This window comes from Methylocystis sp. S23 (genome assembly GCF_054106005.1).
Genome location: NZ_CM134185.1, coordinates 337,501 through 393,460, shown reverse-complemented (window position 1 = coordinate 393,460; position 55,960 = coordinate 337,501). Strand labels below are relative to the sequence as shown.

The 55,960-nt window shown below is 64.4% G+C and carries 49 protein-coding genes, 3 tRNA genes and 4 pseudogenes (2 of these 56 running past the window's edge); 42 read left to right on the top strand and 14 right to left on the bottom strand.

The genetic code is table 11. The features are described from left to right. The 3 genes and pseudogenes from ACV7JP_RS01890 to ACV7JP_RS01880 all read right to left on the bottom strand — a co-directional run. Nucleotides 1-382, bottom strand: the 5' portion of a protein-coding gene (locus ACV7JP_RS01890; RefSeq protein ID WP_457797577.1) for a DUF1538 family protein. It extends 35 nt beyond the left edge of the window; only the first 382 of its 417 coding nucleotides appear in the window; its start codon is at nucleotides 380-382; its stop codon lies off the left edge, out of view. Nucleotides 383-501: 119 nt separating this feature from the next. Beyond that, a pseudogene (locus ACV7JP_RS01885) lies at nucleotides 502-693 on the bottom strand (DUF1538 family protein); the annotation flags it as partial. Then, on the bottom strand, nucleotides 690-1,385 hold the full coding sequence (locus ACV7JP_RS01880; RefSeq protein ID WP_457797576.1) for a DUF1538 domain-containing protein: 696 nt from the start codon (nucleotides 1,383-1,385) through the stop codon (nucleotides 690-692). The gene ACV7JP_RS01880 and the pseudogene ACV7JP_RS01885, both read right to left, overlap by 4 nt. A gap of 250 nt (nucleotides 1,386-1,635) precedes the next feature. On the opposite strand from ACV7JP_RS01880, the gene ACV7JP_RS01875 reads away from it, so the two are divergent. From ACV7JP_RS01875 to ACV7JP_RS01850, 6 genes are all read left to right on the top strand, one after another. After that, complete coding sequence (locus tag ACV7JP_RS01875) at nucleotides 1,636-1,938, top strand: hypothetical protein (RefSeq protein WP_457797575.1); 303 nt, start codon at nucleotides 1,636-1,638, stop codon at nucleotides 1,936-1,938. A gap of 26 nt (nucleotides 1,939-1,964) precedes the next feature. Continuing rightward, the gene (locus ACV7JP_RS01870) at nucleotides 1,965-2,591 is read left to right on the top strand and encodes a sterol desaturase family protein (RefSeq protein WP_457797574.1); all 627 of its coding nucleotides are present in this window, start codon (nucleotides 1,965-1,967) and stop codon (nucleotides 2,589-2,591) included. 151 nt (nucleotides 2,592-2,742) lie between these two features. Then, the gene (locus tag ACV7JP_RS01865; RefSeq protein ID WP_457797573.1) at nucleotides 2,743-3,114 is read left to right on the top strand and encodes a DMT family transporter; all 372 of its coding nucleotides are present in this window, start codon (nucleotides 2,743-2,745) and stop codon (nucleotides 3,112-3,114) included. Then, the gene (locus ACV7JP_RS01860; RefSeq protein WP_457797572.1) at nucleotides 3,015-3,722 is read left to right on the top strand and encodes a DMT family transporter; all 708 of its coding nucleotides are present in this window, start codon (nucleotides 3,015-3,017) and stop codon (nucleotides 3,720-3,722) included. Before ACV7JP_RS01865 ends, ACV7JP_RS01860 begins: the two co-directional genes overlap by 100 nt. 425 nt (nucleotides 3,723-4,147) lie before the next feature. Further along, a complete protein-coding gene (locus ACV7JP_RS01855; protein WP_457797571.1) occupies nucleotides 4,148-4,537 on the top strand; it encodes a PRC-barrel domain-containing protein in 390 nt (129 codons plus the stop codon). Nucleotides 4,538-4,652: 115 nt separating this feature from the next. Further along, nucleotides 4,653-5,042: a hypothetical protein gene (locus ACV7JP_RS01850; protein WP_457797570.1), complete on the top strand. Its 390-nt coding sequence runs from the start codon at nucleotides 4,653-4,655 to the stop codon at nucleotides 5,040-5,042. Nucleotides 5,043-5,156: 114 nt separating this feature from the next. Here the strand turns inward: ACV7JP_RS01850 and ACV7JP_RS01845 are convergent. Continuing rightward, a tRNA-Ser gene (locus ACV7JP_RS01845) sits at nucleotides 5,157-5,246 on the bottom strand. A 50-nt stretch (nucleotides 5,247-5,296) separates the two neighbouring features. Between ACV7JP_RS01845 and ACV7JP_RS01840 the strand changes: the two are divergent. The 3 genes and pseudogenes from ACV7JP_RS01840 (at nucleotide 5,297) to ACV7JP_RS01830 (ending at nucleotide 6,886) form a co-directional block, all read left to right on the top strand. Further along, nucleotides 5,297-5,742, top strand: a pseudogene (locus tag ACV7JP_RS01840) (gamma-glutamylcyclotransferase family protein). After that, nucleotides 5,739-6,599, top strand: coding sequence for a pantoate--beta-alanine ligase (panC, locus tag ACV7JP_RS01835; RefSeq protein WP_457797569.1), 861 nt, complete (start codon nucleotides 5,739-5,741; stop codon nucleotides 6,597-6,599). The pseudogene ACV7JP_RS01840 and the gene panC overlap by 4 nt, the downstream one beginning before the upstream one ends. Next, nucleotides 6,596-6,886, top strand: a complete 291-nt coding sequence (locus ACV7JP_RS01830; protein WP_457797568.1) for an acylphosphatase — start codon at nucleotides 6,596-6,598, stop codon at nucleotides 6,884-6,886. The genes panC and ACV7JP_RS01830 overlap by 4 nt, the downstream gene beginning before the upstream one ends. A 20-nt stretch (nucleotides 6,887-6,906) precedes the next feature. Here the strand turns inward: ACV7JP_RS01830 and lipB are convergent, their stop codons facing one another. Then, a complete protein-coding gene (gene lipB, locus ACV7JP_RS01825) occupies nucleotides 6,907-7,608 on the bottom strand; it encodes a lipoyl(octanoyl) transferase LipB (RefSeq protein WP_457799014.1) in 702 nt (233 codons plus the stop codon). 28 nt (nucleotides 7,609-7,636) lie between these two features. Continuing rightward, nucleotides 7,637-7,951 carry a hypothetical protein gene (locus ACV7JP_RS01820; RefSeq protein ID WP_457797567.1) on the bottom strand — a complete coding sequence of 105 codons (315 nt, stop codon included), beginning with the start codon at nucleotides 7,949-7,951 and terminating at the stop codon, nucleotides 7,637-7,639. Between the two features lie 179 nt (nucleotides 7,952-8,130). On the opposite strand from ACV7JP_RS01820, the gene ACV7JP_RS01815 reads away from it, so the two are divergent. The 9 genes and pseudogenes from ACV7JP_RS01815 (at nucleotide 8,131) to tnpC (ending at nucleotide 14,936) form a co-directional block, all read left to right on the top strand. Further along, nucleotides 8,131-8,215 (top strand) — tRNA-Leu (locus ACV7JP_RS01815). Between the two features lie 233 nt (nucleotides 8,216-8,448). Then, entirely contained in the window at nucleotides 8,449-8,892 is a 444-nt protein-coding gene (locus ACV7JP_RS01810) for a hypothetical protein (RefSeq protein WP_457797566.1), read from the top strand. A gap of 14 nt (nucleotides 8,893-8,906) precedes the next feature. After that, nucleotides 8,907-9,848, top strand: coding sequence for a hypothetical protein (locus ACV7JP_RS01805; RefSeq protein ID WP_457797565.1), 942 nt, complete (start codon nucleotides 8,907-8,909; stop codon nucleotides 9,846-9,848). Nucleotides 9,849-9,993: 145 nt separating this feature from the next. Continuing rightward, nucleotides 9,994-10,212: pseudogene (locus ACV7JP_RS01800) on the top strand (transposase); the annotation flags it as partial. Continuing rightward, the gene (locus ACV7JP_RS01795; RefSeq protein ID WP_457797564.1) at nucleotides 10,134-10,775 is read left to right on the top strand and encodes an IS5 family transposase; all 642 of its coding nucleotides are present in this window, start codon (nucleotides 10,134-10,136) and stop codon (nucleotides 10,773-10,775) included. The pseudogene ACV7JP_RS01800 and the gene ACV7JP_RS01795, both read left to right, overlap by 79 nt. A 1,759-nt stretch (nucleotides 10,776-12,534) precedes the next feature. Further along, on the top strand, nucleotides 12,535-12,897 hold the full coding sequence (locus ACV7JP_RS01790; protein WP_457796656.1) for a transposase: 363 nt from the start codon (nucleotides 12,535-12,537) through the stop codon (nucleotides 12,895-12,897). After that, entirely contained in the window at nucleotides 12,857-12,985 is a 129-nt protein-coding gene (locus tag ACV7JP_RS01785) for a hypothetical protein (protein WP_457797107.1), read from the top strand. The genes ACV7JP_RS01790 and ACV7JP_RS01785 overlap by 41 nt, the downstream gene beginning before the upstream one ends. Further along, nucleotides 12,982-13,350 carry an IS66 family insertion sequence element accessory protein TnpB gene (gene tnpB / locus ACV7JP_RS01780; RefSeq protein ID WP_457796554.1) on the top strand — a complete coding sequence of 123 codons (369 nt, stop codon included), beginning with the start codon at nucleotides 12,982-12,984 and terminating at the stop codon, nucleotides 13,348-13,350. Before ACV7JP_RS01785 ends, tnpB begins: the two co-directional genes overlap by 4 nt. Nucleotides 13,351-13,404: 54 nt before the next feature. Then, nucleotides 13,405-14,936 (top strand): annotated as a pseudogene (gene tnpC, locus ACV7JP_RS01775) (IS66 family transposase). Nucleotides 14,937-15,419: 483 nt separating this feature from the next. Here tnpC and ACV7JP_RS01770 read toward each other — a convergent pair. Then, nucleotides 15,420-16,499, bottom strand: coding sequence for a hypothetical protein (locus ACV7JP_RS01770; protein WP_457797563.1), 1,080 nt, complete (start codon nucleotides 16,497-16,499; stop codon nucleotides 15,420-15,422). An 832-nt stretch (nucleotides 16,500-17,331) separates the two neighbouring features. On the opposite strand from ACV7JP_RS01770, the gene ACV7JP_RS01765 reads away from it, so the two are divergent. The 4 genes from ACV7JP_RS01765 (at nucleotide 17,332) to ACV7JP_RS01750 (ending at nucleotide 21,183) form a co-directional block, all read left to right on the top strand. After that, entirely contained in the window at nucleotides 17,332-17,787 is a 456-nt protein-coding gene (locus ACV7JP_RS01765; RefSeq protein ID WP_457797562.1) for a hypothetical protein, read from the top strand. An 11-nt stretch (nucleotides 17,788-17,798) separates the two neighbouring features. Continuing rightward, entirely contained in the window at nucleotides 17,799-18,944 is a 1,146-nt protein-coding gene (locus ACV7JP_RS01760; protein ID WP_457797561.1) for a tyrosine-type recombinase/integrase, read from the top strand. A 10-nt stretch (nucleotides 18,945-18,954) separates the two neighbouring features. After that, nucleotides 18,955-19,791: a hypothetical protein gene (locus tag ACV7JP_RS01755; RefSeq protein WP_457797560.1), complete on the top strand. Its 837-nt coding sequence runs from the start codon at nucleotides 18,955-18,957 to the stop codon at nucleotides 19,789-19,791. 531 nt (nucleotides 19,792-20,322) lie between these two features. Continuing rightward, nucleotides 20,323-21,183, top strand: a complete 861-nt coding sequence (locus tag ACV7JP_RS01750) for a hypothetical protein (protein ID WP_457797559.1) — start codon at nucleotides 20,323-20,325, stop codon at nucleotides 21,181-21,183. On the opposite strand, the gene ACV7JP_RS01745 is transcribed toward ACV7JP_RS01750, so the two are convergent. Next, nucleotides 21,184-22,083, bottom strand: a complete 900-nt coding sequence (locus ACV7JP_RS01745; protein WP_457797558.1) for a polysaccharide deacetylase family protein — start codon at nucleotides 22,081-22,083, stop codon at nucleotides 21,184-21,186. It lies immediately after the preceding gene. A 182-nt stretch (nucleotides 22,084-22,265) separates the two neighbouring features. On the opposite strand from ACV7JP_RS01745, the gene mgtE reads away from it, so the two are divergent. The 4 genes from mgtE (at nucleotide 22,266) to rpmF (ending at nucleotide 25,427) form a co-directional block, all read left to right on the top strand. Then, nucleotides 22,266-23,675 carry a magnesium transporter gene (gene mgtE, locus ACV7JP_RS01740; protein WP_457797557.1) on the top strand — a complete coding sequence of 470 codons (1,410 nt, stop codon included), beginning with the start codon at nucleotides 22,266-22,268 and terminating at the stop codon, nucleotides 23,673-23,675. Nucleotides 23,676-23,831: 156 nt separating this feature from the next. Then, nucleotides 23,832-23,966: a hypothetical protein gene (locus ACV7JP_RS01735; RefSeq protein ID WP_457797556.1), complete on the top strand. Its 135-nt coding sequence runs from the start codon at nucleotides 23,832-23,834 to the stop codon at nucleotides 23,964-23,966. A gap of 118 nt (nucleotides 23,967-24,084) precedes the next feature. Continuing rightward, nucleotides 24,085-25,134, top strand: coding sequence for a glycoside hydrolase family 25 protein (locus tag ACV7JP_RS01730; protein WP_457797555.1), 1,050 nt, complete (start codon nucleotides 24,085-24,087; stop codon nucleotides 25,132-25,134). A 104-nt stretch (nucleotides 25,135-25,238) separates the two neighbouring features. Further along, nucleotides 25,239-25,427, top strand: coding sequence for a 50S ribosomal protein L32 (gene rpmF / locus ACV7JP_RS01725; protein WP_016919986.1), 189 nt, complete (start codon nucleotides 25,239-25,241; stop codon nucleotides 25,425-25,427). A 230-nt stretch (nucleotides 25,428-25,657) separates the two neighbouring features. Here the strand turns inward: rpmF and ACV7JP_RS01720 are convergent, their stop codons facing one another. Both ACV7JP_RS01720 and ACV7JP_RS01715 read right to left on the bottom strand, forming a co-directional pair. Next, on the bottom strand, nucleotides 25,658-26,461 hold the full coding sequence (locus ACV7JP_RS01720; RefSeq protein ID WP_457797554.1) for an SDR family NAD(P)-dependent oxidoreductase: 804 nt from the start codon (nucleotides 26,459-26,461) through the stop codon (nucleotides 25,658-25,660). A 6-nt stretch (nucleotides 26,462-26,467) separates the two neighbouring features. After that, nucleotides 26,468-26,962, bottom strand: coding sequence for a tellurite resistance TerB family protein (locus ACV7JP_RS01715; protein ID WP_457797553.1), 495 nt, complete (start codon nucleotides 26,960-26,962; stop codon nucleotides 26,468-26,470). A gap of 774 nt (nucleotides 26,963-27,736) precedes the next feature. Between ACV7JP_RS01715 and ACV7JP_RS01710 the strand changes: the two genes are divergently transcribed. The 10 genes from ACV7JP_RS01710 to ACV7JP_RS01665 all read left to right on the top strand — a co-directional run bounded on the left by ACV7JP_RS01710 (nucleotide 27,737) and on the right by ACV7JP_RS01665 (nucleotide 45,587). Next, on the top strand, nucleotides 27,737-28,222 hold the full coding sequence (locus ACV7JP_RS01710; protein WP_457797552.1) for a GNAT family N-acetyltransferase: 486 nt from the start codon (nucleotides 27,737-27,739) through the stop codon (nucleotides 28,220-28,222). Between the two features lie 405 nt (nucleotides 28,223-28,627). Further along, nucleotides 28,628-30,409, top strand: coding sequence for an ABC transporter ATP-binding protein (locus ACV7JP_RS01705; protein WP_457797551.1), 1,782 nt, complete (start codon nucleotides 28,628-28,630; stop codon nucleotides 30,407-30,409). A 334-nt stretch (nucleotides 30,410-30,743) separates the two neighbouring features. Then, on the top strand, nucleotides 30,744-32,153 hold the full coding sequence (gene ahcY, locus ACV7JP_RS01700; RefSeq protein WP_457797550.1) for an adenosylhomocysteinase: 1,410 nt from the start codon (nucleotides 30,744-30,746) through the stop codon (nucleotides 32,151-32,153). 402 nt (nucleotides 32,154-32,555) lie between these two features. Further along, nucleotides 32,556-35,066: an ATP-binding protein gene (locus tag ACV7JP_RS01695; RefSeq protein ID WP_457797549.1), complete on the top strand. Its 2,511-nt coding sequence runs from the start codon at nucleotides 32,556-32,558 to the stop codon at nucleotides 35,064-35,066. Then, nucleotides 35,063-36,601 (top strand): tRNA (adenosine(37)-N6)-threonylcarbamoyltransferase complex ATPase subunit type 1 TsaE, encoded by a 1,539-nt coding sequence (tsaE, locus tag ACV7JP_RS01690; RefSeq protein WP_457797548.1) that lies wholly within the window; start codon nucleotides 35,063-35,065, stop codon nucleotides 36,599-36,601. Before ACV7JP_RS01695 ends, tsaE begins: the two co-directional genes overlap by 4 nt. Nucleotides 36,602-36,629: 28 nt before the next feature. Beyond that, complete coding sequence (locus ACV7JP_RS01685) at nucleotides 36,630-37,319, top strand: nucleotidyltransferase family protein (protein ID WP_457799013.1); 690 nt, start codon at nucleotides 36,630-36,632, stop codon at nucleotides 37,317-37,319. Next, on the top strand, nucleotides 37,316-40,423 hold the full coding sequence (gene addB / locus ACV7JP_RS01680; protein WP_457797547.1) for a double-strand break repair protein AddB: 3,108 nt from the start codon (nucleotides 37,316-37,318) through the stop codon (nucleotides 40,421-40,423). The genes ACV7JP_RS01685 and addB overlap by 4 nt, the downstream gene beginning before the upstream one ends. Next, complete coding sequence (gene addA, locus ACV7JP_RS01675; protein WP_457797546.1) at nucleotides 40,420-43,878, top strand: double-strand break repair helicase AddA; 3,459 nt, start codon at nucleotides 40,420-40,422, stop codon at nucleotides 43,876-43,878. Before addB ends, addA begins: the two co-directional genes overlap by 4 nt. Nucleotides 43,879-44,048: 170 nt before the next feature. Then, nucleotides 44,049-45,449 (top strand): ATP-binding protein, encoded by a 1,401-nt coding sequence (locus ACV7JP_RS01670; RefSeq protein ID WP_457797545.1) that lies wholly within the window; start codon nucleotides 44,049-44,051, stop codon nucleotides 45,447-45,449. Nucleotides 45,450-45,512: 63 nt separating this feature from the next. Next, a tRNA-Gly gene (locus tag ACV7JP_RS01665) sits at nucleotides 45,513-45,587 on the top strand. 33 nt (nucleotides 45,588-45,620) lie between these two features. Here ACV7JP_RS01665 and ACV7JP_RS01660 read toward each other — a convergent pair. Next, nucleotides 45,621-47,285, bottom strand: a complete 1,665-nt coding sequence (locus ACV7JP_RS01660; protein ID WP_457797544.1) for a Na/Pi cotransporter family protein — start codon at nucleotides 47,283-47,285, stop codon at nucleotides 45,621-45,623. A 121-nt stretch (nucleotides 47,286-47,406) separates the two neighbouring features. On the opposite strand from ACV7JP_RS01660, the gene ACV7JP_RS01655 reads away from it, so the two are divergent. From ACV7JP_RS01655 to cmk, 3 genes are all read left to right on the top strand, one after another. Next, nucleotides 47,407-47,661 (top strand): PepSY domain-containing protein, encoded by a 255-nt coding sequence (locus ACV7JP_RS01655; RefSeq protein WP_457797543.1) that lies wholly within the window; start codon nucleotides 47,407-47,409, stop codon nucleotides 47,659-47,661. Nucleotides 47,662-47,817: 156 nt separating this feature from the next. Then, a complete protein-coding gene (aroA, locus tag ACV7JP_RS01650) occupies nucleotides 47,818-49,158 on the top strand; it encodes a 3-phosphoshikimate 1-carboxyvinyltransferase (protein ID WP_457797542.1) in 1,341 nt (446 codons plus the stop codon). Beyond that, entirely contained in the window at nucleotides 49,155-49,796 is a 642-nt protein-coding gene (cmk, locus tag ACV7JP_RS01645) for a (d)CMP kinase (RefSeq protein ID WP_457797541.1), read from the top strand. Before aroA ends, cmk begins: the two co-directional genes overlap by 4 nt. A 311-nt stretch (nucleotides 49,797-50,107) precedes the next feature. Here cmk and ACV7JP_RS01640 read toward each other — a convergent pair whose 3' ends face one another. After that, nucleotides 50,108-51,217 (bottom strand): helix-turn-helix transcriptional regulator, encoded by a 1,110-nt coding sequence (locus ACV7JP_RS01640; RefSeq protein WP_457797540.1) that lies wholly within the window; start codon nucleotides 51,215-51,217, stop codon nucleotides 50,108-50,110. Nucleotides 51,218-51,242: 25 nt separating this feature from the next. Next, nucleotides 51,243-52,358, bottom strand: coding sequence for a helix-turn-helix transcriptional regulator (locus ACV7JP_RS01635; protein WP_457797539.1), 1,116 nt, complete (start codon nucleotides 52,356-52,358; stop codon nucleotides 51,243-51,245). Nucleotides 52,359-52,492: 134 nt separating this feature from the next. Between ACV7JP_RS01635 and gluQRS the strand changes: the two genes are divergently transcribed. The 3 genes from gluQRS (at nucleotide 52,493) to ACV7JP_RS01620 (ending at nucleotide 54,158) form a co-directional block, all read left to right on the top strand. Further along, complete coding sequence (gluQRS, locus tag ACV7JP_RS01630; protein ID WP_457797538.1) at nucleotides 52,493-53,476, top strand: tRNA glutamyl-Q(34) synthetase GluQRS; 984 nt, start codon at nucleotides 52,493-52,495, stop codon at nucleotides 53,474-53,476. A gap of 124 nt (nucleotides 53,477-53,600) precedes the next feature. Then, nucleotides 53,601-53,867 carry an acyl carrier protein gene (locus tag ACV7JP_RS01625; protein ID WP_457797537.1) on the top strand — a complete coding sequence of 89 codons (267 nt, stop codon included), beginning with the start codon at nucleotides 53,601-53,603 and terminating at the stop codon, nucleotides 53,865-53,867. Between the two features lie 36 nt (nucleotides 53,868-53,903). After that, nucleotides 53,904-54,158 carry a phosphopantetheine-binding protein gene (locus ACV7JP_RS01620; RefSeq protein ID WP_457797536.1) on the top strand — a complete coding sequence of 85 codons (255 nt, stop codon included), beginning with the start codon at nucleotides 53,904-53,906 and terminating at the stop codon, nucleotides 54,156-54,158. A gap of 2 nt (nucleotides 54,159-54,160) precedes the next feature. Here ACV7JP_RS01620 and ACV7JP_RS01615 read toward each other — a convergent pair whose 3' ends face one another. After that, nucleotides 54,161-55,960: the 3' portion of a peptidoglycan DD-metalloendopeptidase family protein gene (locus ACV7JP_RS01615; RefSeq protein ID WP_457797535.1), read on the bottom strand. Its footprint extends 255 nt past the window's final position; only the last 1,800 of its 2,055 coding nucleotides appear in the window; the start codon falls outside the window, past its right edge — the gene reads right to left on this strand; its stop codon occupies nucleotides 54,161-54,163.

Below are 55,960 nucleotides of genomic sequence, written 5' to 3'. Positions count from 1 at the left end.
AGCCCAACATCATCACTGCAATAATTGGAGCAAGGGAGATCAGCGCCACCAGCCCCAGCCCATGCGCGATGGGATCCTGATCGCCCATGGAAACCGATGCGCCCATCGCCAGAGCAAGCAGGAACGTATTCGTCAGCGGACCCGTGGCGACGCCGCCGGCATCCACGGCGATGGCGGTAAAGTCGGAGTCGCTTAACCACATCAGGACGATGACGAGGACATAGCCGGGCGCGACAAGCCAGAGCAAAGGAATGCCGAGGCTGATCCTGACGACGCCCAGGCCGACGCAAAATGCGACGCCCGCGCAAATGGCCGCGAGAACCATGGATTTTCGGATCGAGCCGTTGGACGCCTCCTCGATCTGATCGGCCAGCACACGCACGGCCGGCTCGCCCCAGGCGGTGAGCAGACCGAGAATCGTTCCGACGAAGGCAAAAGGATCGGCCGGTCGAGCGCGCCGAAGGCCGATCCGATCGCTCTTCCAAAGGGTAGGAATCCGATCTCCATTCCGAGAAGGAAAAGGAACAGTCCGGCGGAAGCCATCGCTGTTCCGATGAGAACGTCGATCACCTGCCTGTGGGGGAGTTTGAGCCAGAAGAACTGGAAGGCGAGAAACAGCGCGACAAGCGGCGCGACGGCCTCGGCGACGCTCGCAGCCGCGGCGACGCTTTCGGCAAGCAGCAGCTCGCTCATGGCAGGAGTCCGCTCAGGATCAGGATCGCGACGATCGGTCCGGCCGAGGCCAATCCCAGCAGGCCAAAGCCGTCGGACACCGCCGACCGGCGCGCAAGCACGGAACTGAGGCCGAGCGCCAGCGAAATCATGACAGGCGCCGAGAGCGCGCCGGTGGTGACGCTGCCCGCGTCGAATGCGAGCGAGATGAATTCCACCGGGGCGAAGAGGGAAAGCAGGATCGCCATTAAATAAACCGAACCCAGCAGATATTTCAGCTTCCAGCCGGCGAGGATGCGCAACGTGCCGATGACGGCCGGTATGGCGACGCCGACGCCGACCACATAGACGACCAACTGTCTCGATATGGCTCCGCTCGACGCCGCGTCCACCTGCCCCGCAAGGACAAGCACGTCCGGCTCGGCGACGGTGGTGGCGAAGCCGAGGGCGAACGATACGGCCACGATGAGAAGCAGGGACCCCTTCTCCGGCAAGGCGGCACCGATATACCGGCCCATGGGCAGGATGCCGTAGTCTATTCCGGAGAACAGCAAGGTCATGCCGAGGATTGCGAGCGCCGATCCCAAGAGATACTGCAAGAACAGGGTCGGAGGCGCGTGAACGATCGTGAGTTGAAGCAGGGTCACGAAAGCGGTCAGGGGCGCAACCGCTTTAATCACCTCGACCAGTCTTTCTCTCAGAAACGACAGCATCCTTATCGATCTCCCGATGGAAAGAGGAGTGAGGATGGGCGGCTCCAAGCTAACCCGCCCCCGGGGCGTCCCGAGGCCGAGAATGGTCGAAAGGGCGGCGCATCTCAACCCGTGACTGGGCAAGGCCGATGCGGAGGATTCGCCGCCCAATCGAGCCGCGCGCCCGCGTCGCAGGGCTCTTGGCAATGTCCTGCCCAACGAATAGGCTTCGCCGGCAACCCGTTGAGCGGCCAATAAGAGTCAAACGCCGTTGGAAACCGGCGCGGCGATGGGGCCGCCGCCCCAAGCCGGTTCCGGCGACGCTATCAATCCCCTGGATAAACGATCGATGGACCTCAGCAGCGCAATCCGCATTTCCGTCAAGAGAATATCGCGAACTGTTTTTGCCGGGCTCGATTTTTCGGTCTATTCGCTGGCGTCGTCTCTTTCCCTGGCGGTCTGCGCCTTGGCTTATCGTCAAAAGATGCGCCGGGGCGCGCGAATTTACGGGTCATCATCCGCGCGATTCTTTCCAAGAAGTTCTATCTGCGTGAGTCCTTTCACGCAGATTTGAAGCTCCTCGTTCTGAGCGTTGTCTTTATGCCGGCCGTCGTCGGCGCGCTTGTCGTTTCCTCAAACACGGTCTCGAAAGCCGTTCACTCCATGCTCGCGGGCGCATTCGGCGCGATCGAGCCTTTCGATTGCGGCGATCTCGCAATGAAGCTGATCTCGACCGTCGTTCTGTTCCTCGCTTATGAGATCGGCTATTGGGTCGATCACTATCTCAAGCATCGGGTCTCCTTCCTGTGGGAGCTCCATAAGCTGCATCACACCGCCGACGTGTTGACGCCCTTGACGAATTTCAGAAACCATCCTCTCGACAACATTGTCTTCGGCTATATGCTCGCTTTGTTCATCGGCGCCGCGTCCGGCCTTCTGGAGTGGCTTTTCGGCCGAAACGTCGAAATGTTTTCCGTCAACGGCAAAAACATAATATTCATTTGCTTTCTCTGGACGATCGGCCATCTTCAGCATTCGCAATTCTGGATTCCCTTTTCGGGAATGTGGGGACGCGTCATATTGAGCCCCGCCCATCATCAGATCCACCACTCCTGCGATCCGAAGCATTTCAATCGCAATCTCGGCAGCGTCCTGGCCGTGTGGGACTGGATGTTCGGGACGCTCGAAATCCCATGCGAAAAAACCCGCGCCTTTCCTATGGCGTAATTGAAGAAGGCGTGAATCCGCACTCGTCGACGGGGATGCTGGTGACGCCGGCCGTCAAGGCGGCTGCGGCGCTCTGGCGCGCCCTTGTCTCGGCCACGACCTTTTTCAGGCGCATGGAGCCTGTTGACGGACAGAATGCAGCCGCGGCGGCATGGTTGACGTCGCCGGCGCGCCTGCTTCTCCGGCGCCAGGCCGCCCGATAAAAGCCGGAAGGAACGCGATGACCCGCATGCGCGCCGATTTGCTGCTATTGCTCGTCGCGTTTATCTGGGGAACGGCTTTCATCGCTCAGAAGCACGCCAATGGCGTGATGGGGCCGGTTAGCTTCGTCGGCGCGCGTTTTTTGATCTCATGGATCGCGCTCGCGCCGCTGGCTTTCTATGAGCGAAGCAGGACGAACCGGTCTCCGTTGACGAGGGGGATTTGGGACTTGCGGGCCTCATTGGCCTTTGCCTCTTCGCCGGCGCCAGCTTGCAGCAAGTCGGCCTCGTCACGACGACGGCGACGAATGGCGGGTTCCTGACCGCGCTTTATGTGATCTTCGTTCCCCTGATCGTCTGGGCGATAACCGGCGCCAGACCGAGATTTGCGGTCATGGCCGCGAGCGCCGTATCCGTTACGGGAGCATGGCTTCTCGCGGGCGACGGGCCGCTCCGGGATTGGAGCTCCGGCGACGCCTTGGTGCTGATCGCGGATTTCGCGTGGGCGGCGGGGATAAGCCTGGTTCCCATTTTTCTGAGCCGCGCCGACCGGCCGTTCTTTCTGGCCTTCGCGCAATATGGCGTCGCCGCTGTTCTTGGAGTCGCCGGCGGGCTGAGCTTCGAGCCTCTTTCAAAGGAGGGACTGGCCTTGGCGGCCCCTTCCGTTCTTTATGCCGGCCTCTGCTCCGGCGGAATCGCCTATACGCTGCAAATCCTCGCGCAAAAATATACGCCGGCGGCAGAAGCCGCCTTGATCATGTCGCTCGAAAGCGTATTCGCCGCCTTCTCGGGAGCGATCCTGCTTTCCGAGCGCCTGACAGGCCTGGCCGCCCTCGGCTGCGCCCTCATCCTGCTGGGCGTCATTCTTGTCGAAGCCGGACCGGCGATGCGGAATATCAGGCCGCGCAATTACCGGCGGAAGGCGCTTTAGGCTCTTGCAACGGGAAAGGACGCGCAATGGCTGGTCATGGAAAGGCCGCCCTGGCCTTTACGGCGGGACCGCGCCCGGCCCTCCTCGTCAAAACGCCCCGCGCTTACCTCCGGCGTCGGGGCGTTTCTCTTGCCGGCGTCTCCGCTGGCTTGATTAGAGATTATGTGTGGGATTCGGCGGAATCAAGGCGATCCGACATGGACTCCATGCGCCGGCCGGTCTCGGCGGCGATCGCCGTCATGTGGTTCAGGCGCGCCGGCAAGGTCCATGGCGGGCGCCGTGAGAGGAACGAAGAATGTGCTCGGACGTTCAAGGTGCGACATCGCCGCCCGTCGTAGCTTCGACGCGAGACGTCAAGCCCGTCCTGAGAGCATAAGCATGGCTTGTCGCGCGGCGGATCCTGAGTCCTACGCGTGGAGAGTGAAATGGCTACGGCCTCCCCATATTCGAGGATCAACCTGATCTCGAGCCAGCATATCGATGGCGTGGGCGTTTACGACATGAGCGGCAAGGAAATCGGCAAGATCGACCATTTCATGATTGATATGGTCTCCGGCCGAGTCCTTTATGCGGTCGTCAACTTCTGCGGCTTCATGTGTCTGCATCCCGGCCATCATCCGATGCCCTGGAGCTCACTGAAATACGACAAAGACCGTCGCGGATATGTGACGGATGTGAGCCAGGAGTTAGTGGAGAGCGCCCCGGAATACACCGACGAAAGCTGGATCGATCGGGAGTGGGAAATGCGCGTGCATCAACATTATCGCGCCGAGCCTTACTGGCGCGAAAGCGGCGCGGCCGCCGCCACGCAGTAAAAAATCGCTTTCTGCAAATGCAAAACGCCGCGCGCGTTCGCTGCATCGCCAGCGGCGGAACCACGCACTTTGCGAGTGGTTCTAACTCCCCTTCCTCAAATGAGGGCCAATCATCATGAACATGCCAACGGTGAGTCGAAACACAATAGGAATCTCGGTGCTGCTCGCGGTGATAATCGCGCTCGGCTTTGCGGCCTCGGAATTCGGCCGCCGATCCACGATCAGCGTGGCTGAACAGGATGGCGGCGGGAAGGCCGAACAAACGGTGGATGCGGCGACGATATTGTCGGAGCTCCGCCGGTCGCCGCGCAACGTCTACGGATTTGGCGGCGGCGTGATGAGCGGCGGCGCCGCATTGACGAATGAAGAGTGGCAAGCCGCGGTAAAAGCGGTGAACGACCTTCGCGCTGAAAAGGCGCGCCGCAAATCCGTCGAAACTCTGAAATCGAACGACGCCTGGCAGCCGCCGGAAGAGATAGCGGGGAAAACAAACAAGTCCCGGTAGTCCAAAAGCAAAAACGCCCCGCCGAGGCGTCCGCGGTCGGGGCGTCGCCTTCCGGTTCTAGATTTCGCGCGCTTTATACGAGACCGGCAGTCATCATCTAAGCATTTGATTTTATGGCGGAAGAGGTGGGATTCGAACCCACGGTGGAGTTGCCCCCACGGCGGTTTTCAAGACCGCTGCCTTAAACCACTCGGCCACCCTTCCCCGCGCCGTGATATAGCACGGTCGCGCCGTCGCGCGAGAGGGTTCCCGCTTTGCCGCTGCACTTCGCCTATGGCTCGAATATGGACGCCGCCGCCATGGGGCGGCGTTGTCCGCGGTCGCGTTTGCTGGGCCGGGCGCGGCTGGCGCGGTGGCGCTTCGTCGTCATGCCGTCGGGCTTCGCCAGCATCGCGCCGGATCCGCGCGCCAATGTTCACGGCGCGTTGTGGGAGGTTCCCGTCTCGGACGTCATGGCGCTCGATCGCTACGAGCAGGTGGGGCAGGGGCTCTACGCCAAGAGAATGATCCCCGTGCTCAAGGAGCCCTTCGGCTCGTCGCCCGCGCTGGTCTATGTCGGCGCCAGCCCGAGCCGGGGACCGTCTGGCCGGGCTATCTCGCCGAGATCGTCGCGGCGGCGGAGAGGCTCCAACTGCCGGCGGCCTATATCGGCTATCTCTCCTGTCTGCTGGCGGAACAAAGGAAAGGCTCGCGCGGATGAGTTTCGAGGTCCCCGTCGTCCATACCGTCGAGGAAATGCGCGCTTTCGTTCGCGCGCGGCGCGCGGCAGGCGAGCGCATCGGCCTCGTGCCGACCATGGGCGCGCTGCACGCCGGGCATATTTCGCTCGTCGAAGAAGCGCGCCGCCATGCGGAGCGGGTGATCGCGACGATCTTCGTCAATCCGACCCAATTCGCGCCCGGCGAGGATTTTTCCCGCTATCCGCGCACGCTCGCGGCGGATCGCGAAAAGCTGGCGGCCGTGGCGGCCGATCTGGTCTTCGCGCCCGCGGTCGACGAAATGTATCCGCCGGGCTTCTGCACCACGGTGGCGCTCGAAGGCCCGGCCAAGGCGGATCTCGAGGATCGTTTCCGACCCGCCCATTTTGCCGGCGTCGCGACGGTCGTGGCGAAGCTTCTCAATCAGGCGCAAGCGGACGTCGCCATCTTCGGCGAGAAGGACTATCAGCAGCTTCTCGTCATCCGCACGATGGCGCGCGATCTCGACATTCCGACGCAAATCCTCGCCGGCCCGACCTTGCGCGATCCGGACGGGCTCGCAATGTCGTCGCGCAACGTCTATCTCTCGGCGGAAGATCGCGCCAGCGCGCCGGCGTTGCACCGCGCGCTCGCCGAGGCCGCGCGGCGCATCGCGGAAGGCGAGGTCATCGGCCAGGTGATGGGCGAGGCGCGCGAGGCGATCGTCGGGGCGGGCTTCGAGATCGATTATGTCGAGGCGCGCCACGCCGCGACGCTTGCCCGCGTCGCGCGCCGCCATGAGGGGCCGATCCGCATCCTGGCCGCCGCGCGGCTCGGAACGACGAGACTCATCGACAATGTCCCGGTCCCGACCGCATGAGCCGGCGCGTCGTTCGCTTCTTCGTCGACGGCCGCGTGCAGGGGGTCGGCTTTCGCGCCTTTCTCATTCGCGAGGCGAATGCGCTCGCGCTTGACGGCTGGGCGCGCAACCGCGCCGATGGGTCCGTCGAGGCCCTTGCGGCGGGGCCGGAGGCGGCGGTGGCCGCCTTCATCGAGGCCGCGCGGCGCGGGCCGTCGGCGTCGAGAGTGGAAAGGCTGCGCGAGGCGCCGGCGGATGCGGCCGAGCTTGCGGGCGTCGAGGGCTTCGGAATGGCCGCGACGGATTAGATTACGCGCCGCGCTCGCATTTAGACGGCCTGCGCCGGCCCGAAGGTCCGCTCGAAATTTTGCTTCAGCGCCGCGTCCACTTCCGCCATCCCCGCCGCCGCGCCGAGATCCTTCAGGCTCGTGACCCCGAGATGCGCGTCGCGCACGCCGCAGGGCGTAATGCCGGAGAAGTGCGAGAGATCCGGCGCGACGTTCAGGGCGACGCCGTGAAAGCTCACCCATTGCCGCAGGCGCACGCCGATGGCCGCGATCTTGTCCTCCGCCGTCTCGCCTTTGAGCCCGCGCGGCTTGTCGGGCCGATTCACCCACACGCCGACGCGCGCCTCGCGGCGTTCGCCCGCCACGCCGAAACCGGCAAGCGTCGAGATGAGCCATGATTCGAGCCCGCAGACAAAGGCGCGCGCGTCCCGCCGGCGGCGGGAGAGGTCGAGCATGACGTAGGCGACGCGCTGGCCGGGGCCGTGATAGGTGAACTGCCCGCCGCGCCCCGTGCGATGAACGGGAAAGCGCGGATCGAGGAGGTCGGCGTCCTTCGCGGAAGCGCCGGCCGTGTAGATCGGCGGATGCTCCAGGAGCCAGACGCATTCCCGCGCCGCGCCCGCCGCGATCCGGGCGACGCGCGCCTCCATGAGGGCCACGGCCTCCTCATAGTCCACGAGATCCGCGCTGACGCGCCATTCCACCGGCGGCGCGCCCGCTTGCGGCGCGAGGGCCGGGTCGATCGAATCGCGGGGAACGAAGCAGGGGAGGTCATGCGGTCGATTCGTCCTTGAAGGGCGCGCGGCCGGCGGCGCGCTTGATGTCGTCTATCTCGTCGAGCATGGCCTGCAGGGCGCGGATGACCTTCCTCTCCTTGCGGGACAGGGGCTTTTCGGGCTCGAAATGATCAAGCAGCACGCGCAGCGCGTCGCCCATGCGGCCGAGCTGCTTGCCATAGCTGCCGACATTTTCCAGCACCTTCCTCTCGACCTCCGGCGCGCTCGAATGGCCCACCTCGACATTTAGGAAGGAAAAGTGGTTGCCGACAGCGCCGAAATTCGTCCAGGGCGCGACGCTGAACGGCACGTCGCCAGAGAGGGGAGCTTGAAAATCGCCAAGTGAACCTCCGCTTTCCAAAAGCAATCATTGCTCTCTACAGCATTTTTCGCGCCGCGGCGCCTTTCCGCGCAGCGCCCTTGTCATCGCCCGGTCAATTTGTTAGAGGCTGCGCGCCGGCGCTTCGCAGCTTGCTGAGAGCGCCCTTTGCGGTCGTGGCGGAATTGGTAGACGCGCTAGCTTGAGGTGCTAGTTGGGCAACCAGTGGAGGTTCGAGTCCTCTCGACCGCACCAAGCCTAAGGGCTTGAAGCGCTTTAACTTACTGGTTTTATTGCGGATGCGCGCAGCTCAATGCTACACAGGGCTGCTGCACATGGCGCTTCCGATGGCTAGACCCCAAGCCCGCAAGAACTCTCGACACCTTCAATTCCGTAGGCGCATCCCCGACGATGTGCTGCGTGCTCTCCGCGTTTGGCCGGGCGGCTGGAAGCGGCGGGGCTGGGGGCTTGTCTCAGGTGAGATAAACTTGAGCCTGGAGAAGGAACGGCAACCGGGCGAAACCGATAAGGCCGTGCACCTCAGGCTAGGCGCGGAAGCGGAGCGCATGTTTGCGGAAGCGCGGCGCGGTGCCCGTCCACTGACAGACGAAGAGATAGCCGCCCTCGCGGGGGAAGCCTACGCCCTAGTCATTGCGCCCGATGGCGTTGCCGCCCAAGGCCCCCGCCGCAAGAGCTTGGACCTCCACGAATACGCGGCTAAGGTTGTGGCGGAGAAGGGCATTCTCACTGACAGCGCGTCTCTAGACAGGCTGGTTACGGCTTGGATGGGGGAGCAAGGGGCGCTGATTGCGGGAGTCGAATTAAAAGAGGCACGCGCGAAGGGCGACTATCGGACGCCTCCCTTGAGCTTCCCGGCTTGGCCCCAGCAAGTCGAAGTGGCAGCTGCGGCCCCGCCAAGGGGAGTGGCATAAGGCTGTCTGATCTGGTGGACCGCTTCCTTTCGACCGACCACCCCCGAGTCAAACCGCTCACGAAGGTCCGCTACAAGCCCGCGCTCTTGGCCTTCGTCGGCTTCTTGCGGGACCCCATCGCCGCCGCCGTGACGGAAGCAGACGTTCGCGCCTTCAAGCCGCATAGGCTAGCTGATGGCGAGCGCACGGAAGCAACCTACTATAGGGCGGACCTTGCGGCTGTGAAATCGCTCTTCAATTGGGCTACGGACCGCGAGCGCCATGCTAAGCCCCTATTGGCGGACAACCCTGCTAGCCATGTCCGGGTGCTTACAGACGCCCAGCTTGGACGCACTAAGAGCACGCGAGACCGCTTCTATGATGAGGAGATAGAAGCTATTCTCAGCGGGGCTCTTGCCGTTGAACCGGGTGGGAGGGACCCGCTCTTAGCTGCCGCCAAGCGTTGGTGCCCTTGGATAGCCGCCTACACAGGGGCGCGCATTGCGTCGATAACCGGCCTCAAAAAGCAGGATGTGCGAAGGGAAGGGGACATTTGGTTTTTCACCTTTCCGCCTGAGAAGGGGTGTCCGCGCTTCCGAGAAGTGCCGATACATGCGCACCTCATCAAGCAAGGCTTTCTGGCGTTTTGGGAGGCAAGCCCTAATGGGCCGCTATTCTACAGCGAGGCGCGCAAGATCAGGGCGAAGGCGGCTGCCAATCCCGCGCAAATTCGGGCCAACAAGATAGCGGCATGGGTGCGGGAGCTTGGTGTTACGCGAGAAGGCGTTGCGCCTAATCACGGATGGCGACACACATTCAAGTCTCGCGCTCAAGAGGCAGGGATTTTGGGAAGCATCAGCGACGCGATTACCGGTCATTCGCTCGCCGCTCTGGGTCCCGCGCGGTCTGTCTATGAGCACGCGTCGCTTAAGGTGCTTGCCGAAGCGATGGTAAGGTTTCCACGCTATGACGTGTAACGGGCTTTCCCCTGGGGTTCATTTTTTGTTCTTTCCACTTTTCTGCTAGGTCGTGTGGACGAATTGAGAGCGGTCGAATTTTCACGATTCCCAGCCTGAATCTGGTGTGATTCATAGACCTCCGACCGATCGGAGGCCGGACGTCATGTCGACGAGGATGGATGAAGAAGACTGGGCGCATGTGCTCGCCGTGTTTCGGGCCTGCCTTCCTCGCCGAGGACGCAAAGCCGAGGACGACCGACTGTTCCTGGAGGCGCTGCATTTCTTCACGGTCGAGAACGTGCGATGGCGCGCGTTGCCGGAGCGGTTCGGTCATTGGAACAGCGTATGGAAGCGGTTCGATCGCCTGAGCAAGGCCGGCGTGTTCGAGGCGTTCTTCGACACGCTCGCGTCGATGAGTGCTTCCGCCCATCTCATCCAAATGTTCGACTCGACGATCGTGCGCGCTCACGTCTCCGCCGCGGGCGCAAAAGGGGGCAAGAGGGGCAAGCGCTCGGGCGCTCGCGCGGCGGTTTCACGACGAAAATCCACGCGAAAGCCGATGCCTCGGGAACGGTCATCGGCTTCGACCTGACCGGCGGCGAGGCTTCCGACGCGCGCCACTTCGAAACCCTGCTCGATATCGGACCCGATATGAAGCCTCGCGCCGTGGTGTGCGACAAAGGCTATGCCAGCAAGGCGAACCGCGAGGCTGCGAGGAAGCGGGGCATCGCTCCCGTGATCCCGCACAAGGCCAACGAAAAGGAGCGGCCCAAGTTCTTCGCCAAGGCCCTCTACAAAGCTCGCGCTCGCATCGAACAAGGCTTCGGCCGCCTCAAGCGATTCAAAAGGGTCGCCCTACGATGCGAAAAGACGGAACGAAACTTCAGATCGATCGTCAGTTTCGCCGCTGGCCTTTGCTTGATACAATTCGTCCACACGACCTAGTGCGCTAAAGTTGATGCTTCTTCGGGAAGCGGGGCGTTGACATTCGGAGGGTATGAAAATGACAGGCGACAATCGCAAAGGATGGTTTGTCGTGAACGACAGTCTAAGTTCCGCAGTCCTCCAAAGGGGGCTTAGTTCCGCAAACCTCCAGGCTGCGCTTGCCCCTCCGCAACCAAACCCTCCGCAGCCTGTTTCCACGGGAGCGCAGCAAGGAAGTGCGCAACCTCCGGCGCAAACAGCCAAGAAAAACAGTGAGCGAATGGACTGACACAGCGTCCGCCATAGGAACATGCGTCCAAGCGGTAGCCGCTGTCATCGGGCTTTGGGGAATTTGGTGGCAGATTAGAGAGGCGCGTAAAGCGGCGGACGTGCAATCGCTTCAGGCGTTCCTTAGAGACGCGAAAGAACACGAGAATGCTCTGTTGCATCCGAAATCCTCGGCGCATCAAGAACAAGCTTTCATTGAGTTTCTAAACTTCTTGGAGGCGTATTCGGCCGCATTCAATGGGAGGCTTTTCCCCAAGGTAACATCCGCCATCGTGCGAGAAAAATCGTAGACTCTGTTGTTGTAATTACGGCTGCGGACGCAGCTTGGCACAAGCAGCTTGACGCCGCTCTTACCAGCAAGACAACCTTCAAATGTCTAGCTGAATTTATGCGGCGTGAAAAAGCGGCAATATCTGCGGCGCTGCTAGAAAAGAAAGGGGCGGCGTAGTGACAAAGAGAACGAGCGAATCAATATTAGAACAGCAACAGCATTTGACGCCCGAAGGATTCGCGAAGGTGGTCTTGGAGCGAAGGGCGGAAGGCGCGCTCCTTCTGGCTGAAGCCATCGCAACGGGGCAAACAAGAGAGGCGCGAAGCCTTCGAGGTAATCTCCAAAAGTTTAACGCACTCATTGCGAAGTATGGGCTGGACGGATGCGCTGACAAGGCAGAGCGCCAGTCAATATACAGGCGAGCAACGCGGGGCACATAGAAGCACGTAGGGCCTCACACATTGCGTCAGCCGCTCTAAGCGCTACCCATATAGCTAGAGCGCTTCACGACTCTCCTTGACGCTCCTAGGCGCTTCTGGAGGGTGTCGCCTTATGCCCTCCCGCGACGGGCGGCCGCCCACAGTTTTGAAACACCCCAAGCGACTGAAATATAAAAGCTAATCGCTTAGCCTCCTCACTAAAGGATTAAGAGAACATCTCTAGGTGTTCCTCTAGGTGTTCTTCTACGTGTTGTGTTGTCTCCTGTCCTACTCCCACGGCTCTGAGCATCCACCTTGCGAGATAGGCCGGTAGCAGCATCGCTAGGCGTTCCTTCCTGGATTGGTCCCAGATCAGTGTAGACATATGGGGGCAAGCGCAGAGGGAGAAGCTTTAAGCGATGGTTGTTGTTGTAGGGAGACAACCACACTCAGAGCCATTCCCTTCAAGCCTTCACATTCGCGGGTATCGCCACGCCGCAGACCCCCAGCGCCACCGCCTCAAGCTCCCTTCGCGCAATCTCCGCATGGTCTCTCCGCACCAACACGGCGTCATGCAACGGCAGAGCGACGACGCCTTGAGCCATCAACCGCGCGAGCGCCGCCAAGAGGATTTGGCTCTCAGTAAACATCAGGCGAAAGCCGACGGGCTCCCCGCGTTGCGCGCGCCCATCTCCAAGATACGGCTCCAAGCCGGGTAAGTGGTGGGTAAGCGCTGTTCTGCTCCCACCTGTTTTGAGCGAGCGGTAGGGACGATAATCGGAGCGATAGAGGGCTCCGACACATGTCGATTTCAGAGCGTAAACATATGCCGGAGCCTGAAGCGTTTCCGGCGCGGCGGATCGAGGTCTTCACGGGCTCGGGGCGTCGGAGGACGTGGGGCGCGGATCAGAAAGCGGCGATTGTCGCTGAGAGCTTCGCGGAGGGCGCGAGCGTTTGTGAAGTGGCGCGGCGGCATGGTCTGACGCCGCAGCAGCTTTACGTGGCGTCGTCAGGCGCGCAAAGAGACCGAGGCTCGCGAGGACGTAGGCGCGCCGCCATTGTTCGTTCCCGCAGTCACGCAAGGGCCTGCGCCCGCGCCGCTCACCAAACGCGAACGACGCGCTGTGCGCCAGGAAGTCGATTCGACGCCGACGATCGAACTTGAAGTTGATGGCGTCACGGTTCGGGTCGGACGCGGCGCGCAAGCAAAGACCATCGCTGCGGTGATCCGGGCGTTGAAAGCCGCCAAATGATCGGTCCGACGGGCGCGGTGCGCGTGATGGTGGCGACGAAGCCGGTCGACTTCCGCAAGGGCGCGGAGGGTCTCGCGGCGCTGGTGCGCGAGACGATACAGTGCGATCCCTTCGACGGCGCGATCTACGTCTTTCGCGCGAAGAGGGCGGACCGCATCAAGCTTGTCTTCTGGGACGGCACGGGTGTGTGCCTCTTCGCCAAGCGACTGGAGGACGGCGAGTTCCGCTGGCCGAAGATCGAAGACGGGGTGATGCGGTTGTCGGCGGCGCAATTTTCGGCGCTGCTGGAGGGGCTAGACTGGCGGCGCGACACTGCGCGAAGGAGACGTCGGCGCCGGCCTTGTCGGGATGATGCGACACAGTGAATCAGGGCGTCGGAGAGCGTCGAAAGACGGCACAAAATATGGTCTTCTGCGTCTATGGCGCAGGCGGTCGAGACGCTTCCCGACGATCCTAACGAACTGAAGGCGATGCTCCTCGCCGAGCGGGCGCGCAACGATCGTCTCGTGCAGATCATCAAGGAGATGCAGCGCCATCGCTTTGGACGACGCGCCGAGACCCTTCCCGAAGACCAGATGCTGCTCGCGCTCGAAGAGGTCGAACAGACGGAAGCGGGCGCCGCCGCGGAGGAGGAAGCCAAGTCCGCCACCGAACGCGAGAAGGCGTCCAGAAAGCGCCGCACGAACCGTGGCGCGCTGCCTGCGCATCTCCCGCGCATCGAAACCATCGTCGACATCGAGGATAAAGCCTGTCCCTGCTGCAAGGGGGCGCTCCATCAGATCGGTGAGGATGTCTCCGAGCGGCTCGACGTCGTGCCGGCGCAGTTCCGCGTGCTGGTGACGCGGCGTCCCAAATACGCCTGCCGCGCCTGCGAGGGCGCTATCGTGCAGGCGTCGGCCCCGGCGCGGCTGATCGAGGGCGGCCTGCCGACCGAGGCGACAATCGCCCATGACTGGTCTCCAAATACGCCGATCACTTGCCGCTCTATCGCCAAGCACAGATCTACGCCCGGCAGGGGATCGCCCTCGACCGTTCGACGCTCGCCGACTGGGTTGGCCGCGCCGCCTGGCATTTGCGGCCCGTGCACGAGCGGCTTCTGGAACACATCAGATCGTCGACAAAAATCTTCGCCGACGAGACAAGGGCGCCGGTGCTTGACCCCGGGCGCGGGCGCACCAAGACCGGCCAACTTTGGGCTTATGCGCGTGACGACCGGCCATGGGGCGGCGCCGATCCGCCAATCGCAGTCTATGTCTATGCGCAAAACCGAAAGTCCGAGCAGCCGCTCACGCATCTTGCCGGCTTCACGGGCGTCGTGCAGGTCGACGGTTACGCCGGCTATCGCGCGCTGACGCAGAAGAACAGCGTGTCGCTCGCCTTCTGCTGGTCTCACGTCCGCCGGCGCTTCTACGAACTCGCCGCAGCAGGTCCCGCGCCGATCGCCAGTGAGGCTCTGGCGCGCATCGGCGCGCTCTACGCCATCGAGAGCGACATCCGCGGGCAGAACCCGGACGACCGGCGCGCAGCGCGACAGGAAAAATCCCGCCCGATCCTCGACGCCCTCGAGCCATGGCTGCGCGAGAAGCTCGCGCTGATCAGCCAGAAGACCAAGCTCGCCGAGGCGATCCGCTACGCGCTTTCACGCTGGGACGGCTTGACGCGCTTTATCGACGACGGGCGCACCGAGATCGACTCCAATATCGTCGAGCGCGCGATCCGTCCCATTGCCCTCAATCGCAAGAACGCGCTCTTCGCGGGTTCGGACGGAGGCGGCGAAAACTGGGCGATCGTCGCGTCGCTCATCGAGACCTGCAAACTGAACGGCGTCGATCCGATGGCCTATATGGCCGATGTCCTCGCGAAGATCGTCGACGGACATCTCGCGAGCAAACTCGACGAGCTCATGCCATGGGCCTACGCGCAGCCGGTCGCTCTCAAACACGTGGCCTGAAAACAGCGGTTACAGTGGTGGAGGATTGCGGCGCGCATCTTCGCGGCCGTCATCTCGCGCGGTAGCTCTTGCGCAATGTCTTGAGGTAGCCGCTTCAGGTCCGGCGCAAAAAGAAACGCATTGACGGCAGCCTTCACGCCCTGCCGATAGCCCGCACACTCGGGAAGCGCATACGCCCCCCCCCCCGTTATGGGATACACATTTAGCTATAGACATAGCGGTGACGTGCCTTGGCCGTTCACACTCCCACAACAGGAACAAACACCCCTGCAACTGCAACAGCCGCCTCCTGCAAGCGTCTCTTCGCCTATCCTTCGCGAGCCGCTCCCACCATCCGCCTACGAGGCTCCCGCCACAAGAGAAGTCTATGGGGTGTTGTGGGTGCGGAAGAATGAAGTGCTTTGTGTTGCCGCCTTCCGTGAAGTCGCAGCCCCTGCACAACTCCACCACCAGAAACACTCGCAACCCCTAGAAGAATATGGGCTACAAGCTTATGCCTCTGGTAATGCCTTCTCTAGGTCCTCTCTCTCTCTGTCTCTCTCTCAGTTGCGGAGGAGTCATGAGAGATAAATCCTTGATGCGAACAGGGACATGCACTCCCGCCACACTCTGCGCCGCCGCCTCCAATGCTTGCTTCGCAGCCCCTGCACAACTCCGCCCAACCAAGAGCGCGTCATGTAGTGGGAGCGCTGAGATGTTGGCCGCTCGAAGGCATCTCAGAGCCGCCAACAGAATGTCCGACTCCACTCGGAAGAGCCCGAAGCCGACTGGCACGGCGCTGTTGCTGTGAGTAGCGATGAGGAAAGTGGCCAACGCGGGGTAAGCTGTGAGCAGCGCACGGCGAACGCTGCATACGGTCGCGTCTTTGGGTAGCGCCTCATAGGTTTCTTTTCGGAACCGGCGCAAGTCTGGTTTGAATAGGAGCGCCGACACCGCTTGTTTCACTCCAGCGCGGTGTTGCTCTAAGCCGGGCAAAACGCTGTAGGGATCGGTGTCAACTTGGCGAATAGGCGCTCCAGCGGCGGCACAGGCGAGGCGTAGGAAGAGAGCGGAGAAATCTACTTCCACAACCGCTTCCCCGTTTATCGACAACCCACCACGCCGCTCCCGCGCCAAGGTCTCCCAAAAACCGCCCCAGAGCCTTCCGCCGTGAATGAGGCTGCAATCCTTCCGGGGCGTCGTGGGGTGCTGAATGAAACGCCGCCGTAGCGTGCGCTGGGAGACATTGACGCGCGGCTCAAGGCCATCGTCCTGGAAACGCAACGACATGCCGCCAATCCACGCATTGACCGCCACCATCTCGCGGCGGAGGGCGTGTGTCTCGGGGGTGTCGCGGTAGTCAATCCAATCGCGTGGCGCATCCTTGTTGTCGGACAGCTTGCGCGTCAACCCTATCAACTCTTCGTGCCCGTCCACCTTGCCGATGCTGTTCGCGCATATGCCACGCGCCTCCAACTCAGCGACGAAGCCCGGTATTGGAACAATGCTGCTGGCCACCCCGCGCCGCGTTCCCAATGCCAGCATGAGAAAAGCACCATCGGAAAGCGCCAAGACGCGTCGCATGGTCTCGTTCTTCAATCCGTGGTTGGTGTAGCGCGAGGGCTTCCAATGTCGCGACGAATGATCTAGGGGGACCGCGATGGGTCTGCTCTGGGCCGTGAGTGCGGATAAGGCGAGATTACAGACTAGCGCTTCCACACAGCGCGCAAATGAGGCTGCGTCTTTGGGCTTCCTTTTGCGCATCCGTCCTTCGCTGCTTTCAATAACAGCCGCAATGTCCGCTGCAAGTTCTCGAAGCTCCGTCGAAATGGGTGTTGCGAAAAAATCGAAAAACAGTTCCGCGCGTTGGGCGTTTTTAATGTTGATAATCCTTCTTAGCGTTGCGGCGGATCAACAGACTAGGACAGCCACGCTGGTTGCCGTTTTTGATTGCGGGTTGTGTCACGCTAAGCGGGGAAGCAGCCCGCCCACCCACCTAATGCTCCCAGAAAAGCGCGACGATTATCCTTCGTAGAGTAGGAATAATATCCTATTCCCCGGTATTGGCCACCTTTCCCAAATTGCGTGAAAGCTCAAGGGGGTGCGGCCTTGTTGCTTCCGCGTGGCGGCTTACTCCTCGCCGTGCGCAAGGTCTCCGAAAGCGCATCTATCCGCTCACGGGCAGGGGAGGATTTTGCAGCGTATCGGAAGTGCGCCGGTAATCCGTCCAACTGTTTGACGAAACCCCGCCATTCCTGCTCCCGAGGCAGTGGTTCCCCATGTTGCGTCAAATAGCAGCCGCTCTCGCGCCACTGTGGAACAAGCCGGGCGCGACATGCGCGGAGTATCGGGCGTGCATGACGCGCGGGACTCAACGCGAGGGACGCCCCCACCCCACCGGGGGGAAAGCGCGCTGGTGAAACTGGTGATGGGCTCTGACAAATTTGCGGCACTTTGGCACTTCGCCCTAAAGATTACGAACGCGAAACATTCACCTTCACTTAGCGAAGTATACAGGATAAATATTCCAGACTATACAGGATTGCCTAAATCACAGTCGGGTGCTTTCTTTTGTGCGGCAAGGTTGATTTCCAACCAGCGCTTAGGAGGCACCCACATGCTTGCTTTTGTTGTAGAGACAAACTATGTCGGCGCAGAGAGAATCGCTTGGCGCAGCATGCGTATGCGCGGCAGTCTAGATGTTCGTGTGAAGTTCGGGCGTCTTCTCACCAATGAAGACATTGGCCGGGAGGTGGAGGTGCTTGGCCATTTTCCAAGAACGAACAACGGATATTATTACTTCCGCGACGAAGATGTGGAGGAGCACTACGCAAAATTTGAAGCTACGCGCCCGCGCGGCATGTTCGCCTAAGGGGGCACACCATGACCGCCACAGTCAATATGGTTTCGCCCACGTCCGCACATATCGACGTGTTCGTTCCTCCCAGCGAAAGCCCCACGGGAAAGGCTCTTCGCGTCCGCCGCCGCCTCGCCAACACCAAGAAACTCAACGCCGAATTATTGGCGTCTGAGATAGAACGGGACCTGAGAACTACGGGCGTGTGGGCTCCACAAGCAAAGATCGTGGAACCTATCCCGAAGAAGCCACCCCAAAACCGAACACTCAAGGCCGCTTTGGAGTTGGCCTACAGCGACCCCGAGGAGGGATGGCACAGGAACAAGGTCGGGGAGCGGACGTATGCACAGGCCCGCGCCGCCGTTGAGGCTCTTGGTTCCGGGCTCCGCTGCGCGATGGTCACGCGGGAGCACTACGGGCAGCTACGCCAACAGTTGGAGGCGGAAGGCGCAGCCCCGGCCACCGTGACGCGGAAGCTCCAGGCCCTCTACCGGGTGCTCTACTTCGCGGAGCGCGAGGGGTGGATTGCTCGCCGCCCGAAGTTTAAGCGCCAGAAGCTCCAGAACGCGCGCCTCTTTACGTTCTCTCCTGAGATGGAGCGCGATGTTATCGCCTACTTCAAGGCCAGCAATGCGCCGGAGGGGTTGGACGAACTGTTCGCTCTGGCTATCGACACGGGTTTACGCCTTAACGAGGCGCTTACGCTCGAAGGCAAACGCGTGGACATGGGACGCGGCCTCGCGCTCATTCCAGACGCCCTCGCGAAGAATGGGCAATTCCGGCAGGTGGTTGTCCTCCCGCGCTCCCTCGAAGTCCTCAAGGCTCGCGTGGAGACATACGGCAAAGGCGCGCTCTTCCCTTCGCTGAAGGCATGGATGGTGCACGATTGGATGGTGCGCGCGCGGGAGTTCCTCGGGGAGGAAGACAATAAGGAGTTCGTCTTCCACGCGACGCGCCACACGCATCTGAGTAGGTTGGCTGCGAAAGGGGTAACGCTCCAGGTCATCATGGATCAGGCAGGCCACAAGACGCCAGCTATGAGCTTGCGGTATATCCACATGACGGCGCACGAACGCCGCGAGATAGTCTTGACAGCGATGCGATGCGATGCCCACCCGGTTAGGCGTGATCAGACCGGGTTTGCTGTCGGTCCGACGAATAGTAAAGATTAGAGGTCAAATTATGCAGCTTGATACCGCACAAAATTTATTCTTTTGGTCATCCGTGCTAGTTTTTCTCGGGGTAGCATTGGAAGGGCAAGAGATTTGGGCTGAGTTAGAAGAAGGAAATTTCAGTATCCGAAATGTTAAAAATATCTTGGCTAAGATTGGGTTTATGTTACTGGTAGTTGGGTTATCTGGAGAGATTTTATCAGAAAATGAGATCGAGCGTGCCGAGAAATTATTGAGTGATTCTGCGGACAAAGAAATTATAGCTGCGAAAAATCAAGCTGAAGTGGCTCTCCAAAGCGCTATTAGGGCAGAGAAGGAAGCGGCTAGATTGCTATCTGAAAATGTAGAGCTAGAGAAAGCACTAGAGCCCCGTTCTGTAAATCAGATTTCTATCGCAAAATCAGTATTATATCTAACAAGAGTCCCTGTATTTGTTGTTAGCTCTGGCCAAGAGGAGCCCAGGGGCATTGCTAATCAAATTGCGATTTCATTCAATTTTGTAAAATTCGGTTTCGTTGAAAAGCAAGAGTTTTGGAGCGTAAAACAAATGCCATTTGATAGTTCCATTGGGGATGGCATAACAATACAATACGTTGATTCTTTTGGCAGTTGGTCAGCTGCAAAGGACGTTTCTCTTGCGCTGTGTGATAGCTTGAAATCAAGTGGACTGACGGTTAGAACTGATCCAATCTCCGTATTAAGTTTGGATAAAGCTTGGGAAGAGAAGTATCCGTTTGAAGCTGTTGTTATTTTAGTTGGTGCAAAGCCAAATAATTTCTGGCTGAACAAGCGCCTTGAACGTGAAGGGGGTGAAAGGCTTTCCGAAACTTCGTGGTGTTCGCGTTAAAGGTGCTGCTTCCCGCCGCCTCCCGTGAGGGACTGACACCACCTGTGGCTAGCATCAAGGCATTATCGCTTGTAGACTACCACACTAAGATGCTACACAGGCTCCAATTTGCTGCACGCAAACCGAAGTGAATTCAGTTAGTTACGTGGCGATACGTCGTGTCGAGTCCTCTCGACCGCACCAAGCCTAAGGGCTTGAAGCGCGCCGCGCGCGAGGCGCCGATTCGCCTTCGCCGTTCGGCATAGCCGATCCCTTTCTTCCGACGCTCATGCTCCGCCCGCGCATCTAACGGGCGGACCAGTTTCCGCTCGGGCAAAGTAAGGCCACATTTACCATTCCAAATCGCATGTCGGACAGGCGCGCAGGGAGGGCCTTGAGGGGCTCCCGCGCCTGTCGCGCTGGCGGAAACCGCCGGGGAGCGTATCCCGGCAAGACTTGGTTTCGCGGCAGGCGGCGCGTCGATGCGCCGAAGGGGCGGCCCCGGCGCGCGCCCTCGTTCCCGCGGAACCGCCGACGCCCGGAGTGAGTAGTATGAGCGTATTCTTCGATCACGGCCGTCGCCATGGCGACGGCGAGCAGGGCTTGGTCAAGGGCGGCCAGACGGACGGCCAGACGGATGACGCGCCGCTTTGGGGCGTCGCCTATGAAAAGGTCGAGGGCGTCGTCCATCTGACCCTCGCCTTCGCCATTGTCGGCGGCGCCGCCGTCATCCTCAGCTCGGCGCTTTTCAGCCCGGGCGCGCCTCTGGGCGGCGCCGTCGAAAAGCCCGCCGAGGTCACGCAGGCAAGCCTCGCCCCCGCCGTCGCCGTCGCGGTGACGGAGCCGGAGACCGCCGCCCCGGCCGCGCCGGTCGAAAAGGCCGCCCCCCTCGCCCAGGCGGAGCCCGCGCCGGCCGCCGATTCCTTCCTGAATGCGCGCCCGATCGCCGAGCAGGCCGCGCCCGCCGCGGCGGGGCGCGCGCCGGAGCCGCTGTCCCCGCCCTCGGCCGACATGCGCGAAAAGCTGGAGGCGCGGCAGGAGGCCGCGCCGCCGCCGGAGGCCAAGGCCTATGAGGCCGCCGCTCCGGCTCCCGCTCCCGCCCCGGAGGCGCAAGCGGAGCCTCCGGCCGCCGCGGAAAAGTTGATCGACGCGTCCAAGGCGGAGGAAGGCGGGCGGATGGCGAGATGCTATTTCAAGCTCTCCGGCCGCGTGCAGAACAGCGGCGCGTGCCGCGTCGATCACGCCGGCGCGGCGGTGGTCTTCCATCTGCCCGGCAAGACGCTGGAGCTCGCCCATAATAACGGGCGCGTCTGGACGGCGACGCTCGGCGGCCGCAATCTCGGCAAGGTATATAAGAACAAGGGCGCGCCCTGCTGGGGCGCCAAGGGCTTTTACGCCTGCGAGAACGGCTGATTACCGATCCGCCGCCGGGGGATGCGCGTGGTCCTCGCCCCCGGCCGCGTCGTGCGGATGGCCCGGCGCCGCGCGCTTGCCGGCGAGCGTCTTGGCGATGATCGGCTCGGTCGTCGACGTCCAGCCCGGTCCCGCCGCGACCACGGGCGTATCGCCGTCGCCGGGAACGATGTGGACGAGCTTGTAGCCGCGCGCCTTCAGCTCGCGCAGGAAGTCCGGCAGCATCGCCGCCGTCTGCGCCTTGGAGTCGTGGAAGAGCACGATTCCCTTCCCGATCTTTTCCAGGCGCGTCATCACCAGATCGAGCTCGCCCTTCGGCGACATGGGCGACCAGTCGGAGGCCCAGAGATCCGAGCCGAAGACCGTGTAGCCCTTGTCTTCGAGATAAGCGACGAGCGACGGCGTGTCCGCGAAGCCTGGAAAACGGAAGAAGGGCGCGGCCTTGCCGCCGGACGCCTTCTCGACGGCCTTGATCCCCTTTTCGATGTCGGCCTTGGCGGCGCCGTCCGCCATCAGCCGCAGCGTGTCGGCGGGATGGCTGTAGGAATGATGGCCGATGCTGTGGCCTTCCTCGGCCGCGCGCTTCACGAGCTCCGGCGCGCTCTCGGCGTTGTGGCCGATGATGAAGAAGGTCGCGCGCGCGCATTCCTTCGCCAGCGAATCGAGCACCTGCTTCGTCGGGGCCGCCGGCCCGTCGTCGAAGGTGAGAACCACCTCATGATCCTGCAGATCGAGCGTGCGCGGATAGCTTTGCAGGCCGACGGCCGTTCCTTTCGGTCCGATCGCGATGGCGCGCGAGACGCCGAGCGAGTCCGGCCCGCAATCGCGCGCAAGCGACGGCGCGGCCGAGCAGGCGAGGGAGAGAAGGGCGTAGAGCGGGACGCGGGAAAAATGGGTCATGTCGGTTTTGCCGGTTTGCATCCGCGCGCGCGCGGGTTAAGAGCCTGAAGCCTTTCGGAGCGCGTTTCGCAAAAGTTGCTGGACTTTTGCGATGAGAATGCGCTCCCTCTATTTGATTTGGCGCGATTTCCTGTCGCCCGCGCAATTCCATGCGGGCGGAAAGCGCGCGAGCGGGAATCGGCATGCCACTCGACCATGATGAAACGCCGGCGGGCGCCGAATCCTTTCGCGACGAGAACGGCGGTTTCGACGCCGATTTCGTCTTCGAGGTCGAGGCGGCCGTCGCCCTGGGAGATTCTGCCAGAGTCCATGAGCTTGTCGGTCGCCTTCACGAGGCCGATCTCGGCGCGCTTCTCGAACTGCTGAGCCATGAAGCGCGACCGCGCCTCGTCGAGCTGATGGGCGCGGATTTCGATTTTACCGCGCTTATGGAGATGGGTGAAGCCACCCGCGAGGACATTCTCGAAGAGCTTCCGGTCGAGACGCTGGTTGAGGGCGTCCGCGACCTGGAAAGCGACGACGCCGTCGCCATTCTCGAGACGCTGGAGCCCGAGGAGCAGGCGGAGGTTCTCGAGGCGCTGCCCGCGCAGGATCGCATCGTCCTGCGGCGCTCGCTCGATTATCCGGAGGACTCCGCCGGCCGGCTGATGCAGACGACGCTGATCGCCGCGCCGCCTTTCTGGACGGCCGGCCGCGTCCTCGATTTCTTTCGCGAGACCGACGGCGACGTCCTGCCCGACAATTTCTTCGAAATCTTTGTCGTCGATCCCGGCTATCATCTTTTGGGCACGGTCTTTCTGGACGCATTGGTGCGCGCGAAGCCCGGCACGCGGCTCGACGAGATCATGCAGGCCGACCGGCGGCGCGTGAAGGCCACGGAGGACGGCGCCGAGGCGGCCCGCCTCTTCGAGCGCTACAATCTCGTCTCGGCGCCCGTCGTCGACGAGTCCGAGCGCCTCGTCGGCGTGCTGACGATCGACGACATCGTCGACGTCATTCAGGAGCAGGCCTCCGAGGAGATCAAGGCGCTGGGCGGCGTGAACCCGGACGAAGAGCTGACCGACGATTTCTGGTGGATCGCGAAGAGCCGGTTCACCTGGCTCTTCCTCAACATGCTGACCGCCTTCATCACCTCGACCGTGCTCAAGACGTTTCAGTCGCAACTGGAGCAGATGGTGGCGCTCGCGGTTCTCGGGCCGATCGTCGCGGGGCAGGGCGGCAATTCCGCGACTCAGACCATGACGGTCGCCGTCCGCGCGCTGGCGACGCGCGAATTGAACCGCAGCAACGCGCTGAAGATCATCTTCCGCGAATTGGCCATCGGCGCCGTCAATGGCGCGGCCTTCGGCCTCGTGACCGGGCTGGTGGCGGCCAACTGGTTCCACAATGTCGGGCTGATGCCGGTCATGGCCTTGGCGATGTTTACGAATCTTGTCGCGGGCGCCTTCGGCGGAATCATCGTCCCCCTCGTCTTCGACCGCTTCAACTTCGATCCCGCCGTGTCTTCCGGGCCGTTCGTCACCACGATCACGGACGTGGTGGGCTACGGCGCCTTCCTGACAATCGCCAGCATGTGGTTTCATCTGTCTTAAGTATAAGAAATTGAATGTGGTTCCATGTTATGATAGGTTAGTCTATTGAATAAATATACAATGGTGCTAACATTTCCGCCGTCAGGGCGGGGCCGTCAATGAGCGCCTCCGAGGGTTTGGGGGAATTCAATGGCTTCACGATCCAGTCTTGTCCCATTGGCCTTCTGGGTCGGTTTCCTGGCGCTCGGTTTCGTGACGAGCTTCGGCGGGCCGACGAAGACCCATCAGCCGAGGGACGCCATCGCGCTCGAAGGCGGCCGCGGCCAGATTCACCCATCGGCCCGCGATTGAGCGAATTCCGCGCAACACAATTCCGCTGCAAAGCCGTCGCAAAAAGAATCGCAGCGTCTTGCTTTCCCGGCGCGGCGCGTTAACGCTTCGTTACCGCCTGTGGGGATAATTTGACGAAATGCGCTCGTTGAATTCTTCCGTATCGCGTTTCACCGCCCTCGCCTGCGTCGTTGCGGCCAGCGCGGCGACCCTCGCCGCCTGCGGCAGCAGCTACGATCCCGGCTATGCCCGCCGTCCCCGTTTCGCCACCAGCGCGCCGCTGGTGAACGCCAAGAAGGACCCGACCTTCCTCGCTTACGCGGTGCCGGAGTCGGACCTCCATCTCTTCCCGGCGACCCGCAGCGCCGAATTCGCCGTGCATGGCGTCGACGTCTCCAAATATCAGGGCGACATCGACTGGGAGCAGGTGAAGGAATCGGGCGTCGCCTTCGCCTTCATCAAGGCGACCGAGGGCGGGGACAAGACGGACTCCAAATTCCAATATAATTGGGCGGCCGCCAAGGCCGCCGGCGTGCCGCGCGGCGCCTATCACTTCGTCTATTGGTGCCGCCCGCCGCATGAGGAGATTCAGAACTTCGCATCCGTCGTGCCGAACGAGCCGGACGCGCTGCCGCCCGTGCTCGACGTCGAGCCGACGCCGGAATCGAAGAGCTGCAAGCGCACGCTGTATCGGGAAGAGGCGATCCGCGACATGCGGGTCATGCTGGAGGCGATGGAGCGCCGTTACGGCAAGAAGCCGATCATCTACTCCTCGGTCGACTTCTACCAGTCGGTGCTGCAGCCCGACGCGCTCTCCGAATATCCGATCTGGGTGCGCTCGACGAAATATCATCCCAGAGTCCGTTACGGCGACCGTAAATGGACCTTCTGGCAATATCGCTCCGATGGCCGCGTGCCGGGCATCGTCGGCGCCGTGGACCAGAACACTTTCAACGGCAGCTTCGATCATTGGCGGAGCTGGCTCGCCTCGACGACGGGCATGCGGGCGGCTCCCGCCGCGGCGGCGACGCCCAAGCCGATTGACGACCGCACCGTCAACAAGCTCATCGAGGAAGACCCGGCGATGCTCAAGGGCGTCGAGAAGGGCGCTTATGAGAAGGACGGCGCGGCGCCCGGCGGCCCCCCGACGCCCCCGGCGGGGATCGCCAATTCGCCCGACAATGGTTGATCTCGCGGGGGTAGCCAGCGGACGAGATTTCGCGTATACGCCCCGCACCAGTTTCCGCCGCGCGGCGAGTCCGCGCGGTCTTCGCTGTTTAGAGAGACAAGAAAATGGCCGTTCCGAAGAGAAAAACCTCCCCGATGAAGCGGGGCTTCCGCCGTTCCGCCGACGCCCTCAAGGCGCCGACCTATGTCGAGGACAAGGATTCGGGCGAGCTGCGCCGTCCGCACCATATCGACCTGAAGACCGGCATGTATCGCGGCCGTCAGGTGCTCAAGGTCAAATCGGCCGAGGAATAAGCGGGTTCTTGATCCGCGCATGAAAAAGCGGGCTTCACGCCCGCTTTTTTTATTGGGGCGAAATAAGCGCGCCAACGGCGCCGTCACCCTCTCCCCGCTTGCGGGCGCGCCCCCGGCCGGCCATCAGGCCGTCATTGCGAGCGGAGCGAAGCAATCCAGAGCCCGTGATGCCCCCTGGATTGCTTCGTCGGCGAAGCCTCCTCGCAATGACGGCGTACGGCGGATTGCTATTAGGCCCGCTTCATCTGCGCCGCGCCGAGCAGCGGCAGCAGGATTGCGCGCGGCGAGAGGCGGGCGCTCCAGATCATGACCTTGTTCATGGTCCCCGGCACCACGACGCGCCGACCGGCCATCAGCCCGTCATAGCCCTGGCGCGCCACCTCTTCCGCCGGCACCAAAGCCGGCTTCATGGCGCCCATCAGCCCCTCGAAGCTCATGCCCGCGCGCGCCTGGAAGCCCGTGACGACCGGGCCGGGGCAGAGGCAGGAGACCCTCACGCCGGCGGGCTTCAATTCATGCGAGATCGCCTCGCTGAAGGAGCGCACAAAGGCCTTCGTGGCGTAATAGACCGCGAATCCCGGCCCCGGCATGAAAGAGGCGACCGAGGCGACGTTCATCACGCCGCCTTTGGTGTCGATCAGCGCCGGCAGGAAGCGCAGGGTCAGCGCGGTGAGCGCGCGGATGTTGAGGTCGATCATGGCGAGCTGCTCCGCCTGATCGAGCTCCGCGACCCGGCCGAGTAGGCCGAAGCCCGCATTATTGACGAGATATTGGGGCGCCAGCCTGGCCCCGGCGAGGCGGCCCGCCAGGGTCTCGACGGCGCCGTCGCCAAGGAGGTCGAGCTCCACGACCAACGGCCGGCGCTGGCCTTTGGCGGCGATTTCATCGGCCAGCGCTTCCAGCCGCTCGCCGCGCCGGGCGACGATGGCGACCTCATGGCCCTTCTCAGCGAAGACGCGCGCGAGCTCCGCCCCGATTCCCTCCGACGCGCCGGTGACGACGGCGGCCGGCCGGGCGCTGGAAACATCCGTCATGAAAAGTCACTCCTTGGGGCGATACCATGGATTCTCGAAGGGCGCCTCGAGACTCTCGCGCACTTCGCGGCGCAGCTCGACCCGCTCGCGCGTCGAGACGCCGAGAAGCTCGGCCACGCGCCAGACGACATTCTCCTCGAATTCATGCACGTCGCCGTCGGCATGGGCCATGTCCCACAGCATGCCGACCACCTGGCGGCGCCCGTCCTCGTCGAGGCGGCGCTTGAGCACGCTGGTGAAGCGATAGAGATCGACCGCTTCCCGCTCGCTCTCGAAAGCGTCCTGGATCAGCGCCTGCGCCGCGTCGGGCGCAAGGCCGAAGCGCGACTCTACGAGCTGCTGGATGCGCGCCTTTTCGCTCAAATCGAAATCGCCGTCGATCGACGCGATATGCACGAGCAGCGCGGCGGCCGCGAGTTGATAGTCGGCGGACTCATAGGGTTTCGGCTGATCGGCCTCGCCCGTGAGTTCGCTGATGAAATTTCTAAGCGCGGAGAGCATGGGCTTCGGGGGTGTCGGGGAAAGGAGTTGCGTTCCGATCCCTATAGATCATGAGACGGGGGAAGGGTAGCCGAGCGCGGAGAGGATCTTCCCGGAAGCTGGGCGTTTTCGGACGAAGGCTTGATCGACTTTCGCACCGATCTTTTGCGAGACCCAGCCCATTGAACAGGGTGCGATCCGCGCGCAACGCCGGAAACGCTTTACCGCCATATCGAAGAAATCTGACGAGGATGCCGACCCTATCGGGTGGGGAATTCCGGCCTAATTCTGTCCGACGCCCACGAAACCCTATGTTTCAAATATCTTGACTTTTGCGCAGGCAGCAAGTTCCCACTGTAAGCGGTCGGGTTAGCCTGCTACGTTATCCTGATGGCAAACACCATTAGACGAAACAAATTTGAGCTGCGGCGGCAGAGTGATGATCTCGTTTACACGTTCGTGCTCACCGAGAGGCCCGACAAACTTCCAGCATATAAAAGGCTCGACCAAGATATTTGGATCGTACGGAGGGCGGATTGGGGATGGTTAGCGTGGGACGAAGACTGCCAGTTGTGTACCGGGCTGCCATGGAATGTATTGCCTGACAATAATAGAGGAGCCTATCCGCCTGAAGGCGATTGGGTGAGCCGGAAGGGTCCAAAATCCCATGTCTATACTCTCGTCTATATCGCTTAGCCGATGCACAATTCTTGAATTTCGCATGGGGGGACGGCGATCCATTTTACTGGTCGCGTCCGGCTCCGGCCTGGCCAAATAATAGTTTGAAAGCATGAGATGATAATTCGTCGAGAAGAACCCGCTGACATTTCTGCAATTCGGAAGATTGTCGAAGCGGCTTTTCCTACACCCGCCGAGGCAAGGTTGGTTGAGCGCCTTCGGTCAGAAGGTGACGCTGTTATCTCAATCGTCGCTATCGAATCCAGGGTCGTAATTGGGCACGCCATGTTATCAAAAATGACCGCTCCATTTCGTGCGTTAGGTCTTGGGCCTGTTGCCGTTGCCCCTGATCAACAGCGGAAAGGAATTGGCGGTTCATTAGTCCGTTCAGCTTTGAAGGAAGCAGAAGAGCAAGGATGGCAGGGCGTTTTTGTGCTGGGCAATCCAGCCCTATATCAAAAGTTTGGCTTTGATCCAGCTCTTGCGAGCGGCTTCGCGTCTCCCTATGCCGGGCCGCACCTTATGGTTTTGTCATTCAACAAGTCTTTGCCTGTTACGACCGGCAAGATCGACTATGCTCCGGCCTTTGCGATGCTTGGGTAGCAAGTCGCGTAAGGCGCAATAAGGAGCCTTGGGCAAAAGGCCGTTCCCGGCGCGTAGCCGCAATTCAAACTGACCATTGTCTCCTCGCACATGGTTGACAGAGCCCAATTTCGATACGATAGTCCACGCCTTCGCAGCGCAATATCGCGCGCGTCAATTTCGGGGAGGGCCATGATGAAATATGTCATGTTTATCCGTTCCCCGGGCCAGGCCTGAGATTCAGGCGATGAGCCCGGCACCTAGACTCCGGGCTGTCCTCGCCGCTGGCGCATTCCACGACCTTCCAAGGGTCTGACGAGATCGGCAGAGACCTTCCGGATCAACGCGACGCCCCGACAAGCGGGCGCCGTCATCCGTCATTCCGTCTCTAAAAGGGATGAGGCGCCTCAAGCGCCTCGCGCGATCATGTCCGCTTATTTCCAAACGCTGCGCTTCGCGGCGGTCTATTGGCTTTTGTCGCCGCGGCTCCTCGCCGTGATGCTCGCGGCGCGCGTCACCTCCAATTTCATCGACGTGTTCGTGCCGATCGCCTCCGGACGGCTCGCCGACGCCGTCGCGACGGAGCCGCGCGCATTGGCGCCGGCGCTCGACGCCCTCGCCGTCTTCATCGGCGCGGTGCTGTGCTTCCATCTCTTGCGCTACTTCGTGGTTTTCTGTGTGTGCCAGGTGACGTCGCGCGGCATGTCGGCGCTGGTGCGCGACGCCTTTGCGCGCGTGCAGCGCTTTTCCGCCGACTGGCACGCCAACGCCTTCGCCGGCGCGACCGTGCGCAAGATCACGCGCGGCATGTGGGCCTTCGACACGCTCACCGACACGCTGATCTTCGGCATATTGCCGGCGGCGGTCGTCATCGTCGGCGTGAGCGGCCTGCTGCTCATGCGCTGGCCCCTGCTCGGCCTCGTCGTCATCACCGGCATTGCGGCGTTTCTGTCGATCAGCGTCGGCCTGTCGCTTTTCTGGATCAGCCCGGCCGCGCAAATCTCGCAGCGTCTCGACTCGGCGGTGAGCGCGCGGCTCGCGGATTCGATCACCGGCAATCAGGTGGTCAAGGGCTTCGCGGCCGAGGCGCGCGAGGACCATTCCTTCGCGCGGCTCATCGACGAATGGCGGACGCGCACGCTGACCTCATGGTATCGCAGCGAGGCGACCGGCGTTCTGCAGGCGCTGGCGCTGATCACGATGCAGGCCGTCTTTCTCGGCTGCGGCCTGCTGCTGTGGTCGCGGGCGCAGATGACGACCGGCGACGTGGTGAGCCTCATCGGCATACAGGGGCTGATCAACGGCTATCTGCGCGACATCGGCCAGCATGTCCGCCATCTTCAGAAGGCGGTCAATGAGATGGAGGATGTCGTCGGCTTCGCCGCCGAGACGCCCGAAATCGCCGATGCGCCGGACGCCCGGCCGCTCAGGGTCGGCGCGGGCGAGATCGTCTTCGACGCCGTCACTTTCGGCTATCCGGGAACGGTCCGCCCGCTTTACGAGGATTTCTCGCTCACCATCCGGCCGGGCGAGCGCGTCGGGCTCGTCGGCGCCTCGGGCGCGGGCAAGACGACCTTCGTCAAGCTGCTGCAGCGGCAGTTCGATCCGAATGGCGGGCGCATCCTGATCGACGGGCAGGACATCGCGCATGTGACGCAGGCGTCGCTGCGGCGCGCGATCGGCATCGTCGCGCAGGAGCCGATCCTGTTTCACCGGCCGCTCGGCGAAAACATCGCTTACGGCCGGCCGCAGTCCGCGCCCCCGGAGATCGCCGAGGCGGCGCGTCTCGCCCATGCCGACATCTTCATCGACCGTCTCGCCGACGGCTATGAGACCCTGGTCGGCGAGCGCGGCGTGAAGCTCTCGGGCGGCGAGCGGCAAAGGGTGGCCATCGCGCGGGCGATCCTCGCCGACACGCCCATCCTCGTGCTGGACGAGGCGACGTCCTCGCTCGACTCCGTGTCGGAGTTTCATATCCGGGCGGCGATCGAGCAATTGTCGGAGGGGCGGACGACCCTCGTGGTGGCGCATCGGCTCTCGACGGTGCGGCGGCTCGACCGCATTCTCGTCTTCGAGCACGGCCGCATCGTCGAGGACGGCTCGCATGGCGAATTGCTGCGCCGTCCGGGCGGCGTCTATCGCCGCCTGTTCGAAACGCAGGCCGTCGGCGACGACGTTTTCGACGCGCCGGTCGAGAAGGCGAGCTGACGTGGTCCGGGCGGCGGCGGAGAATTCGAGACCAGTGGTTTCCGTCACTCGAATAGCTGGCCTTTTTGTCGACCGTCATTGCGAGCGAAGCGAAGCAATCCAGGGGCGTCGCGGGGGCTCTGGATTGCTTCGCTTCGCTCGCAATGATGGGCCGCGAATGAACGTCTTCCGAAAAGCCCGCCAATTCGAGTGAGGCGACTAATTCGCCGCCGCCCGCCAGGTCCATATTTTGACATAAACAAATCTTTATATCTTTATTGCCTTCTGTTCTGGGCCCTGCTATAGGCTCTCCAGCGCCGGGGCGCCGGCCATCCTTCCCGAGCAGAGGATTCGCATGACCGCTCATCACTTCAACGATTACGCCGTCACGGACATTTCGCTGGCCGATTGGGGCCGCAAGGAAATCGCCATCGCCGAGACCGAGATGCCGGGCCTGATGGCCACGCGCGCCGAATTCGGCCCGTCGCAGCCCTTGAAGGGCGCGCGCGTCGCCGGCTCGCTGCATATGACCATTCAGACGGCCGTTCTCATCGAGACCCTGAAGGCGCTGGGCGCGGATGTGCGCTGGGCCTCCTGCAACATCTATTCGACGCAGGACCACGCCGCGGCGGCGATCGCCGCGACGGGCACGCCGGTCTTCGCCAAGAAGGGCGAGACCCTCGAGGATTATTGGGACTACACCCATAAGATCTTCGAATGGGGCGACGGCGGCGCGCCGAACATGATCCTGGACGACGGCGGCGACGCCACGCTCCTCATCCATCTCGGCCTGCGCGCCGAGGGCGGCGACACCGCCTTCCTCGACAAGGCGACGAATGAGGAGGAGGAAGTCCTCTTCGCCGCCATCAAGAAGCGCCTGAAGGCCAATCCGGGCTGGTACAAGCGCAACGCCGAGTCGATCAAGGGCGTCACGGAGGAGACGACCACGGGCGTGCATCGCCTCTATGTGATGCACAAGGAGGGCAAGCTCCTCTGGCCGGCGATCAACGTCAACGACTCCGTCACCAAGTCGAAATTCGACAATCTCTATGGCTGCCGCGAGTCGCTCGTCGACGGCGTCCGCCGCGCCACCGATGTGATGATGGCCGGCAAGGTGGCCTGCATCGCCGGCTACGGCGACGTGGGCAAGGGCTCCGCCGCGTCGCTGCGCAACGCCGGCTGCCGCGTGATCGTGACCGAGATCGACCCGATCTGCGCCCTGCAGGCGGCGATGGAAGGCTATGAGGTCACGACGATGGAGGACGCCGCGCCGCGCGCCGACATCTTCTGCACCGCGACGGGCAATGTCGACGTCATCACCGTCGACCATATGCGCGCCATGAAGGACCGCGCCATCGTCTGCAATATCGGCCATTTCGACTCGGAGATTCAGGTCGCCGGCCTGCGCAATCTCAAATGGCACAATGTGAAGCCGCAGGTCGACGAGATCGAGTTCCAGGACGGCAAGCGCATCATCCTGCTCGCCGAAGGCCGCCTCGTGAATCTCGGCTGCGCGACGGGCCATCCGTCCTTCGTCATGTCGGCGTCCTTCACCAACCAGACTCTGGCTCAGATCGAGCTGTGGACCAAGCAGGGCCAATACCCCACGGGCGTCTACACGCTGCCCAAGCATCTCGACGAGAAGGTCGCGGCGCTCCATCTCGACAAGATCGGCGTGAAGCTCACCAAGATGACGGAAGAGCAGGCGAAATATCTCAACCTGCCGCAGAACGGCCCGTTCAAGCCGGAGCACTACCGCTACTGACGCGGCTTCGCGGCGGGGCCGTTTCCAGCTCCGCCCGGCGCGGCGTTTCATTATCCCGGCTCAGCTTTGCGGCCCCCTCCGACCGGAGCGGGGCCGTTTTTTGCGCCGCGTAATCAGAAACACGATTCCGTTTTAACCGAGCGCGTTCTAGATTGAGGTGATTCGTAGCGAGCGTCGTCGGCGTTGCGCGGCGGGCCCTCCGCCGCAGAGCCGATTTGTTCCCGCCTCCGCCCTGGGGGCGGAAGGGCGTCCGTGCGCGCGGCCTTGCAGGAGCGCGCGCTGGCGCGGGGCGTTGTTGTGATGAGCACCCCGATCGACCCTCTGGAACCCGGTCCATATGAGGCCTAAGCTGGTTTGCGCGCGAAAAAAGGAAACGTCTCGCTCATGACGCGATGCGGTCGAATGCATTCCGGCGATGATCCGCCGCCCGGCGCGCGGCGTCTGCGCGCGCGGCTGGCGCTGGGCGCGACCGCGCTTTGCGGCGCGCTGTTTTCCTCCCAGGCTCCTGCGCAGGTGCTGGGCCTGGCCGCCGACCTACCCATCGACCCCGACGTCGTCGGCTTCGCCTTCAGCGGCGGCCTGGCGCTTTTTTCCGCCGTGGTGGCGCTGACCCATATCAGCGAGCGCAAGGATTGGAGCCGCCGCGAGGCGGCGCTCGTCGCCGACCTCGAAGACACGCGCGCGAAATTCGACCGCGCCAAGACTTTCCTGTCCAGCGAGCCGCAGGCCTTCATCGCCTGGACCGGACCGGACGGCGAACCCGACGTCAGCGCTTCGACGCTTCTCGTCTCGGAGACCGCCGCCGGGCCGCGCCGCATTCTCGCTTTCGGGACCTGGCTCGTCCCATCCGACGCCCAGGCGCTGGAGGCGGCCGTCGACCGCCTGCGCAAGAATGGCGAAGCCTTTCGCCTTCCGGTCGCGGGCCTTACGGGGCGTCATTTCGACGCCGAGGGCCGCGCGGTCGGCGGCAGCGCCGTGCTTCGCCTTCGCGAGGTCTCCGGCGACCGGCTGGAGCTGATCAGCCTGCGGGGGCGCCATGCGGAGTCCGAGCGCCAGCTCGCGGGCCTGCACGCGCTGCTCGACGCGTCGCCGACGCCCGTCTGGGTGCGGGACGCCAAGGCCAGGCTCGCTTACGTCAACAGCGCTTATGTTTCCGCCGTCGAGGCGAAGGACGCCGCCGACGCCATCGCGCGGGGGCTGGAGCTGCTTGATCAGTCCGCGCGCGCCGAGGCCGCGCAGGCGCTGGCGAAGGGCGCCGTCTGGCGCGCGCGCGTCCCCGCCGTCGTCGCCGGGGCGCGCCATTTGCTCGACGTGACGCAAACGGCTTTGCCGGAGACGGCGGCGTCGATGGCGATCGACCGTCACGAGGTCGAAACGGTCCGGGCCGATCTCGAGCAGCAGATGCAGTCGCATAAGCGCACGCTCGATCAATTGCCGACGGCGGTCGCTATCTTCGATCGCGGACGCCGCCTCGCCTATCATAACGACGCCTACGCCAAGCTCTGGCAGCTCGGTCCCGCCTTTCTCGACCAGAAGCCGACCGACGGCGAAATCCTCGACAGGCTGCGCGCGGACGGCCGCCTGCCGGCCGAGTCCGATTACAAGGCCTGGAAGGAGCGGCTTTTCGAGGCCTATCGATCCAACGATCCCATGCGGCGCACCTGGCACTTGCCGGACGGGCGCATTGTCGACGTCGTCGCCCATCCCAATCCGCAGGGCGGCGTCACCTATCTTTACGACGACACGACCGAGGCGGTCGATCTCGCGACGCGCTTCAACGCCCTGAACCGCACGCAAAGCGAGACGCTGGAGACGCTGCATGAGGGCGTCGCCGTATTCGGCGCCGACGGGCGCCTGAATTTCTGCAATCCGGCCTTCGCCCGGCTTTGGCGCCTGGAGCCTAGGGAGCTCGCCGAGAAGCCGCGCTTCGAAGCGATCGTCGCGCAATGCAAGGCGCTGCACGATGACGACGAAACCTGGGCCAAGCTCCAGAGTTTCGTCACGAGCCTGAACGATATGCGCGAAGGCTTCACGCGCCGCATCGAGCGCAGCGACGGCGTGGTGCTGGACTGCACCGCGCAATCGCTGCTCGACGGCGCGGCGCTCTTGACCTTTGTCGACGTGACGGCGGACGTGAACGCCGAGCGCGCGCTTTCCGAACGCAACAAGGCGTTGATGGCGGCCGAGAAGCTGCGCAACGACTTCATCCACCATGTCAGCTACGAGCTGCGCTCGCCGCTCAACAACATCAACGGATTCGTGCATCTCCTCGGCGAAGAGTCGACTGGTCCGCTCAATCCGCGCCAGCTCGAATATCTCGGCTATGTCAACAGATCGTCGGCGGCGCTGCTCGCGATCATCGACGATATTCTCGATCTCGCGACGATCGACGAGGATGCGCTGGAGCTGGAATTCTCGGATGTCGACGTGCTCGCCACCATGCGCGCCGCGATCGAAGGCGTGCAGGATCGTCTCGCCGAAAATTCGATCGACGTGCAGATCCTCGCCCTGGACAATGTCGGAGCCTTCCGCGGCGACGCGAAGCGCGTGCGGCAGATTCTGTTCAATCTTCTGTCCAACGCCATCGGCTTCTCAAGCCCCGGCCAGACCGTGACGCTCGCGGCCATGCGCCGTGACGACGAAGTCGTGTTCAAGGTGACGGATTGCGGACGCGGCATACCGCCCGAGGTGCTGGAGCGCGTTTTCGAGCGCTTCGAGTCTCATACCGCCGGCTCCCGCCATCGCGGCGTCGGGCTTGGACTCTCGATCGTGCGGGCCTTCATGGAGCTGCATGGCGGCAAGGTCTTCATCGACTCGGCGCCCGGCGAGGGCACGACCGTCACCTGCGTCTTCCCGGCGCGGACGGCGCAGGAAGAAGCGCGGCCCGCCGCGAGCGAAGGAGTCGCGCAATGACCGAGGAAATGGCGGGCAAGACGGTTTGGCGCGTCGAGGCGCCGGACGAGGCGGCGACGGTCGCGCTCGCTGAGGATCTGGCGACGCTGCTGAAGGCCGGCGACATGGTGACGCTCGCGGGCGATCTCGGCGCCGGCAAGACGACGTTCGCGCGCGCTTTGATCCGCAAGACGCTCGACGACCCGGCCATCGAGGCGCCGAGCCCGACCTTCACGCTGATGCAGATCTATGAGGGCGACGCCGCGCGCATCGTCCACGCGGATTTCTATCGCATCGAGACGGCCGCCGAGCTTTCCGGCCTCGGCTGGGAGGAGGCGGTCGAGGACGCGATCGTCCTCGCCGAATGGGCGGAGCGCGCGCCGGAAGTCTTGCCGCAGGACCGTCTCGACGTGCGTCTGAGCTTCGCCGACGCCGACGATCGCGATGCGCGTCGCGTCACGATCTCGGGTTACGGCGCCTTTGCGCCGCGGCTGAAATCCTTCAAGGCGCTGCGCGAGCTCTTGCGCCGGGAAGGCTGGGCCGACGCCAGGCGCAGCTTTCTTTTGGGCGACGCCTCGTCGCGCGCCTATGAGACGCTGGAGAAACCCAACGGCCAGCGCGCGATCCTGATGATCTCGCCGCCGCGGCCCGACGGGCCGCCAATCCGCTACGGCAAATCCTACAGCGCCATCGCTCGGCTCGCGGAGAATGTGAAGCCGTTCGTCGCCCTCGCGCATGGGCTGCGGGCGCATGGGCTCTCGGCTCCCGAAATCTACGGGCAGGACCTCGAGGCGGGGCTTCTCATCGTCGAAGATCTTGGCCGCGAAGGCGTCGTGGACGCGAACGGGCCGATCCCGGAGCGCTATCTCGAAGCGGCCGGGGCGCTCGCGCATCTGCATTCGCAGCGTCTGCCCGACACGCTGCCGATCGACGGTTCCGGAAATTATCATCTTCCGCCTTACGACATGGACGCGCTGCTGATCGAGATCGATCTGCTGCTCGAATGGTATGTCCCGCACAAGAAAGCGACGGTGGCCTCGGGCGCGCGCGCCATCTTCGCGAATCTATGGCGTCACGCGCTGCTCGACGCGGCGAGCGCGCCGCCGACCTGGACGCTGCGCGACTATCATTCGCCGAACCTCATCTGGCTCGAGAGGCGCGAGGGAATCAAGCGCGTCGGGATCATCGACTTCCAGGATTGCGTGCTTGGCCACCCGGCCTACGACATGGCGTCGCTCGGCCAGGACGCGCGCGTCTCCGTGCCGGACGATCTGGAGCTGAGGCTGCTGGCGCATTACGCCAAGCTGCGCAAGGACGCCGACGAATCATTCGATATGGCCGCCTTCGCCAAGGCCTATATGACGCTCGCGGCGCAGCGCGCGACCAAGGTGCTCGGCATTTTCGCGCGGCTCAGCCAGCGCGACGGCAAGCCGCAATATCTCGCGCATATGCCGCGCGTCGAGGCCTATCTGAAGAAGAGCTTGCGACATCCCGCGCTGGCTGAGATAAAAGCCTGGTATGAATCCAGTCTCCCCGGCCTCTACAACGAGTCCTGAGCGCGCCGCGGCCTTGCCGAAGACCGCGATGGTCTTCGCGGCCGGCCTCGGCACGCGCATGCGGCCCTTGACCGACGCGACGCCAAAGCCGCTCGTCCCGGTCGCCGGCCGCGCGCTCATCGACCATGCGCTCGACGATATCGCGCAAGCCGGCGTCGAGACGGCGATCGTGAACGTGCACCACCTTGCCGACCGGATCGAGGCGCATCTCGCGCCGCGCGCGGAGCCGCGCATCGTGATCTCCGACGAGCGCGCGCTGCTTCTCGATCAAGGCGGCGGCGTCAAAAAGGTTCTGCCGCTCATCGGCGACGATCCGTTCTTCATCTGCAACACCGACGCCTTCTGGTTCGGCGCGCCGCAATCCAATCTTCTCGCGCTCGCGCAAGCCTGGGATGCGGAAAGGATGGACGCCGCCTTGCTGCTCGCGCCGACGCGGGGCAGCGTCGGCGTCGATTGGGACGGCGATTTCGATCTCTCGCCCGAGGGGCGCGTCATCCGGCGCGCGGGCGCGAAGCCCTATGTCTATTCGGGCGTCGGCCTCATCAAGCCGGCGCTCTTCGCCGGCGAGACGCGGGATGTCTTCAAGCTCGCGCCCTTCTTGTTCGCCGCGGCCGAAAGGGGGCGGCTCTTCGGCGTCGTCTCCCGTGGACTCTGGCTGCATGTCGGCACGGTCGCGGCGATCGCGGAGGCCGAGAAAGCGATCGCCGCGCGGAGATGACGGGCGTGAGGCGCAACGTCTTCACCATTGCGCCCGGCGCGCCGTTTCTCGAAACCTTTGTCGACGCCTTCCTCGCGGGCAGGATCGTCCCCTCGCTGTCGCGCGACACGCCGCCGCTCGCCATGGCGCGCGCCACGATCTATGTGCCGACGCAGCGCGCCGGCCGCGCGCTGAGCGCGCAATTCGCGCGCGCTTTCGACAAGGGCGCGACCTTTCTGCCGCGCATTCTCCCGCTCGGCGATCTCGACGAACGCGAGACGACGGCGCTTTTCGGCGATTTCAAGCAGGATTTCGACGCCGCCGCGCGCCCCCAGATCGAGGAGCTGGAGCGTCGCCTTCTCCTCGCGCAGCTCGTCGCCAAATGGTCCGAGGCGGTTGGGAGCGCCATCGTCTCGGCCGATGGCGACGGCGGCTTCGTCCATGACGAAAGCGAGCCCTTTCTCGTGGCGGCCTCGCCCGCGGGGGCCTATGCGCTCGCCGCCGATCTCGGCGCGCTGATCGACGAATTCATCATCGAAGGCGTCGACGCGGGCGCGATCGATCAGGCGATCGAAGGCGGCGCCTTCGATCAATATTGGTCGATCACGACGTCTTTCCTGCGCATCGCGCTGGAGCAATGGCCCGCGATCCTGGAGGACGCCGGACGCATCGACGCCGCGATGCGCCAGAAGAGGCTGATCGAGGCGCAGATCGCCCGATTGTCGGCGGCGAGGGATCACGCGCCCGTCATCGCCATCGGCTCGACGGGCGCGCAGCCGACGACCGCGCGGCTTCTCTCCGTAATCGCGGCGCTGGAGCATGGCGCCGTCGTCCTGCCGGGTCTCGATCAGGAGATGGACGAGGCCGCCTGGGCGCAGGTCGGCGAGGGCGCGGACGAGCCCGCCTACACGCATCCGCAGACAATGCTCAAACGCCTGCTCGGCGTCATGAAGCTGACGCGCGACGACGTGCGCGAGATCGCCGCGCTTCCGCCGATGATGGCGCATCGGCGCAGGCTTGTCTCGCAGGCGATGCTTCCCGCCGACGCGACGGCGGCATGGCGAGAATTTCGCGACGGGGAGGGCGCGGCGTTTCACGGCGCGCTCGACGGCGTCGCGCTTTTGGAGGCGCCGGACGAGCAGATGGAGGCGCTGGCGCTCGCGCTCTTCCTGCGCGAGGCGCTCGAGACGCCGGGCCGTACCGCCGCCCTCGTCACGCCCGATCGCAATATTGCGCGTCGCGTTGCGGCGGAGCTGCGCCGTTTTGACATCGACATCGACGACTCGGGCGGCGCCTCGCTCGCCTCGACGCCGGCCGGCGCGCTTGCGCGCCTTGTCGCCGCGATCGGCGCGCAAGGCCTCGACGCGGTCGCGATCGCCGCGCTGCTGTCGCATCCTCTGGCGCTCTTCGGGCGCGGGCGCGAAGAAATTCTGTCGCTCGCCCCGCTTCTCGAGATCGGCGCGCTGCGCGCCGCGCCCGCGCCCGCCGAGGGCTACGCGGCAATGGCCGCGAAGGCGCGGGAGGCGGCGGCGGACGGACACGCGCATTCCGCCGCGGGGCGCATCGCGCCGGCGCAATGGGCTCGCATTCAAGCCTTGCTGCAAGACGTGGAAGCGGCGTTCGCGCCGTTTCGCGACGCGGCGGGCGCCGACGATCTGGGAAGCCATGCGCGCGCCCATCGCGCGGCTTTCGAAGCCGTGGCGCAGGGCGCGCCGGAGAGCGACGGCGAGGAGCCGCTCGCGCTGTTCGATCTTTTCGAGAGACTCGCGCGCGCCAGCGCGCCTCCCGGCTTCAATGCGTCGGCCTATGCGGCGCTCTTCGATCGCGTCGCCTTTGAGACGACCTTGCGCGGACCGCGCCGCGCGCATCCGCGCCTGAAGATTCTCGGCCCGCTCGAAGCGCGCCTGATCGAGGCGGACCTTATGCTGCTCGCCGGCCTCGACGAAGGCGTATGGCCGCCGCAGACCGAGACGGGCGCCTTTCTCAATCGCTCGATGCGCGCGCAATTGGAGCTTTCGCCGCCGGAGCGGCGCATCGGCCAGAGCGCGCATGATTTTGTCATGGCGCTCGGCGCCGGCAATGTCGTGCTGAGCCGCGCGGCGAAGCGCGACGGCGCGCCGACCGTGGCGTCGCGTTTCCTGACCCGTCTCGAAGCGCTTGCGGGCGACGCCGTGGAGGCGTGCCGGCGGCGCGGCGCGGCGATGCTCGCGGTCGCGGCGGCGCTTGACCGTCCGAGCGCATCCGAGCTCGCGGTCCTGCAGCGGCCCGCGCCCTGTCCGCCGCTCGCTCTGCGTCCCGATCAGCTCAGCGTCACGCGCATCGAGATTTTGCGGCGCGATCCTTACGCGATCTTCGCCGAACAGATTTTGAGACTGAAGCCGCTCGGGCCGCTCGGCGCCGAAATCGGCGCGCGGGAAACGGGCGTCGCGATTCACGCGGCGCTGGAGGCGTTCGTCGCGCGCCATCCGAGCGGCCCGCTGCCGCAAGACGCGCGAGATCAGCTTCTCGCCCTTGCGAGAGAGAACCTCTCCGCGTTCTTCGCCGATCCGTCCTTCGAGACTTTCGCCTGGCCGCGCCTCGTGGCCGGTCTCGATCACGCGCTGGCCTTCGAGCGCGAAAGGCGCGCCGAGGGCGGCGCGATCTTCATGGAGAAGGCCGCGTCCTGGCCGATCGAGCTCGCGGACGGCTCGATCTTCACGCTCACCGCGAAGGCCGACCGCATCGAGATCGGCCTCGACGATCAGGCGCGCGTCTATGATTACAAGACCGGCAAGCCGCCGACGATGAAGCAGGTGCAAGCGGGCTTCTCGCCGCAGCTCACGCTCGAAGCCGCGATGGTCGAGGCGGGCGCCTTCAAGGAGATCGGCGCGCATCGCGTCGCGGGCGGCGCCTATGTCGGGCTGAAGGACGGGGGCAAGACGCAGACCCTGAAATTCGAGAATGCGACGTTTGAGGAGATCGTCGCGAAGCATCGCGTCGAGCTCGTGAAGATGCTCTCGCAATATCGCGAGCCGCGCACGCCTTATCCTTCACGCCCCTTCGTCGCCCTCGTCGCCTATGAGGGCGATTACGATCACCTGGCGCGCGTGAAAGAGTGGTCGCGCGGCGGCGGAGACGGCGCATGAGCGGCCGCGCTTTTCTTTCCATGACGGTCCGCGCGCAGCAGCGCGCTTCCGATCCGCATGTGTCCGCCTGGGTCGCGGCGCATGCCGGGTCCGGCAAGACCTACGTCTTGACGCAGCGCGTGCTGCGTCTGCTGCTCCAAGGCGTGCGTCCTTCGCAGATTCTCTGCCTCACCTTCACCAAGGCGGCGGCGGCGAATATGTCGACGCGCGTCTTCGACAAGCTCGCGCAATGGGCGCTGCTCGACGACGACGCGCTGACCAGGGAAATCGAAGGAACCGGCGCGGCGACGCCGAGCCGCGCCGATCTCGATTTCGCGCGGCGCCTCTTCGCCCGCGCCGTCGAGACGCCGGGCGGATTGAAGATCCAGACGATTCACGCCTTCTGCGAGAAGCTGCTGCACATCTTCCCGTTCGAGGCCAATGCGCCCGCAGGGTTCGAGGTTGTCGACGACGTCGCGCGCGCCGAGCTGCTGCAAGCCGCGAAGACGCGCGCCATCGTCGATGCGATGCGCGCGCAAGGTCCGCTGAACGAGGCGCTGCGGCTCGTGGCGAACGAGACGACGGCGAGCGGATTCGACGATCTGTGCAACGAGCTGCTCACGCATCGCGACGCGCTCGCGCAAGGGTTCGAGCGCGACGGCTATGCGCGCAATCTCCGCCTGCGGCTCGGACTCGGCGCGAATGAAACGCTCGCCGAGGTCGAAGCGAAGATCATGGCGGGCCGGGAAGGATGGCCTGAACTCGCTACGGCCCTGCGGCAAGGCTCCGCCAAGGACCAGGAGCTCGCGGCGCATCTCGACAAGGCCGTCGCGCTCGCGCCGGAGGCGGAGGGCATAGACAGCTATCTCCGCGTCTTCTTCAAGAAGGACATGGAGCCGCGCGGTCTCGGAAAGCAGAAGATCGTCACTGGCAAGCTTCAGAAGATCCCCGAACTTCTCGAAAGCCTGGAGGCGGAGCGCGATCGCCTCGCGCCGTTGATCGACAAGCGCAAGGCGACGGCCGTCGTCGAACGTTCGCTCGCGCTCGCTTTGCTCGGAGACGCGATCGTCGCCGAATATGAACGCGCGAAGCGGCGCCGCAATCTGCTCGATTATGACGATCTCATCGGCTGCGCGCGCCGCCTGCTGTACCGCTCCAATCCGTCCTGGGTGCTCTATAAGCTCGACGCGCAGATCGATCACGTCCTGCTCGACGAGGCGCAGGATACGAGCGCGCGGCAGTGGGATATTCTCACCGCGATCGCGAAGGAGTTCTGCGCGGGCGTCGGCGCGCGGCGCGTGCGGCGCAGCTTCTTCGCGGTCGGCGACGACAAGCAGTCGATCTTTTCGTTTCAGGGCGCCGCGCCGGAAAAGTTCGACTCGATGCGCCGCAGCTTCGAGCGCGCTTTCGTCACGGTCGAACAACGCTTCGAATATGTGCGCCTGATCGAATCCTTCCGCTCGGCGCCGGGCGTATTGGCGGCCGTGGACGACGTCTTCAATTTCGGCGAGAACGGAGTTGGCCTCGCCTGCGATCCGGATCCGGACAAGCCGCCGCTGAAACATGAGGCGGCCAAGGCGCATGTGGCGGCGCTCATCGAAATCTGGAGTCCGATCGGCCCGCTCGGCAATGAGGAGCCGGAAGACTGGCGCTTGCCGCCAGATCTCGTCACGGCGAACGATCCGGCTGAGCGGCTGGCGCGCAGGATCGCGAGAAAGATAAGTTCGCTCCTCGCGCCGGGCGGCGGCGAATGCGTCGAGGACAAGGGAATTCTGCGCCTCGTCGAGCCGCGCGACATTCTCATCGTGGTGCGCAAGCGCGGCGCCTTTTTCGAGGCGCTCATCCGGGCGCTGAAAGCCGAAAACGTGCCGGTCGCCGGCGCCGACAGGCTCGATCTCGCCAGCCATATCGCGGTCAACGACCTCGTCGCGCTGGGGCGCGCCGCCTTGCTGGTCGAAGACGATCTGACGATCGCGACGCTGCTGAAATCGCCGCTCATCGGCTTCGACGACGATGATTTGATCCGCCTCGCGCCGCCTCGTCCCGCGTCGCTTTACGAGGCGCTCGCGCATAGCGGCGAAGAAAAGGATCGCATGGCGTCGGGCAGGATCGACGCCTGGCGCCGCGACGCCCGGACGACGGCGCCGTTCGAATTCTATAGCGGCGTGCTGGGGCCGGGCGGCGGTCGCCGCCGACTCGTCGCGCGTCTGGGGCCGGAGGCCAATGACGCGATCGACGAATTCCTGCGGCTGGCGCTGTCGTTCGAGCGCGAACAGTCGCCTTCCCTCGTGGCTTTTCTCTCGATGGTCGAGGCGCTCGATCTCTCCATCAAGCGCGACATGGAAGCGGCCGGAGAGGCCGTCCGCGTGATGACGGCGCACGCCGCAAAGGGGCTCGAGGCGAAGATCGTCTTTCTCCCCGACACATGCGGCGCGCCGGCGGGCAAGCATGATCCGAAGCTCTTCACGCTCGGCGCCGAGGATGAGTTGTCGCTCGTCTGGGCGCGCGGACGGGAATATGATCCCGTCGCCGTGACGGACGCCCGTGAAGCGCATCGCGAGGCCGAGCGCGCCGAACATCGCCGCCTCCTCTATGTCGCGATGACGCGCGCCGAGGAGCGGCTTTACGTCGCCGGCTATCACGGGGCGAAGGGGCCCGCCGAAGGCTGCTGGCACGAGATGATCGTCTCGGCGCTGGAGGCGAGCTGCGAGAAATTCCAGGATCCGGACGATCCGGAGAGCTATATTTTGCGTCGCGGCGCGGCGCCGCGCCGCGACGACCTCTCTCGCGCCGCCGCCGTCGCCGGCGAAGCGCCGGTCCCGGCTTATGCGCGCATGCCGGCTCCGCGCGAAGCCGCGCTCGCGCCGCCGCTGCGGCCATCGAGCGCGCTTGCGGGGGCCGATATTTTCGAGGCTCCCGGCGCGAGCGCGCCGACGCGGCGCGACGCCGAGCGCGCGCTGATGGGGCGGCTGACGCACGCCTTGCTGCAGCGCCTCCCCGAATCTTCTTCCGACCGGCGCATCGAAGCGGCGACGCTTTTTCTGGAGCGGCGCGGTCCGGGGCTCGGTGCGGAAATCCGTGCGGAGATTTTGCGCGCGGCTCTTTCCGTCATCGACGATCCGAGGCTCGCGCATGTCTTCGGCCCGCAATCGGCGGCGGAAGTCGATATTGTCGCGACGCTCGCCAGCGGTCACGCCGTTTCGGGGCGCATCGACCGTCTGGCGGAGACGGAGGATGGCGTTTTGATCGCGGACTTCAAGACGGGGCGCCCGGTCGATCCGCCGCGCGCGGCGCAATTGCGCCAGCTCGCGCTCTACCGCGCCGCGCTTGCGCCACTTTATCCGGGCAAGCGCATTCGCTGCGCGATCGTCTGGACGCGGAACGCCTCGGTCGTCGAAGCGGATGACGCCGCGCTGGACGAAGCGCTCGCCGTCGCTCTCCAAAGCGCTTCCGGCCCGCTTTTCGGCGCGTGTTGAGAGGCGACCGGCGGCGGGTTGCCGGAAAACGGAGAAGCTGTCATAGGAGCGCAAGAGGACCTTGCCAGCTTGCCGGCGCGAAAGCGCTCCAAAGGTCTCCTTGGGCGATTGAGGATCATTTGGCGGCCGGTCGAGCGAAGCGGCGCGCGCCGGAAGCAGGATGAGGCGAAATGATCCTGTCGGACCTACTCCGCCGGCTGCGTCCGGACCATCTTCTGGGTCAAATCTCGCTTCTCATTCTCGGCTCGATCATCGCCTATCAGCTCGTCATCGTCGTAATGCTGCATGCGATGGAGTCGGAAGGGCGCCGGCATTACGTCTCCGAGGCCGATTTCATCACCGGCGTGCTTCTGGCGCTGGATTCGGTTCCGGCGCCGGAGCGAAGCGCGCTCATCCACAAGATCCACTTCGCCGCGCCTTACGCCAATGTTTCGGTTCGCGACGACAGGCCCGAAGCGCTGGAGATGAAGGAGCCCGTCTTCGCCGCGGAGATCCGGCGCATCAACGCGCATCTGATCGGCGAAGCGAAAGCCTTCGCCACGGCGCCGCTTCAAGACGCGCATGACACGCTGGCGCTGCCGCTCGAGAAGGGCGGCTACGCCATCGTCTCGGTCGCGCAGCATCGCAAGCCCTCGCGCCTCTTGTGGCGTTGGCTCCTGGAGCCCGAGCCGCGCTATCCCTTCTTCATGACCCGCTGGGCGCGCGCGGGCTTTCTCTTTTTCATCAGCGCCTCGATCATTCTCATCTTCCTGTCGAGCTACATCGTCGCCCCCCTGAATGATCTGGCGAAACGGGCCGAGTCCTTTCCGACCCGCGACGGCCTGAAGGCCGCGCTCGTCGAACGTGGCCCGCGCGAGATTCGCGATCTCAACCGCGCCATACGCGGGATGAAGGAGCGCATCCTCGCAATGGTCGCCGAGCGCACCCATGTGCTCGCGGCGGTCAGCCATGATCTCAAGACGATCATCACGCGCATGAGCCTGCGCACCGAATTCATCGCCGACGAGGATCTGCGCCGCAGGATGCAGAAGGACATCCATCTCATGGACGCCATGCTGCGCAAGAATCTCGAATATCTGCGCACGCAGGACAAGCGCAGCGACCATTCCATTATCGATCTCGGCAGCGTCATCCAGACGGTCGTCGACGAATTCAACGAGCTCGGGCACAAGGTTCGCTATGTCGGCGACAAAAAATTCATGATGCGCGGCTCGCTGACGGAAATACATCGCGTCCTCGCCAATCTGGTCGAGAACGCGGCGCATTACGCCCAAAATGTCGAGATTGCGGTCGAGGCGCTCGACGGCGGCCGATTGCGGATCGACGTGAGCGACGACGGCCCCGGCATATCCGACGACGTCAAGGCCCGCGTTTTCGAGCCCTTCGTACGCGGCCAGTCGGGCCGGACGGTCGGCGACAAAGGCGGCTTCGGTCTCGGCCTCTCCATTGTGCGGTCGCTGGTCGAGAGCCATGGCGGCGCGGTCGCGCTGCTGGACCGCGAGGGAGGCGGGCTGATCGTGCGCGTCATCTTGCCGGCGGCGGAAGCCGAGGCGGCGCAGGAGGCGGCGTGAACGGCCCTGGAGCGATCACGCTTGTTGAAACCGGGCCGGACAAGCGTTACAGATAAGGGGAGCGCGGGCGTAGTTCAGTGGTAGAACGACAGCTTCCCAAGCTGTATGTCGTGGGTTCGATTCCCATCGCCCGCTCCATTTGCTCTCGGGAATTGTCGGTTTTCCCGACGATCATCGCGGCCGGTCGGTTGCGCGTCGATTTGGCAGCAGTTCGCCGGAGCGCTCCAAAATCGGATAGGCGGCCGACGCCACGATTTGGCTGTTGATCAGCTTAACGTCTCTAATCAGGTCGAGATACAGGGCGCTCCGCTGTGCGGCGTCGAGCTGGCCCGTTCTCAGCACGTCGAAATGCGCCGCGGTCGCCTTGGACTCCACCTCTCGGAAGGCGACTTTTTCATCGGCCAGGTCGCGCGCGGCGCGCGGGTCCTGGGTCATCAATATTGAGGTCGCCATTCTCAAATTCGCGCGCAAGCGGTCGATCATCCGCGCAAGCTCGGCCTGCTGGGTTCCGGCGATGGCGCCGTTGCGCTTGAGATGCTTGGCGACATGGTGCAGGAAGATGCGGGACGCCGTGTCGCCCGCCTGCTCCATATGCGAGGCGAAAGTGAGGATCTCCTTGATTCGCCGCGCGTCGGCCGCGCTCAGCTCCTCGGCGTCCAGCGAAGTGACATAGGCCTTGATCGCGATTTCGAGACGGTCGATGATTTCATCCCGTCGGCGCGTTTGCGTGATCACTTTCCGGTCGCCTTTTTCGATCGCCTCTTTCAGGCCGACGAGCATTTCGTTCAAGACGTCGGAGAGGCGCAACGCCTCCCGCGCCGCCGCCCCGATCGCGACAATCGGCGTCTCCTTGGCCGCAGGGTTGAGATAAAGGGGCGCGGAAGGGTCGTTCGGCTCGACATTTCGAGGCAGGAGGAGGCGAAGAAAGGAGGCGTAGGGCGTCAGCAAGGGAAAGAATATCGCGGCGGTCGCGAGATTGAAGAGCGTGTGGAAATCGGCCACCAAACGGGCGTTGTCGGGTTGGATCGTCACCATGAAGCGACCAATCGCATGCAGCGCCGGCAGCGCCGCGACGGCGCCGACAAGCCGGGTAAGGGCGTTGCCGATCGGCAGCCGTTTCGCGGCGAGATCGCCGCCCGCGGCGCCTTCGACGACCGGATTGATCGCCGCCCCCAAATTCGCGCCCAGGACGAGCGCAAGCGCCGCATCCGGCGGAACAACTCCCTTTGCCGCGAGCGACATGACGAACAGGACGACGGCGACGCTGGAATGCGCCGCCCAGGTCAGCGCGGCGGCGAGAAGAACGTCGAGCACCGGCTCGGTCGACACCGCCCCGAGAAAAATCCGCAGGCTCGGCGCGTCCTCGTAAGCCGTCATCATGTCGAGAAGCTGATGTAAGGCCAGCAGCATCAGTCCAAGGCCGATAAAGACGCGCCCGAGGTCGTGCGCCTGCGTGCTCGAATGCTTGCGGAAAAGTATCACGCCGACGAGAATGAAGCAGGGCGATATCGCCGCGACGTTGAATGACAGCAACTGGACGATAAGGGTCGTTCCGATATTCGCGCCGAGCATGACGGCGAGGCCCGGCGCGAGCTCGACCAGGCCGCTCGCCGCGAAGCCGGCCGTCATCAGTCCGGTCGCCGTGCTGCTTTGAAGCAAGGCGGTGACGCCGATCCCGGCGAGCAGCGCCCAGAAGCGATTCTTCAGCGCCGCGCCGAGAAAGAGCCGCAGCCGCGGCCCGAAAGCGCGCTGCACGCCCGTCTGGACCATATGCGCGCCCCAAAGGAGCAAGGCGATCGCCCCCGCAAGGTCGATGAAGGTGATGGGAAACGCCATCTTAGCGTGCCTGGGTCCGGAGTCGGCGGCGGAGCTTTGCGCGTCGCGTCGGACGCGAAATTACACCAAACTTCATTTTGCGGCATATTTAGGAGTCCGTTCTCGGTCAGGAGGCGACGCCATGAGCAACAAGCTGGTGTTTTTTCTTGCGCTCTCGCTTCTTGCCAGCAGCCCTGCCCGCGCCGGCCGGGCGCTCGACGACGCGGAGTGGACGCAACTTCAATCCGCGCTTGACGCCCAGGGATGCTCCGGAGGCAAGTTCGAGTTCGACGACGGCCGCTACGAGGTGGAGGGCGCGAAATGCGGGGACGGGAATATCTATGAGCTGAAATTCGATGCGGCCTTCAAGCTCATCGAGAAAAAGCTGGATCGATAGAGGGCGAGGGGAAAAAGCGGAGGCCGGCTTCTCGCGAGATCGCGGCGCCGTCGCGGGCCGGCTGCTTCGAATTCCTGCGGCGGCGGGAATGACATTACGCGGGCTCCCGGCTAGAAGACGGCGGAACCGTTCGCCCATCGCCGAGGACCGCGCATTTTGGACTCCGCCATTCACGCTCCCGCCGCGCCGCTGAGCGCCGCCGCCTCGGGCCCGCTCTCGGGCCGCGTGCGGCCGCCGGGCGACAAATCCGTCTCGCACCGCTCCATGATCTTCGGCCTCCTGGCCGTCGGCGAGACGAAGATCGAAGGGCTGCTCGAGGGCGAGGACGTGCTGCGCACGGCGCAGGCCGCGCGCCAGCTCGGCGCGAAGGTCGTGCGCCATGCGCCGGGGAGCTGGAGCGTCTGGGGCGCGGGGCTGGGCTCATTGCTGCAACCCACGGAGACGCTCGATTTCGGCAATGCCGGCACCGGCTCGCGGCTGATGATGGGCGTCGTCGCCGGCCATCCGATCGTCGCGCGCTTCGACGGCGACGCGTCGCTACGCAAGCGCCCGATGCGGCGCATTCTCGATCCGCTGGCGCTGCAGGGCGCGCAAGTGCTGGAGGAGGCCGAGGGCGGCCGCCTGCCGCTGGTGCTGCAGGGTTCGGCCGAGCCGCTGCCGGTCGAATACAAGACGCCCGTCGCCTCGGCGCAGATTAAATCGGCGGTGCTGCTCTGCGGGCTGAACTCGCCCGGCCGCACGGTCGTCATCGAGGCCGAGGCCTCGCGCGACCATACCGAGAAGATGATGGCCCATTTCGGCGCCAGGGTCGCCAGCGAGCCCTATGGCGCGCATGGCCGCAAGATCATGCTGGAAGGTCGGCCGGAGCTCCTCGCGCGGCCGGTGCGCGTGCCCGCCGATCCTTCCTCGGCCGCCTTCCCGCTCGTCGCCGCGCTGATCGCGCCGGGCTCGGACATTGTGGTCGAAGGCGTGATGACCAATCCGCTGCGCGGCGGCCTGCTGACGACGCTCAGGGAAATGGGCGCCGATATTTCGCTGGACAATAAGCGCGAAGAGGGCGGCGAGGAAGTCGCCGACATGCGCGCGCGCTTCTCGTCGCTTGTCGGCGTCGACGTGCCCGCCGAGCGCGCGCCGTCCATGATCGACGAATATCCGATCCTCGCCGTCGCGGCTTCCTTCGCAAAGGGCGAGACGCGCATGCGCGGGCTTTCGGAGCTGCGGGTGAAGGAGTCGGATCGCCTCGCCGCGATCGCCGCGGGGTTGAAAGCCAATGGCGTCGATTGCGAGATTGTCGGCGACGATCTGATCGTGCGCGGCGGCGGCGTGGAGGGCGGCGGCCTCGTCGAGACGCATCTCGACCATCGCATCGCCATGAGCTTCCTCGTCATGGGCCTCGCCGCGCGAAACAAGGTGACGGTCGACGACGAAACCATGATCGCGACGAGCTTCCCGTCCTTCCGCCCGCTCATGGAAAGTCTGGGAGCGCGCTTTTCATGAGCTTCGTCATTGCGATCGACGGCCCGGCGGCGTCCGGCAAGGGCACGCTGGCGCGCCGGCTCGCCAAGCATTACGGCCTGCCGCATCTCGATACGGGCCTGCTTTATCGCGCCACCGCCTGCGCGCTGCTCGATGAAGGCCTGCCGCTCGACGACGTCGAGGCGGCGGTGGAGGCCGCGCGAGGCCTCTCCCTCGTCGATTTCGACGAGGCGCGGCTGCGCGCGCGAGAGATGGGCGAGGCGGCCTCGGTCGTCGCCGCGATGCCGCCGGTGCGCGCGGCGCTCATCGACATGCAGCGCGCCTTCGCGGCGCGGCCCGAGGGCGCGGTGCTCGACGGCCGAGACATCGGCACGGTGATCTGCCCGGAGGCGCCGGTGAAGATTTTCGTCACCGCCTCGCCGGAGACCCGCGCCCAGCGCCGCGCGCTGGAGCTCGCCTCGCGCGGCGAGGAGGTCGATTACGCGGCGATCCTCGAAGATGTGAGGAAGCGCGACGCCCGCGATAGCGAGCGCGCCGCGGCGCCGCTGAAAGCGGCCGAGGACGCCGTGACGCTCGATACGAGCGAGCTCGACATCGAGGCGGCCTTCGCGGCGGCGCGGGCGATCGTGGAAACGAAGCGGGCCGCCGCTCGAAGGTGAATCGGCCGTCAGGTCACGACGTGGCGAGATCCATGGGCGTCGCGCAGCCGTCATTGCGAGCGGAGCGAAGCAATCCAGAGCCTCACCGCGACTCTGGATTGCTTCGCCTCCGGCTCGCAATGACGCGGGAGCGTCGCGGGATCGATCCGTCACGCCAAATCCCTTTGATGTCATTTGCCGCGCGGCCGTCATTGCGAGGAGGCGACGCCGACGAAGCAATCCAGCGCCGCAATAGCTGCCTTTGGATTGCTCCGCCTTCGGCTTGCAATGACGCGGAAGCGTTGTGGGGATGCAATCAGGCCCAAGCCGCATCATTCCGCCTCTTTCGGCCTTTCGAGCGGAATTCTCGGCTGCGCCGCGAGCAATGCGGCGAGCTGGGACTGGCGGTTCGATCCCGTCTTGGCGAAGATTGATTTTATCTGGCTGCGGACGGTCGCCACCGTCACGTCCTGCCGCGCGGCGATCTGGTCTGGCGTCAGCCCTTCGGCGACGCCGCTCGCGACGCGCGCTTCGGCGGGGGTGAGGTCGAAGAGACCCTGGATCAGCGCGGCGTTCGGCGCGGAAGGCGCGGCAAGGGGCGTGAGCGCCAGAACGCCGAAACCGCCGTCGAAGAGATCGCGCGCCTCGCCCGCTGTGGGGATCAGATGCGCCACCACGGGATCGCCCGCAATCCCCTTCGCGGGAAAGGATCGGACAGAGGTCGCGGCGGGATTGGAGATATCCGTGACGGCGGCTTGCAGCAAGGCGTTGGCGGCGGGATCGAAAAAGGCCAAGCGATCCTTCGGCAACCATCTCACATATGACGCCATCGCCTCGATGAGCGCATTGGCGGCCAGCACTTTGCCGCGCGCGTCGAGAATGGCCGCAGGCAGTCCGATCAGGGCCAGCGCCTCGGCGGCGGCGCGCAGCCGCTCGAGCCGCCAGCGCGCCGCGAGCAGGCCCGCACGCGCGAGATGCGGCCGAAAAGCGTCGAGACGGGAAATGTCGTCGCGATCGAATCGAGGCTGGCCTTTGCGGCGATTTATTTGAACCACGACCAGATCGCCCGTTGGCGCGGGCATGGCGGTGGCGGCGGCATGATGGAGACCGGCGGGCGCGCCCCATTCGGTCATCATTGGGTCGACCAAATAGTCTTCTTCATTGGAAAACGCCTCTAGCGCATCGATAAAGCCCGCACGGTTGACCGCGAGGAGGCGGCTCGTGGACTGGCTGCGCGCCGCAGCGCCGCGCATATATGCTTCGGCTCCGGGCGCCATCGCATCGGAATACCGCCAGCCGAGCCAGGCGTCGGCTCGACGGGTGAGAATGATCCCGCCGGCCGCGTCCGCCGATCGACCGAGATCGTGCATGACCTGCGGCCACAGACCCGGATCGGCGGCCGCTTCATAAATCTGGTCGACGAGGGACTCGAAGCTCATCATGGCCGCCGCTGTAGCATGAAGCCCGTCAGAGCGGCGGCTGAACGCCGACCGGCTGCAGCGGAAAACTGGGCTGCGCCGCAAGCAAAGCGACGATCTGGGATTGCCTGCTCGCGCCTGTCTTCGCGAATACCGATTTGATCTGGCTGCGAACGGTGCTCATCGTCACCTTGTGGCGCTCGGCGATCTGATCGAGCGTCAGTCCCTCGGCGAGGCTCCCCGCGACGCGCGCCTCGGTCGGCGTCAGGTCGAAGAGGCTTTGCACCAATGCGGCGTCCGGGGCGGCCGGCCGCGTGAGGGGTGTGATCGCCAGCACGCCCAGCCCGCCGCCGAACAGGTCGCGCGCATGGCCGGTGACGGGAATCAGATGCATCACCACAGGGCGATCGCCGGCGCCTCTCGAGGGAAAGGAGCGCACCGAGGCCGCCGCGGGATTGCGGAGATCGGCGACGGCGCGCCGCAGCAAGGCGTCGGCGGCGGGCTCGACAAGCGCGATGCGGTCTCGCGGCATCCAGACATGATGCGAGGTCAATTCCTCGATCAGCCCATTGGCGGCGAGCACACGGCCCTCGATATCCAGTATGGCCGCCGGAACGCCGAGGATTGCGAGCCCCTCGGCCGCCGATCGCAGCCGCTCGAGCCGCCAGCGCGCGGCGAGCAGGCCGGCCCGGGCGAGATGCGGGCGCAGCGCGTCGAGCCGCGCTAGCTCCGCGCGGCCGAAAGGCGGCTCTCCCTTGCGCCGCTTGACCTGAAACACCGCGAGATCGCCATTGGGCATCGGCACGGCGGTGGCCGTGCAATGGTGGATGCCGATCGGCCCGCACCATTCCTTGATGACGGGATCGGCGCAAAATTCTTCGTCGGTGAAGCCTTCCTGATCGGCGACGAAGCCGGCGCGGTTGAACGCCAGAAGACGGCCGGGAACCTGACTGCGGGCGAGGCCGCCGCCGCCGAAAAAGGCGTCGGCGCCGCGCTCCAGCGCTCCGGAGCAACGCCAGCCGAGCCAGGAATCGGCCCTTCGGGCGATGATGGCGCCGCCCGCGGCGTCGGCGACCTTGCCGATGTCGTGCATGATCCGCGGCCAGCAATCCGGGTCGGCGGCGGCCTCGTAGATATTGTCGACGAGAGATTCGAAATCTGGCATGGCGCGCAATCCGGTTGCGGCGAAACGGCGGTTCGATTGTGACATATTGACGCAAGCGCGGCCCGGCGTCCACGGCCGGCGAGATTCTGCGAGATTGGACTTGTGCTTGACGGCAGGACGAGGATGCGGCGGTCATGGTTTCCCCGGAACGCAGGGCTTTTCGCTTCGCGCCGTCGCCCAACGGCTTGCTGCATCTCGGCCACGCCTATTCGGCGCTGCTCAATTTTGAGCTGGCGCGCGCCTGCGGCGGTCGCTTTCTGTTGCGGATCGAGGATATCGACCAGGGCCGCGCACGGGCGGAATTCGAAGCGGCGATTTGCGAAGACCTCGCCTGGCTCGGGCTCGCATGGGAGACGCCCGTGCGCCGACAGTCCGAGCATTTCGACGATTACGCCCGAGCGCTCGCGCGGCTTGACGAGATGGGGCTGCTCTACGCTTGCGATTGCAAGCGCTCCGACGTCGCCCAATTCGCCGCCGCCCATCCGGATTGGCCGCGCGACCCCGACGGCGCGCCGCTCTATCCCGGAACCTGCCGCGACAAGCCCCGCCGCCCCGCTTGCGCCGTGCTGGCGCAGGGGGGAGTCGCGCTGCGGCTCGACATGGCGAAGGCGGCGGCGCTCATGGGGGAGGGGCTGAGCTGGCGGGAATTCATCGCTCGCGATTGCGAGCCGCTTTACCCTCCCCCTTGCGGAGAGGCGCCAGAGGCGGCGGCGGCCGACGGCGCATCGCTCCCCGCAAGGGAGGGGGAAGGCGCCTTTCCTGCCGAGCCTGAAGAATTTGCAGCCGTTCCCTGCGACCCCACGCAGTGGGGGGACGTTATCCTTGCGCGCAAGGACACGCCGGCGAGCTACCATATTGCGGTCGTCGTCGACGACGCGATTCAGGGCGTGACCGACGTGGTGCGCGGGCGCGATCTGTTCTTCGCGACGAGCCTGCATCGCCTGTTGCAGCGGCTGCTCGACTTGCCAGAGCCGCGCTACCGCCATCACGGGCTGATACGGGACGCGGCCGGCGAGAAGCTCGCCAAGAGCCGGGGTTCCGCGACGCTGCGGGCGTTGCGGAAGGCCGGCGTTCGCCCGGCGGACGTCAGACGGCGAGTCCTTCCCCCGCTCACTTGATAGCGGGCTCGTTGGAGGGCGCTTCCGCCTGAGAATACCCCCTGTGCGCCCCCGCACGGCGACCCGTCGTCCGACCCGCTACCTTCCCATCATCGGAATTTCAAAAGCGGCGCGGAGACAGACAATGTTCGCCACCATCCAGACCATCATCGACCAGGAAACCAGGCTCGCCATTCCGGCGGCGCATCTGACCCCGCGCGCCAATCTCTATGCGCTGGGCCTGACGTCTTTCGACGCCATCCGCCTGCTGGTCGCAATCGAGCGGGCCTTCAAGGTCGAGCTGCCGCGCGAGATGCTGAAGCGCGAGACGGTCGCCTCGATCGAAACGATCGTCCAGGCGATCCGGTCCACGCAGCCCGGGTCGGCCAAGGATTTGCGCCTGGCGGCCTAACGGGCGCGCGGAGACAGAAGGGCAGGGAGAAGGAAGATGTTCGCCATCATTCAGCGCGTGATCGATCGTGAAGCGCGGCTCGTCATTCCGGCCGCAGATCTCACCCCGGGCGCCGATCTCTACAAGCTCGGGCTGACGCCTTATTCCGCCGTGCGCGTGCTGCTCGCATTGGAGCGCCAATTCGGGGTCGAGCTGCCGCGCCGCGAACTCAAGCGCGAGACGATGCAGTCGATCGAAGCGGTCGCCCGCGCGCTGCGTCTCGCCATGGCGTCGAGGCGCGACGCCGCCTGAATCTATCGGCTCGCGGTCGGCGTCGCGCCTGTCGGCCCGCGCGCGACCTTGTTGCTGTTCGGCGCCTTGGCCATCAGCGAATCGATGCGGTCGCGCTCTCTCTTGAACTCGACCAGCATGCGGCCCTCGATCTCGCGGGTGCGCGCGAGCTTGACGCGCATCGGATCGACGAAATGGCCGTTGACCATCACTTCATAATGTAGATGCGGTCCCGTGGAGAGGCCCGTCGAGCCCAGGAAGCCGACGACCTGTCCCTGCTTGACGCGCACGCCTTCCGTAATGCCGCGCGCAAATCCGGACATGTGATTGTAGGTGGTGATGTAGCCGTTGGCGTGCTGGATTTCGACCCGGCGGCCATAGCCCGAATCCCATTGCGCCTTGATCACGGTGCCGTTGCCGGCGGCGAGAATCGGCGTGCCGATGGGCGCGGCCCAGTCGACGCCCGTATGCATCTTGTAATAGCCGAGGATCGGGTGGCGGCGCATGCCGAAGCCCGAACGCGTCTCGCCGATCGAGATGGGCTTGCGGACGAGGAATTTGCGGCTGGAGCGACCATTCTCGTCGTAATAATCGACGAGCCCGTCATCCGGCGTCTGGAAACGATAGTAGCGATAGGTTTCGTTGCGCGTCGTCAGCGACGCGTAGAGCAGGCTGTCCCGCGTCGGTCCGGAACCGTCTTCCGGCTCGTCATAGAAGACGTCGAGCGAGTCGCCTCCCGAGACGCCGCGCTGCAGATCCACGTCATTGGCGAAGACGCGCACGAGCTCGTTCACGACGGCTTTGGGCATCTGCTGCTTCAGCGCCGTCTCGTAGAGCGAATCATAGAGCCGCATGGCGCCGGAATCTTCTTCCTCGCTGTCGAACTCCTCGACCGCCGGCGCGTAGCGCTTGGTGGCGCGGCGAGCTGCGGCGGTCGGCGCCGTCGGCGTTTGCACGAACGCGCCCTTGTCGGTCGCGGCGACGATCGATTCGACTTCGTCGTCATTGTAGACCGACATGCGCGCGAGCTGCATGTTCTTGCCGGATCCGTCGAAATCCGCGAAGAGCAGCTTCACCCGCTGGCCTTCGCGCACCGGCTCGCGCTTGCCCTTATAGGCGCCGGCGACGGCGGCGATGCGCGCCTTCGGGACGCCATTGGCGGCGAGAATGTCTTCCAGTCCCTCGCCATGGCGCACGACGGCGAGCTTTTCTTCCATCTGCGTCGGCTGCGGCGTGTCGCGCGGCGCGATGGTGACGTTCTCCGGCACCATGCGCACCTCGATGGAGGAGAAGGGCGCGGTGAGCGACGCGCCCGGCGCGGCGTAGGCGAGGGCCTGCGGATCGATCGCGGCGGCGCGGCTCGTGCGCGACAGCAGCATCTGGCCGGGCAGGGGCAGCGCCGCCTTCGGGCCCGCGGCGATGGCGGTCTTCACCTGTTCGAGCACCTGCGCCTGCGCCTCGTCGAAAGAGAGCTGAGCGCTCTGCGCCTGGATGTCGAGCGAGGAAAGCTCCTTCGTGACGAAGGAGACTTCCGCTTCGTCCAAAGCAATGTCCGAATCGCCGCTATTCTCAGGCGCGCGCGGATCGCTCACCAGCTTGAGGGGATTGAAGGGCGGCACATCATTGGCGAAGCTCGTCGGCGCGAGCGTCAGCGTCGCGGCGACATGCGTGAAGGCGCGCGTGCGCACCACTTCCTTTTCGCCCGATTTCGACGTCGTGGCGGCGCGGAAGGTCTGCTTCGCGGCGACGACGTCGACCGCGCGCATGAGCCGGTCGCCCTTCTTCGGATTGACGATATTGCCTTCCGCCTCGGCCTGGCGCGG

What these genes read in the sequence shown, in the direction of transcription:
- addA (WP_457797546.1), top strand. Translation starts at nt 40,420, where the DNA reads ATGAGCGGCCGCGCTTTTCTTTCCATGACGGTCCGCGCGCAGCAGCGC.
- tnpB (WP_457796554.1), top strand. Translation starts at nt 12,982, where the DNA reads ATGATCGGTCCGACGGGCGCGGTGCGCGTGATGGTGGCGACGAAGCCG.
- rpmF (WP_016919986.1), top strand. Translation starts at nt 25,239, where the DNA reads ATGGCCGTTCCGAAGAGAAAAACCTCCCCGATGAAGCGGGGCTTCCGC.
- ACV7JP_RS01625 (WP_457797537.1), top strand. Translation starts at nt 53,601, where the DNA reads ATGTTCGCCACCATCCAGACCATCATCGACCAGGAAACCAGGCTCGCC.
- ACV7JP_RS01660 (WP_457797544.1), bottom strand. Translation starts at nt 47,285, where the DNA reads ATGGCGTTTCCCATCACCTTCATCGACCTTGCGGGGGCGATCGCCTTG.
- ACV7JP_RS01850 (WP_457797570.1), top strand. Translation starts at nt 4,653, where the DNA reads ATGAACATGCCAACGGTGAGTCGAAACACAATAGGAATCTCGGTGCTG.
- tsaE (WP_457797548.1), top strand. Translation starts at nt 35,063, where the DNA reads ATGACCGAGGAAATGGCGGGCAAGACGGTTTGGCGCGTCGAGGCGCCG.
- cmk (WP_457797541.1), top strand. Translation starts at nt 49,155, where the DNA reads ATGAGCTTCGTCATTGCGATCGACGGCCCGGCGGCGTCCGGCAAGGGC.
- ACV7JP_RS01755 (WP_457797560.1), top strand. Translation starts at nt 18,955, where the DNA reads ATGCAGCTTGATACCGCACAAAATTTATTCTTTTGGTCATCCGTGCTA.
- panC (WP_457797569.1), top strand. Translation starts at nt 5,739, where the DNA reads ATGAGTTTCGAGGTCCCCGTCGTCCATACCGTCGAGGAAATGCGCGCT.
- ACV7JP_RS01695 (WP_457797549.1), top strand. Translation starts at nt 32,556, where the DNA reads ATGCATTCCGGCGATGATCCGCCGCCCGGCGCGCGGCGTCTGCGCGCG.
- ACV7JP_RS01670 (WP_457797545.1), top strand. Translation starts at nt 44,049, where the DNA reads ATGATCCTGTCGGACCTACTCCGCCGGCTGCGTCCGGACCATCTTCTG.
- ACV7JP_RS01655 (WP_457797543.1), top strand. Translation starts at nt 47,407, where the DNA reads ATGAGCAACAAGCTGGTGTTTTTTCTTGCGCTCTCGCTTCTTGCCAGC.
- ACV7JP_RS01750 (WP_457797559.1), top strand. Translation starts at nt 20,323, where the DNA reads ATGAGCGTATTCTTCGATCACGGCCGTCGCCATGGCGACGGCGAGCAG.
- gluQRS (WP_457797538.1), top strand. Translation starts at nt 52,493, where the DNA reads ATGGTTTCCCCGGAACGCAGGGCTTTTCGCTTCGCGCCGTCGCCCAAC.
- ACV7JP_RS01720 (WP_457797554.1), bottom strand. Translation starts at nt 26,461, where the DNA reads ATGACGGATGTTTCCAGCGCCCGGCCGGCCGCCGTCGTCACCGGCGCG.
- ACV7JP_RS01635 (WP_457797539.1), bottom strand. Translation starts at nt 52,358, where the DNA reads ATGCCAGATTTCGAATCTCTCGTCGACAATATCTACGAGGCCGCCGCC.
- ACV7JP_RS01705 (WP_457797551.1), top strand. Translation starts at nt 28,628, where the DNA reads ATGTCCGCTTATTTCCAAACGCTGCGCTTCGCGGCGGTCTATTGGCTT.
- ACV7JP_RS01685 (WP_457799013.1), top strand. Translation starts at nt 36,630, where the DNA reads ATGGTCTTCGCGGCCGGCCTCGGCACGCGCATGCGGCCCTTGACCGAC.
- ACV7JP_RS01715 (WP_457797553.1), bottom strand. Translation starts at nt 26,962, where the DNA reads ATGCTCTCCGCGCTTAGAAATTTCATCAGCGAACTCACGGGCGAGGCC.
- ACV7JP_RS01745 (WP_457797558.1), bottom strand. Translation starts at nt 22,083, where the DNA reads ATGACCCATTTTTCCCGCGTCCCGCTCTACGCCCTTCTCTCCCTCGCC.
- mgtE (WP_457797557.1), top strand. Translation starts at nt 22,266, where the DNA reads ATGCCACTCGACCATGATGAAACGCCGGCGGGCGCCGAATCCTTTCGC.
- ACV7JP_RS01795 (WP_457797564.1), top strand. Translation starts at nt 10,134, where the DNA reads ATGGCGCGCGTTGCCGGAGCGGTTCGGTCATTGGAACAGCGTATGGAA.
- ahcY (WP_457797550.1), top strand. Translation starts at nt 30,744, where the DNA reads ATGACCGCTCATCACTTCAACGATTACGCCGTCACGGACATTTCGCTG.
- ACV7JP_RS01620 (WP_457797536.1), top strand. Translation starts at nt 53,904, where the DNA reads ATGTTCGCCATCATTCAGCGCGTGATCGATCGTGAAGCGCGGCTCGTC.
- ACV7JP_RS01760 (WP_457797561.1), top strand. Translation starts at nt 17,799, where the DNA reads ATGACCGCCACAGTCAATATGGTTTCGCCCACGTCCGCACATATCGAC.
- ACV7JP_RS01865 (WP_457797573.1), top strand. Translation starts at nt 2,743, where the DNA reads ATGGTTGACGTCGCCGGCGCGCCTGCTTCTCCGGCGCCAGGCCGCCCG.
- ACV7JP_RS01730 (WP_457797555.1), top strand. Translation starts at nt 24,085, where the DNA reads ATGCGCTCGTTGAATTCTTCCGTATCGCGTTTCACCGCCCTCGCCTGC.
- ACV7JP_RS01880 (WP_457797576.1), bottom strand. Translation starts at nt 1,385, where the DNA reads ATGCTGTCGTTTCTGAGAGAAAGACTGGTCGAGGTGATTAAAGCGGTT.
- ACV7JP_RS01640 (WP_457797540.1), bottom strand. Translation starts at nt 51,217, where the DNA reads ATGATGAGCTTCGAGTCCCTCGTCGACCAGATTTATGAAGCGGCCGCC.
- ACV7JP_RS01710 (WP_457797552.1), top strand. Translation starts at nt 27,737, where the DNA reads ATGATAATTCGTCGAGAAGAACCCGCTGACATTTCTGCAATTCGGAAG.
- ACV7JP_RS01830 (WP_457797568.1), top strand. Translation starts at nt 6,596, where the DNA reads ATGAGCCGGCGCGTCGTTCGCTTCTTCGTCGACGGCCGCGTGCAGGGG.
- ACV7JP_RS01790 (WP_457796656.1), top strand. Translation starts at nt 12,535, where the DNA reads ATGTCGATTTCAGAGCGTAAACATATGCCGGAGCCTGAAGCGTTTCCG.
- ACV7JP_RS01770 (WP_457797563.1), bottom strand. Translation starts at nt 16,499, where the DNA reads ATGCGACGCGTCTTGGCGCTTTCCGATGGTGCTTTTCTCATGCTGGCA.
- ACV7JP_RS01855 (WP_457797571.1), top strand. Translation starts at nt 4,148, where the DNA reads ATGGCTACGGCCTCCCCATATTCGAGGATCAACCTGATCTCGAGCCAG.
- ACV7JP_RS01870 (WP_457797574.1), top strand. Translation starts at nt 1,965, where the DNA reads ATGCCGGCCGTCGTCGGCGCGCTTGTCGTTTCCTCAAACACGGTCTCG.
- addB (WP_457797547.1), top strand. Translation starts at nt 37,316, where the DNA reads ATGACGGGCGTGAGGCGCAACGTCTTCACCATTGCGCCCGGCGCGCCG.